The sequence below is a fragment of the Kitasatospora sp. NPDC091335 genome (assembly GCF_044757205.1).
GTDB lineage: Bacteria > Actinomycetota > Actinomycetes > Streptomycetales > Streptomycetaceae > Kitasatospora.
Map to the genome: position 1 here is coordinate 338934 of NZ_JBIVUM010000006.1, position 57671 is coordinate 396604.

Consider the following 57671-nt stretch of genomic DNA (forward strand, 5'->3'; position numbering starts at 1 on the left):
CCGCCGCCGAGCGGCTGCTGGACCGCGTGCACGCCGGGTTCGGCGTCCGCCTGACGCCGTCCGCCCTGCTGGACGCGCCCTCCCCAGCCGCCCTGGCCGCCCGCCTGGCCGAGGCACGGACACCCCGTCCCGACACCCGTCCGACCCTCACCGAGCTGATCGACGCCCAGGTCGCCCGCACCCCGGACGCCCCCGCGCTGTACGCCGAGGACACCACCCTCGGCTACGCCGGACTGGACGCCCGCGCCAACCGGCTGGCCCGGGTGCTGGCCGCCCGCGGCCTGGGCGCCGAGGACGTCGTCGCGCTGGCCCTGCCCAAGTCCCCCGAGGCGATAGCCGCGATCCTCGCCGTCGCCAAGACCGGCGCCGCCTGGCTGCCCGCCGACCCGGCCTACCCGGCCGAGCGGCTGCGCCACATGCTGACCGACTCCGGGGCCGCCCTGGTGCTCACCACCGCCGAGGCCGCCGGGCAGCTGCCCGGGACCGGCACCCCCCGGCTGCTGCTGGACTCCGCCGAGCACCGCGCCGAGCTCGAAGCCCGCCCCGGCACGCCCTTCACCGCCGCCGAGCGGGTCCGGCCGGTGAGCGCCCTGAACACCGCGTACGTCATCTACACCTCCGGCTCCACCGGCCGGCCCAAGGGGGTGGCCGTCACTCACACCGGGCTGCCCGGCATGGTCGCCACCCAGGTCGCCGCGACCGGGGTCGGCCCCGGCAGCCGGGTGCTCCAGGCCTCCTCGCTCAGCTTCGACGTCTCGGTCTCCGACCTGTCCGTGGCGCTCACCACCGGCGCCGCGCTCGTCCTGCCGCGCGAGCAGAGCGAGCTGGTCGGCGAGCCGCTGGCCGCCCTGATCGACCGGTACGGCGTCACCCACGCCGACATCGCCACCGCGATGATCTCCACCCTGCCCGACCTGCCGATGCCCTCGCTGCGCACCCTGATCGGCGGCGGCGAGGCGGTCTCCCGCGAGCTGGCCGCCCGCTGCGGCCGCGGCCGGCTGATGCTCAACAGCTACGGGCCGACCGAGGCCACCGTCATCGTCAGCATGAGCGAGCCGCTCACCGGTGCCGAGCAGCCTCCGATCGGCCACCCCTGCCGGGACGTACGCATCCACCTGCTGGACGAGCGGCTGCGCCCGGTCGAACCGGGCACCGCCGGCGAGCTGTACGTGTCGGGACCGCACCTGGCGCGCGGCTACCTGGGCCGGCCCGGCCTGACCGCCGAACGCTTCGTGGCCTGCCCGTTCGGCGAGCCCGGGAGCCGGATGTACCGCACCGGCGACCTCGGCCGCCTCCGCCCGGACGGCCAGCTGGACTTCCTCGGCCGGGCCGACGACCAGGTGAAGATCCGCGGCTTCCGGGTGGAGCCCGGCGAGATCGAGCAGACCCTCTCCGCCCACCCCGGGGTGCGCCAGGCCGTGGTGCTGGTGCGCGAGGACCGCCCGGGCGAGCGCCGGCTGGTCGGCTACACGGTGGGCGCCACCGATCCGGCCGAGCTGCGGGCGCACTGCGCCGAGCGGCTGCCCGACCACATGGTGCCGGCCGTCGTGGTGCTCGACCGGCTGCCGCTCACGCCCAACGGCAAGGTGGACAGGCGCGCCCTGCCCGCGCCGGCGTTCGGCGCCGGCGAGGAGGGCGGCCGGGCCCCCGCCGGGGAGCGGGAGCACACCCTGGTCCGGCTGTTCGCCGAGGTGCTGGGCCTGCCCAGGGTCGGCGTCACGGACTCCTTCTTCGAGCTGGGCGGCGACTCCATCGTGGCCATCCAGCTGGTCTCCCGGGCCCGGCGGGCGGGCCTGCGGCTGACCCCGCGCGAGGTGTTCCTCGCCCCGACCGTCGAGGCGCTGGCACGGATCGCCCGGCCGCTGGAGGGGCCGGCGGCCGCCGAGCCCGCCGGCGCCGGCCTGGGCGAGGTGCCGCCGACGCCGATCGTGCACTGGCTGGCCGCCCAGCACGGCGCGGTGGAGAGCTTCTACCAGTCCACCCTGCTCACCCTGCCCGCCGGCACGCCCGGGGAGCACCTGACCACCGCCGTCCAGGCGCTGCTCGACCACCACGACCTGTTCCGCGCCCGCACCTCCCCGCTCGCCGAGCGTCCCTGGACGCTGCACGTGCCCGGGCCCGGCGCCGTCCTGGCCGCCGACGTGCTGAGCCGGGTCGACGGCCCGGCCACCGCCGAGGCGCTGCGCGCCGAGACCGCGGCCGCCCGCGAGCGCCTGTCGCCCGAGGACGGCCGGATGGTCCGGGCCGTACACTTCGACGCCGGCCCCGGGCTGCCCTCGCGGCTGCTGCTGGTGATCCACCACCTGGTGGTGGACGGCGTCACCTGGCGCATCGTCGAGGAGGACCTGCTCGGCGCGCTCGCCGCCCTGCGCGAGGGCCGCGCCGTCGGGCTCGCGCCGGTGCCCACCTCCTTCCGCCGCTGGGCCCAGCGGCTCACCGCCGAGGCGCGGAGCGGCCGCCGGGACGTCGAACTCCCGCTCTGGGAAGCCGCGTTGGCCACCCCGGACCCGCTGCTCGGCGACCGCCCGCTGGACGCGGCGCGGGACACCTACGCCACCGAGGGCGTGCTGCGCCTCGTGCTGCCCGCCGAGACCACCGGGGCGCTGCTCACCAAGGTCACCGCCGCCTACCACGCCCAGGTCAACGACGTGCTGCTGACCGGCCTGGCGCTGGCCCTCGGCCACTGGCGCGGCCTGGAGACCACCGGCCCCGACGGCGCCGTGCTGGTCACCGTGGAGGGCCACGGCCGCGAGGAGGTCGTCGACGGCGTCGACCTGCACCGCACCGCGGGCTGGTTCACCTCCGTCCACCCCGTCCGGCTCGCCCCCGGGGCGCCTGCCTGGTCCGAGGTCACCGCGGCCGGCCCCGAGCTGGGCCGGGCCCTCGGCCGGGTGAAGGAGCAGTTGCGCGCCGTCCCGGACAACGGCATCGGCTTCGGCCTGCTGCGCCACCTCAACCCGGACACCGCCGCCGTCCTCGCCGGATACGCCGACCCGCAGGTCGAGTTCAACTACCTGGGCCGCTTCGCGCCCGAGGGCGTCACCGCCGAGGACGTGCTCGCCGGCAGCGAGGCGATGACCGAGGGCGCCGCGACCGGCCTCGCGCTCGGCCGGGTGCTCGGCCTGGACGCCACCACCGTGGACACCCCGCAGGGCCCGCTGCTGGTCGCCCAGTGGTCGTACGCGGGCGGGCTGCTCTCCGAGGAGCGGGTGCGCGCCCTCGCCGAGGCCTGGTTCGCCGCGCTGGGCGCGCTCGCCGAGCACGCCGAACGGCCGGACGCCGGCGGGCACACCCCCTCCGACTTCCCGCTGGCCGCCCTCACCCAGGGCGAGCTGGACGAGCTGGCCGCCCACCACGCCCCCGCCCGCCTGGCCGACGTCTGGCCGACCTCGCCGCTCCAGCAGGGCATGGCCTTCCACGCGGCGTACGACGCCGACGGCGCGGACGTCTACACCTCGGTCGTCACCTTCGACCTCACCGGCCCGGTGGACGCCGACCGGCTGCGCGCCGCCGCCGAGGCGCTGCTGGTGCGCCAGCCGAACCTCAGGGCCGCGTTCCACCAGCGGCCCGACGGCCCTCCGGTGCAGGCCGTCCCGGACGGCGTCGACCTGCCCTTCACCGTCGTCGACCTGAGCGCCCACGCCGACCCGGAGGCGGAGGCCGCCCGGATCGCCGCCGCCGAGTACGGCCGCCGCTTCGACCTGGCCCGGCCACCGCTGCTGCGCTACACCCTGCTCCGGCTCGCCCCCGGACGCCACCGGCTGATCGCCTCCGCGCACCACATCCTGCTGGACGGCTGGTCCACCCCGCTGTTCGCCGAGGAGCTGTGGGGCCTGTACTTCGAGCGGCCGATGGCCCCGGCGGCCCCGTACCGCGACTACCTGCACTGGCTCACCCGGCGCGACGGCACGGCCGCCCGCACCGCCTGGGCGCGGGCGCTGGCCGGCGCCGACGAACCCACCCTGCTCGCCCCCGCCCGCTCCGCCGCTGCCCCGCAGCTGCCGCTGCGCCTGCACACCGGCCTCTCCCCGGAGGCCACCGAGGCGCTCGCCCGCACCGCCCGCCGGTACGGCGTCACCCTCAACACCCTGGTCCAGGCGGCCTGGGGCGTGCTGCTGGCCCGGCTGACCGGGCGCGAGGACGTGCTGTTCGGCGCCACCGTCTCCGGCCGGCCGCACGACCTGCCCGGTGTGGAGCGGATGATGGGCCTGCTGATCAACACCGTGCCGGTGCGGGTGCGCCTGGACTCGGCGGAGAGCTGGGGGCAGCTGCTGCTGCGCCTCCAGCACGAGCAGTCAGCGCTGTTGGACCACCAGCACCTCAGCCTCACCGAGATCCAGCAACTCGCCGGGATGGGCAGCCTGTTCGACACCGTCACGGTGTACGGCAACTACCCGGACCCGTCCGCCCTGGACGACGCCGACCCGAGCGGCGCCACCCGCGTCACCCTGGTCGAGGACGTCGACAGCGCCCACTACCCGCTGGTGCTGGCCCTCACCCCCGGCGACGGCCTCCAGCTGCGCCTGGACCACCGGCCGGACGCCTTCACCGCCGACGAGGCCCGCGCCCTGCTGGACCGCTTCCTCGCCCTGCTCGACCGGATCGTCGCCGACCCGGCCGAACTCGTCGGCACCGTCGAGGTGTTGACCGCGGCCGAGCGCACCCGGCTGATCGGGTGGAGCGGCACCAGCGCCCCCCTGCCGGCCGGCTCACTGCCCGGGCTGTTCGAGGCTCGGGCCGCCGAGACCCCGGACGCGCCCGCGCTCACCGCCGAGGACGCCGAGCTGACGTACGCCCGGCTCAACGCCCACGCCAACGGGCTGGCGCTGCGGCTGGTCGAGGCCGGGGCCGGCCCCGAGACGCCGGTCGCGCTGATGATCGGCCGCTCGGCCGCCCAGGTGGTGGCGATCCTGGCCGTGCTCAAGGCCGGCGGCTGCTACGTGCCGCTGGACGACGCCCAGCCCGCCGACCGGCTGCGGACCGTCCTCGCGGACACCGGCGCCCGGCTGGTACTGGCCGACGCCGCGCACCGCGACCACCCCGCGCTGGCCGGGCTGTCGGTGCTCGACCCGCACGCGGACGAGCACCCCGAGAACCTCGGACTGCCGCTGGACGCCGAGCAGTTGGCGTACGTGATGCACACCTCGGGATCGACCGGCAGACCCAAGGGCATCGCCGTCACCCACCGCTCCGTGGTGGACCTCGCTCTCGGCGGCACCTTCACCGGGGGCGGCCACGAGCGGCTGCCGGTGCACGCCCCCTCCGCCTTCGACGCCTCCACCTACGAGATCTGGACGCCGCTGCTCTCCGGCGGCCAACTGGTGATCGCCCCGGCCGGCCGGCTCGGGATCGCCGAGCTGGCGGCGGTGATCGGCCAGGAACGGACCACCTCCGCCTGGATCAGCGTCGGCCTCTTCAACGTGCTGGCCGCCGAGGCCCCGGAGACCTTCGCCGGGCTCCGGGAGGTGTGGACCGGCGGCGACATCGCCTCACCGGCCGCCATGCGGCGGGTGCTGGACAGCTGCCCCGGGCTGCGGCTGGTCAACGTCTACGGGCCGACCGAGACCACCACCTTCGCGACCCGCTTCCCGATGGCCTCCGCCGCCGAGGTGCCCGACGTGGTGCCGATCGGCCGCCCGCTGCCCAACACCCGGCTGTACGTGCTGGACGCCGGGCTGCGCCCGGTGCCGGCCGGCGTGGCCGGTGAGCTGTACATCGGCGGGTCCGGCCTGGCCCGCGGCTACGTCGGCCGCCCCGGCCTGACCGCCGAACGCTTCGTGGCCTGCCCGTTCGGCGAGAGCGGCGGCAGGATGTACCGCACCGGCGACGTGGTGCGCTGGACCCCCACGGGCGAACTGGAGTTCGTCGGGCGGGCGGACGACCAGGTCAAGCTGCGCGGCTTCCGGATCGAACTCGGCGAGGTGGAGGCGGCGTTCAGCGCCCACCCGGCGGTCGGCCAGGTCTGCGCGGCGGTCCGCCAGGACCAGCCGGGCGACAGGCGCCTGGTCGCGTACGTCACCGGCGAGGTGGGAGCCGGCGAACTGCGCGCCTTCGTCACCGACCGGCTGCCCGGCTACATGCTGCCGGCCGCGATCGTCGTCCTCGACGCGCTGCCGGTGAACCCCAACGGCAAGGTGGACCGCAAGGCCCTGCCCGCGCCCGACTACCACGGCGCCGACGGCGGACGCGAGCCGCGCGACGCCACCGAGCGGGCCCTGTGCGAGCTGTTCGCCGAGGTCCTCGGGCTGGCCAGGACCGGCATCGACGACAACTTCTTCGACCGCGGCGGGCACTCACTGCTCGCCACCCGGCTGATCAGCCGCATCCGGGCCGGGCTCGGCGCCGAACTGCCGATCCGCGCGCTCTTCGACAACCCGACGGTGGCCCTGCTCGCCGCCGCGCTGCCCGACTCCGCCACGGCCCGCCCGGCCCTGCGCCGCGCCGAGCGACCCGAACGCGTACCGCTCTCCTCCGCCCAGCAACGCCTCTGGTTCATCGAGCAGTTCGAGGGGCCGAGCGCCCTCTACAACACCCCCGTCGCGGTCCGGCTGACCGGCGCCGTCGACGCCCCCGCCCTGGAGCGGGCCGTCCGGGACGTGGTGGAGCGGCACGAGGTGCTGCGCACCGTCTTCCCGACCACCGACGGGCAGCCGCGGCAACTGGTGGCCGAAGCGGGAGAGTTGGCCCTTCGGCAGGTCACGGTGGCCGACGAGGAGGAGCTGCGGACCGCGCTGCTCGCGGCCGGCGAGGAGCTCTTCGACCTCGCCCACGACCTGCCGGTGCGCGCCACCCTGGTCTCGCTGCCGCACGACGAGCACGTCCTGCTGGTGCTGATGCACCACATCGCCGGCGACGGCTGGTCCGTCGCCCCGCTGTTCCGCGACCTCGCCGAGGCCTACCGGGCCCGATCCGCCGGCACCGCACCGCGGTGGGAACCGCTGCCGGTGCAGTACGCCGACTACACCCTCTGGCAGCGCGAACTGCTCGGCACCGACGAGCGGCCCAGTGCCCTGCTGAGCGAGCAACTCGCCTACTGGCGGCAGACCCTGGCCGACGCCCCGGAGGAACTGGCGCTCCCGTACGACCGCGCCCGTCCAGCCGTGCCGGGGCACCGGGGCGGCCTGGTGGAGGTCACCGTCGACGCCGGACTGCACGGCGCGCTCACCACGTTGGCGACCGCACGGAACGCCAGCCTGTTCATGGCCCTCCAGGCCGCCGTCGCCACCCTCTACACCCGCCTCGGCGCCGGCACCGACCTCCCCCTCGGCACCCCCGTCGCCGGCCGCACCGACGAAGCCCTCGACGACCTCGTCGGCTTCTTCGTCAACACCCTCCCCCTACGCACCGACACCAGCGGCGACCCCACCTTCCACCAACTCCTCGACCGGATCCGCCGCACCGACCTGGACGCCTACGACCACCAGGACATCCCCTTCGAACGCCTCGTCGAACACCTCAACCCCACCCGCACCCCCGCCCGCCACCCCCTCTTCCAGACCCTGGTCGCGCTGGAGAGCCGGGCCACGGTGCCCACCGAGTTCGGCGACCTGGGCTGCTCGGAGCACCCCTTCGAACTGGACGTGGCCAAGTTCGACCTGTCGTTCCGCTTCACCGAGCAGGGCCCCGGGGCGGGCCTGACGGTGGCGGTCGAGTACGCCGTCGACCTCTTCGACCACGCCACCGCGACCGCCCTCGGCGAGCGGCTGCTGCGGGTCCTGCGCGCCGCCGTGGCCGCCCCGGACGCGCCGATCGGTGCCATCGACATCCTCGGCCCGGCCGAGCGCGAACAGCTGCTCACCGGCTGGCAGGGACCGGTGGCGCCCGTCACCGAGCAGAGCCTGCCCCGGCTGTTCGAGGCCCAGGCCGCCGCAACCCCCGACGCACCGGCGGTGGTCTCCGAGGACGGCACCCTCAGCTACGCCGAACTGGACTCCAGGGCCGAGCACCTGGCCGCCCGCCTGGCCGCCGCCGGGGTCGGCGCCGAGGCGCCGGTGGTCCTGCTGATGGACCGCTCCGCCGACCTGCTCACCGCGATCCTCGCGGTGGCCAAGGCGGGCGGCTGCTACGTCCCGCTGGACGACCGGCACCCGGCCGAGCGGCTGCGGCGGATCACCGCCGACACCGGCGCGACACTCGTCCTGGTCGACCCGGCGCACCGGAGCCACCCGCTGGCCGCCGACGCCCCCTGCCCCGTCCTGCCGCTCACCGCGGGCTGGTCCGACGGTCCGCGCGAACGGCGCGCCCACCGCGGCGCACCGCACCCGGAGCAGCTCGCGTACGTGATGTTCACCTCCGGCTCCACCGGGGAGCCCAAGGGCATCGCGATCAGCCACCGGGACGTGGTGCAGCTCGCCACCGACCCGTGCTGGCGGCACGACGAGGGCCTGCGGGTGCTGTTCCACGCGCCGCACGCCTTCGACGCCTCCACCTACGAGATCTGGGTGCCGCTGCTCTCCGGCGGCCAGGTGGTCGTGGCACCGCGGGGCGACCTGGACGCGGCCTCGATCCGCGAGCTGGTCCTGGTCCACGCGCTCACCCATGTGCACGTCACCGCCGGCCTGTTCCGGGTCGTCGCGGAGGAGGACCCGGGCATCTTCGCCGGCGTGCGCGAGGTGCTGACCGGTGGTGACGTGGTCTCCGCCCCGGCCGTGCGCCGGGTGCTGGAGGCCGTCCCCGGCATCGCGGTGCGGGCCCTGTACGGGCCGACCGAGACCACCCTGTGCGCGACCCAGTACCCGATGCCGCTCGCCGCGGCGGTGCCGGGCACGGTGCCGATCGGCCGCCCGCTCGCGAACACCAGGCTGTACGTGCTGGACGCCGGGCTGCGCCCGGTGCCGGCCGGCGTGACGGGCGAGCTGTACATCGCCGGAGCCGGCCTGGCCCGCGGCTACGTCGGCCGCCCCGACCTGACCGCCGAACGCTTCGTCGCCTGCCCGTTCGGCGAGAGCGGCGGCAGGATGTACCGCACCGGAGACCTCGCCCGCTGGACCGCCGACGGCGTGCTGGAGTTCCTCGGCCGCGCCGACGACCAGGTCAAGATCCGCGGCTTCCGGATCGAACTCGGCGAGGTGGAGGCCGCGTTCACCGCCCTGCCCACCGTCGGCCAGGCCTTCGCGATGGTCCGCGAGGACCAGCCGGGCGACAAGCGCCTCGTGGTGTACGCCACCGGCAAGGCCACGCCCGGCGAACTGCGCGCCGCCGTCGCCGACAGCCTCGCCGCCTACATGCTCCCGGCCGCCGTGGTCGTCCTCGACGCCCTGCCGGTCACCGCCAACGGCAAGGTCGACCGCCGCACCCTGCCCGCCCCCGACTACACCGGGACGGCCGAGCGCCGGGCCCCGCGCACCGAGCGCGAGCGGGAGCTCTGCGAACTCTTCGCCGACGTCCTCGGGTCGGCCGGGGTCGGGATCGACGACAGCTTCTTCGACCTCGGCGGCCACTCGCTGCTCGCCACCCGGCTGGTCAGCCGCATCCGCGCCACCCTCGGCGCGGAGCTGCCGATCCGCACGCTGTTCGACGCGCCCACGGTCGCGGCCCTCGCGGCCGTGCTGCCCGGCGGCGAGCGGGCGCCCGCGCCGAAGAAGGCCCGCCCGGCCCTGCGGCCGATGCGCCGCCCCGGCGGCGGGGCCTGACCGGCCGCGGCGCGCGGGACCGCCCACCGGTGGCGGCCCGCGCCCGCCGCGCGCCCGCCTCACCGCCCGCCACAGAGCAGTCACCCGCCACAGCAGCCGTACGTCGCCAGTCGGAGGCAGACCTTGATCCCGTTGTCGTTCGCCCAGCAGCGGCTCTGGTTCATCGAGCAGTTCGAGGGCCCGAGCGCCCTCTACAACACCCCGTTCGCCCTCCGGCTGACCGGTGCGCTCGACGCCGCCGCCCTCGAAGGCGCACTGGGGGACGTGGTGGACCGGCACGAGGTGCTGCGCACCGTCTTCCCGACCACCGACGGCCGGCCCCACCAGCACATCCTCGCCGAGGGCCGCCCGCCGCTGCACCGGGTGCCGGTGGCCGACGAGGCCGAGCTGCCCCGGCTGCTGCGCGAGGCGGCCGGGCAGGTCTTCGACCTCGCCGCCGACCTCCCGGTCCGGGCCTGGCTGTACGCCCTGCCCGCACCGGACGAGCACGTCCTGCTGCTGCTCACCCACCACATCGCCAGCGACGGCTGGTCGGTCACCCCGCTGTTCCGCGACCTCGCCGAGGCCTACCGGGCCCGATCCGCCGGCACCGCGCCGCAGTGGGAACCGCTGCCCGTGCAGTACGCCGACTACACCCTCTGGCAGCGCGAACTGCTCGGCGAGGAGGACGACCCGGAGAGCGTTGTCTCCACCCAACTTGCCTACTGGCAGCATGAGTTGTCCGGCCTACCGGAGGAGCTGGCGCTCCCGTACGACCGCCCGCGCCCGGCCCTGCCGAGCCGCCGCGGCGGCGCCGCCGACTTCGGGATCGACGCCGGACTGCACGGCGCGCTCACCACGTTGGCGACAGCACGGAACGCCAGCCTGTTCATGGCCCTCCAGGCCGCCGTCGCCACCCTCTACACCCGCCTCGGCGCCGGCACCGACCTCCCCCTCGGCACCCCCGTCGCCGGCCGCACCGACGAAGCCCTCGACGACCTCGTCGGCTTCTTCGTCAACACCCTCCCCCTACGCACCGACACCAGCGGCGACCCCACCTTCCACCAACTCCTCGACCGGATCCGCCGCACCGACCTGGACGCCTACGACCACCAGGACATCCCCTTCGAACGCCTCGTCGAACACCTCAACCCCACCCGCACCCCCGCCCGCCACCCCCTCTTCCAGACCGTCGTCACCCTGAACGCGGAACAGGCCGGCGACCTCGCCTTCGGCGCCGCGGTCGGCACCCCGCTCGAAGTCGGCGAGGCCCAGGCCCAGTTCGACCTCAACTTCAACTTCGTCGAACGCCTCGCCGCCGACGGCAGCTGCCTCGGGGTGCGCGCCGCCGTCGACTACGCGGCCGACCTGTTCGACCACGCCACCGCGACCGCCCTCGGCGAGCGGCTGCTGCGGGTCCTGCGCGCCGCCGTGGCCGCCCCGGACGCGCCGATCGGCGCCATCGACATCCTCGACCCGGCCGAGCGCGAACAGCTGCTCACCGGCTGGCAGGGACCGGTGGCGCCCGTCACCGAGCAGAGCCTGCCCCGGCTGTTCGAGGCCCAGGCCGCCGCAACCCCCGACGCACCGGCCGTCGTCTCCGACACCGAACGGCTCGACTACGCCGAACTGAACGACCGCGCCAACCGGCTCGCCGCACTGCTGCTGGAGCGCGGCCTGACCACCGAACAGCCGGTCGCGGTGCTGACGGAACGCTCCGCCGCCCTGCTCACCGCCGTCCTGGCGATCGCCAAGGCGGGGGGCACCTACGTCCCGCTGGACGACCGCTACCCGCTGGACCGGCTGCGGCACATCCTCGCCGACACCCGTACCGCCCTCATGCTCACCGACCGGGCCCACCAGGGGCATCCGGTGCTCGCCACCGAGGGCTTCGACACCGTCGAGGTCACCGAGGCGCTGCTCGCCGGGGCCCCGGCGGCGGGCAACCCCGCCACACCGGTGCTGCCCGGCCAGCTGGTCTACGTGATGTACACCTCGGGCTCGACCGGCGTGCCCAAGGGCGTCGCCGTCACCCACCGCAACGTGGTGGACCTGCTGGGCAACCCGCACTTCAGGGCCGGCCACCACGAACGCGTGCTGCTCCACTCGCCCACCGCCTTCGACGCCTCCACCACCGAGATCTGGGCGCCGCTGGTCACCGGCGGGGCGATCGTCCTCGCCGAGCCCGGCGAACTGGACATCCGCCGCCTCGCCGGGACCATCACCGCCCACGAGGTGACCCTGGTCCAGGCCCCGTCCGGGCTGCTGCGGCTGATGGCCGACGAGAACCCGGCCGCCTTCCGGCGGGTCCGGCAGGTGTGGACCGGCGGCGACGTCGTGCCGCCGGAGTCCGTCCGCCGGCTCCTGCGGGCCTGCCCGGACACCTCCGTGCTCGCGGTCTACGCGCCGACCGAGACCACCGCCATCAAGACCACCTTCACCATGGGCGCGAACGATCCCGTCCCCGCCGTGGTGCCGATCGGCCGACCGCTGGCCAACACCAGGCTGTACGTGCTGGACGCCGGGCTGCGCCCGGTGCCGGCCGGCGTCGCGGGCGAGCTGTACATCGCCGGAGCCGGCCTGGCCCGCGGCTACGTCGGCCGCCCCGACCTGACCGCCGAACGCTTCGTCGCCTGCCCGTTCGGCGAGAGCGGCGGCAGGATGTACCGCACCGGAGACCTCGCCCGCTGGACCGCCGACGGCGTGCTGGAGTTCCTCGGCCGCGCCGACGACCAGGTCAAGATCCGCGGCTTCCGGATCGAACTCGGCGAGGTGGAGGCCGCGTTCACCGCCCTGCCCACCGTCGGCCAGGCCTTCGCGATGGTCCGCGAGGACCAGCCGGGCGACAAGCGCCTCGTGGTGTACGCCACCGGCAAGGCCACGCCCGGCGAACTGCGCGCCGCCGTCGCCGACAGCCTGCCCGGCTACATGCTCCCGGCCGCCGTGGTCGTCCTCGACGCCCTGCCGGTCACCGCCAACGGCAAGGTCGACCGCCGCACCCTGCCCGCCCCCGACTACACCGGGACGGCCGAGCGCCGGGCCCCGCGCACCGACACCGAGCGCGTGCTCTGCGAACTCTTCGCCGACGTCCTCGGGTCGGCCGGGGTCGGGATCGACGACAGCTTCTTCGACCTGGGCGGCCACTCGCTGCTCGCCACCAAGCTGGTCAGCCGCATCCGCACCGCGCTCGGCACCGAACTGCCCGTCCGGACCCTGTTCGACGCCCCCAGCGTGGCCGCGCTGGCCGCCGCGCTGCCCACCCCCGGCACCGCCCGCCCGGCCCTGCGGCCCACCGGGCGGCCCGCCCGCGTCCCGCTCTCCCCCGCACAGCAACGCCTCTGGTTCATCGACCAGTTCGAGGGCCCGAGTCCGCTCTACAACACCCCGTGCGCCCTGCGGCTCGCCGGCCGGATCGACACCACCGCCCTCCAGGCGGCGCTGACGGACGTGCTCGACCGCCACGAGGTGCTGCGCACCGTCTACCCGACCACCGACGGGCAGCCGCACCAGCTGCTCCTGGAGCACCCCGAACTCCCGCTGCGCACCGCGCCGGTGGCCGGCGAGGAGGAACTCGGGGCGGCCCTGGCCGAGGCCTGCGCGGAGGTCTTCGACCTCGCCCGCGACCTGCCGGTGCGCGCCACCCTGTTCTCCCTGCCGGGCGACGAGCACGTCCTGCTGGTCCTGACGCACCACATCGCCACCGACGGCTGGTCCGTCGCCCCGCTGCTGCGCGACCTCGCCGCCGCGTACCAGGCCCGCCGCGCCGGCACCGCCCCCGACTGGCCACCGCTGCCGGTGCAGTACGCCGACTACGCCCTCTGGCAGCACCGGCTGCTCGGCACCGACGAACGGCCGAGCGAGCTGCTGACCGGCCAACTCGCCTACTGGCAGCAGGCCCTGGCCGACCTCCCGGAGGAGCTGGCACTCCCCTTCGACCACCGCCGCCCCGCCGCCCCGAGCCGCCGGGGCGCCACCGTGGAACTCCGGATGGACGCCGGACTCCACACCGCGCTCGTCGAGTTGGCGCAGCGGAGCCGCGCCAGCGTGTTCATGGTGATGCAGGCCGCCCTGGCCACCACCCTGGGCCGGCTCGGCGCGGGCACCGACCTGCCGATCGGCACCGTGGTGGCCGGCCGCACCGACGAGGCGCTGGACGACCTGGTCGGCTTCTTCGTCAACACCCTGGTGCTGCGCACCGACACCAGCGGCGACCCGACCTTCCGGGAGCTGGTGGAGCGCGTCCGGGTCGCCACCCTGGACGCCTTCGCGCACCAGGACGTGCCCTTCGAGCGGCTGGTCGAGCTGCTCAACCCGGTGCGCTCGACCGCCCGGCACCCGCTCTGCCAGGTGATGCTGACCTCGGGCGGCGACGCCGGGGAGATCAGCCTCAGCGGTCTGCCCGGCCGGGTCGAGCAACCGGACTCCGGCCTCGCCAAGTTCGACCTGACCTTCGCGTTCGGCGAGAGCTTCGACGCGGCCGGCGCGCCCGCCGGGCTGGGCCTGACGCTGGAGTACGCCGTCGACCTGTTCGACCGGGCCACCGCCGAGGCGACGGCCGCCCGCTTCGAGCGCGCCCTGCGCGCGGTGCTGGCCGATCCGGACCAGCGGGTGGGCCTGGTGGAGGTGCTGGCGCCCGAGGAGCGGGAGCAGCTGGTCGACGGGTGGAACGACACCGCCCGGCCGGTCGCGCCCGCCACCTTCCCGGCGCTGTTCGAGGCGCGGGCCGCCGCCCGCCCGGAGGCCGTCGCGCTCTCCTTCGGCTCCGAGCAGGTCGGTTACGGCGAGCTGAACGAGCGCGCCAACCGCTTCGCCCGGCTGCTGGTCGAGCACGGCGCGGGCCCCGAGCGGTTCGTCGCGATCGCCCTGGAGCGCTCGATCGAGCTGATCGTCGCCCAGCTCGCGGTGCTCAAGGCCGGCGCGGTCTTCCAGCCGTTGGACCCGCGGTACCCGGCCGACCGGCTCGCCCACATGCTGGACGACGCCCGGCCCGCGCTCGTCCTCACCAGCAGGGCGCTGACCGGCTGCCTGCCGGCCGGCAGCACCGTCCCCCGGCTGCTGATCGAGGACCTGGACGCCTCCGGCCACCCGGCGCACGACCTCACCGGAACCGCGATCACCCCGGACTCGGCCGCGTACGTCATCCACACCTCGGGGTCCACCGGCCGTCCCAAGGGCGTGCTGGTCACCCACTCCGGCCTCGCGAGCATGGTGGAGAGCCAGCGCGAGGGCCTGGCCGTCACCCCGGACAGCCGGGTGCTGCTGTTCGCCTCGCCGTCCTTCGACGCGGCCGTCTGGGAGCTGGGCATGGCCCTGCTCACCGGCGCCCGCGCCGTCCTCGCCGACGCCGACCGGCTCCTGCCCGGCCCCGCCCTGGTGGAGCTGATCGCCGACCAGGGCGTCACCCACCTCACCCTGCCGCCCACCGCCCTCGCCGTGCTGCCCCCGGACGCGCTGCCCCTGGGCACCACCCTGGTGGTGGCCGGCGAGGCCTGCCCGCCCGACCTGGTCGGGCAGTGGTCGGCCCGGGTGCGGATGGTCAACGCCTACGGCCCCACCGAGTCCACCGTGTGCGCCAGCATGAGCGGCCCGCTGCACGGCCGGACCACCCCGCCGATGGGCCGTCCCGTGGCCGACACCCGTCTGTACGTGCTCGATCCGGGCCTCCAGCCGGTCCCCGCCGGGGTGGTCGGCGAGCTGTACATCGCCGGCGCCGGCCTCGCCCGCGGCTACCTCGGCCGCCCCGGCCTCACCGCCGAGCGCTTCACCGCCGACCCGTACGGGGCCCCCGGCAGCCGGATGTACCGCACCGGGGACCTCGCCCGCCGGACCGCCGACGGCGTGCTGGACTACCTCGGCCGCACCGACCACCAGGTCAAGGTCCGGGGCTTCCGGATCGAACCCGGCGAGATCGAGGCCGTACTCGCCCGGCACCCCGACCTGGCACAGGCGTTCGCGCTGGTCCGCGAGGACCGCCCCGGCGACCGCCGGCTCGTCGCCTACGCCGTCCCCCGCCCCGGCCGGACGCTCGACCCGGCCGCCCTGCGCCGCCACGTCGGCGGGACCCTGCCCGACTACATGGTCCCCTCCGCCGTCGTCGCCCTCGACGCCCTGCCGCTGACCGCCAACGGCAAGGTCGACCGCACCGCCCTGCCCGCCCCCGACACCGCCTGGCCCGGCTCCGGCCGGATGCCCGCCACGCCCCGGGAGGAACTGCTCTGCGGCCTGTTCGCCGACGTCCTCGGGCTGGACAGGGTCGGCGTGGACGACAACTTCTTCGAGCTGGGCGGGCACTCGCTGCTGGCCGGCCGGCTGGTCGCGGGCCTGCGCGAACTGCTCGGCGAGGGCGAGGGGATCGGCGTCCGCGCGCTGTTCGAGGCACCGACCGTCGCCCTGCTGGCCGAGCGGCTCGCCCTGGGACCGGCCGCCGAGAGCTTCCCCGTCCTGCTGCCGATCCGCACCCGGGGCTCGCGCCCGCCGCTGTTCTGCGTCCACCCGGCCGCCGGCATCAGCTGGGTGTACACCGGGCTGCTGCGCCACCTCGACGCCGAGCAGCCGATCTACGGCCTCCAGGCCCCCGGCCTGGCCGATCCGGCCGCCCGCCCGGCCTCGGTGGAGGAGCTGGCCAGGACCCACCTCGCGCAGATCCGCGCCGTCCGCCCCGAGGGCCCGTACGCCCTGCTCGGCTGGTCCTTCGGCGGGACCGTCGCCCACGCGATCGCGGCACTGCTGCGCGAACAGGGCGAGGAGGTACGGCTGCTGGCCCTGCTGGACGCCTACCCGGGCACCGGCGAGCCGGGGCCCGAGCGGTGGCGGGACGACCCGGCGCAGCTCGCGGTGATCCTCGACTCGCTCGGCCACCCGGCCGGGGAGACCGCCGCCTGGCCCGCGGACGAGGACGGCTACGCGGCGCTCGTCCGGGACGGCGAGGGCCCGCTCGCCGGTCTCAGCGGCGCCGGGGTGGCCCGGGTGGTCGCCGTCTTCCAGGCCAACGCCGAGCTGTCCCACACGCTCCCGCTGCCCGGCTACGACGGCGGCGCGGTGTTCTTCACCGCTGCCAAGGACCGGCCGGCCGACGCCCCCGACCCCGAGAGCTGGCGCCCGCACCTGGGCGGCCGGCTCGACATCCACGAGGTGCCGAGCACCCACGGCGCGATGACCGGCTCCGAGGCGCTCGCCGTCATCGGCCCGGTGCTCGCCGCCCGCCTGACGCCCTGACCCCTCCGCCCCACCCGTCCCACCCGCTCGCCACTCCCCGCTCCCCGCTCCCCGCTCCCCGCTCCCACCGACCGCAGGCGACCGACCCTGCGCACACCACGCGGGCCGCACCCGGCCCGCCCACGGAGAAACGGACCCCACCATGACCACTGCGGCCATCCCCGACACCTGGCGCGGCATCACCCCGGCGCCGATCACCTCGACCGACGCCTACAACGGCTTCATCGCCGCGAACGTGATCTTCGCCCTGGACCGGATCGGCCTGCTGGAGCGGATCGGCCGCGGCGAGCCGCTCTCCGCCGCCGAGGCCACCGCCGGCACCGGTGACACCGCCCGCACCGAGGCCGTACTGCGCGCCGCCACCGACTACGGCTACCTCAAGGCCGACGGCGACACCTACCTGCCCACCGAGGCGGGGACGGAGATCGCCGCCGCGCGCGGGTACTTCACCTGGGCCGTCGGCGGCTACCACGACGTGTTCGGCCGGGCCGGCCACCTGAGCACCGGCACCCACCGCTACGGCGAGGACGTCCTCCGCGACGAGGCGATGGTCGCCCTCGGCTCGGCCCAGTGCGACCAGTCGATGTTCGCCGCGCAGCTGACCGACGTGCTGAGCGGCATCGACTTCCGCACCATCGCCGACCTGGGCTCGGGCACCTCCGCCCGGGTGCGCCGGGTGGTCTCGCAGCGCCCTGGCACCCGGGGCCTGGGCATCGACATCAGCCGCCCGGCCACCGACATCGCCCGCCGCGACATCGCCGAGGCCGGGATGCTGGACCGGGTCACCGCCGTCCGCGCGGACGTGCTGGGCCTGCTCGGCACCCAGATCGACAACGACGCCGAGGCCGCCGAGGTGGCCGAGGTCGACACCGTGATGAGCTTCTTCCTGCTGCACGACCTGCTGGCCGACCCGACCACCCGCTCCTCGATCTTCACCCGGATGCGGGAGGCGTTCCCGAAGGCCCGCACCTTCGTCCTCGGCGACACCATGCTGCGCGACCCGGGCACCTCCGAGGGCGCCCAGCCGGTCTTCTCGGTCGGCTTCGAGCTGGCGCACGCGATGATGGGCGTCCCGCTGCACACCAAGGACACCTACGAGACGCTGTTCACCGACGCCGGTCTGCGGATCGAGCGCGTCGAGGCGCTGGCCACCCCGTCCTCCTGGCTCTACGTCCTCCAGGCCGACTGATGGCCGCCGCCTCCGCCGCCAGACACCTGCTGGCGCAGAACGAGCACCCGTACCCGCCGCCGCCCTCGGTGCCGGCCGCCCTCGCCGAGGCCACCGCCGACCTGCACCGCTACCCGGACTTCCGTCCGGAGCGGATCGCCGGGATCGTCGCCGACTGGCAGGGCGTCCCGGCCGGGCAGGTCGTGGTCGGCCACGGCTCGGCGGGCGTGGCGCTGGACCTCTTCCACACCGTGGTCGAGCCCGGCGACAACGTGGTGCACTCGGCGCCCTGCTTCGACGCGTACCCGCTGTTCTGCGGGATCACCAGGGCCGAGGCCCGGCCGGTCCCGCTCGGCCCCGACGCCAGGCACGACCTGGCGGCGATGGCCGGGCGGACGGACGGGCGCACCCGGATCGTCGTGCTGTGCAACCCGCACAACCCGACCGGCACGGTCTACTCCTGGGCCGAGCTGACGGACTTCTTCCGCCGGGTGCCGGCCACCGCGCTGATCCTGCTTGACGAGGCGTACGTCGACTTCGCCCTGGGCTGGGAGGCCCCGGACGTGCCGGCCAGGATCGCCGAGTGGCCGAACCTGGTGGTGCTGCGCACCCTGTCCAAGTCGCACGGGATCGCCGCGCTGCGGATCGGCTACGCGCTGGCGGCGGAGTCCGTGGCCCGGCGGGTGCGGGAGCACCAGGTGCCGTACGCGGTGAACCGGCTCCAGGAGGCGGGCCTGCTCGCCGCCGTCGCCGCCCGGGACGAGGTGGAGCGGCGGATCGCCGCCATCGCCGCGGAGCGGGAGCGCACCGGGGCCGAACTGCTGCGGCTCGGCTGGACGGTGGCGCCCAGCGTCACCAACTTCCTGTGGGTGGACGCCCCCGGCGACCACGCCCCGCTGCGCGCCGAGCTGGAGCGCCTGGGCGTGGCCGTCCGCTACTACCCCGGCCAGGGCGTCCGGATCGCCGTCGGCGAGAAGGACGCCAACGACGCGGTGATCGAGGGCTTCGCGGCCGTCGCGCCGCTCGCCCCGGCCCACCCCGCCGCGCCCTGACCGTCCGGCGCCCCGAGCACCCCGAGTGCCCCGGCGCTCCGAGCACCCCCGCACACCCCGAAGCGCCGTCGGCGCAGCGAAGGAACCGCCATGCACCCGCTGTTGGCCCGCCCGGAGTTCCGGCGCTACCTCGTCGGGCAGACTCTGTCCGTCCTCGGCGACAGCGCCCTCTCCATCGCCCTCGGCATCTGGGCCAAGGTGCTGACCGGCAGCAACTCCGCCGCCGGCCTGGTGCTGTTCTGCTTCTCCGCGCCCCTGCTGCTGCTTCCGCTGGGCGGTCTGCTCGCCGACCGGGTCCGCCGCAAGCCGCTGCTGGTCGGGGTGAACCTGGCGGTGGCGGTGTCGCTGCTGCCGCTGCTGCTGGTCGACGGCCCGGGCACGGTCTGGATCATCTACGGCACCGCCACGGTCTGCGGTCTGGCCGGGGCCGTCCTGGCCCCGGCGCAGAGTGCGCTGCTGCGCGGCATTCTGACGGAACGTCAGGATTTCGGGGCGGCGGCCGGGCTGACCCAGAGCGCCCGGGCCGGCACCACCCTGGTGGCGCCGCTGCTCGGATCCGGGCTCTACGGCTGGTTCGGCGGGCACGTGGTCGCGGTGGCCGACCTCGGCGTGCTGCTGCTGGCGGCCCTGAGCTTCCTCACCCTGCGGGTGGAGGAGGCCGAACCGGAGCCCTCGGGCCTGCGGTGGCGGACCGAGGTGCTGGCCGGCTTCGTCCACCTGCGCGGCTCGGTGGGCCTGCGCCCGCTGGTGGTGGCCACCGCCGCCGCCGGTTTCGCGCTGAGCCTGCTCCAGCCGGTGCTGTTCGCGCTGACCCAGCACGGACTGCACCGCTCACCGCAGTTCCTCGGCGTGCTGGAGACCACCGAGGCCGTCGGCGCGCTGGGCGGTTCGGTGGCCGGCGGACTGCTGATCGGCCGGCTCGGGCCGCGCCGGACGGTCATGGCGGGGTCGGCGGTGTTCGGCCTCGGGACCGTCCTGCTGCTCGCCCCGTCGCTGTACGCGGTGTCGGCCGGCCTGGTGATCGCGGGCGCGGGCATCCCGGCCGCCCTGGTCGGGCTCGCCACCGCCGCCCAGGCGTCCACCCCGCCGCGGTTGATGGGGCGCGCCCAGGCGGCCGTCAACCTCTCGCTCACCGCGCCGCAGGCGCTGGCCGTCGGCGTCGGCTCCGCCCTGGTGGCCGCCCTGGACTTCCGGGTGGTGCTGGGCGTGATGGTGGCCGGCGCGCTGCTCGCCGCCGTCCACCTGATCGGCAAGCCGGAGGCCCCGACGGAGCCCCCGGAGGCCGCGGCCGGCGCCGGCGCCGGGCCCGGGGACCAGGCCGAGCCGAAGGACGCCAGGGACCTCCAGCCCAGCTGAACCGGCTCCGGCCCGCCCGGCCCGCCCTCACGTCCCCGTCCCGCCCGCACACCCTCCCGTTCACCTGAACACCCTCAGCCCCTCCCGTCTCCTCACGAGAGAGCTCCTCAGATGACCGACCGTTCCTCTCCCCCCGCCAACCCGATCCCCGCCACCCCGATCCCCGTCGAGCTGGACCACGTCGAGTTCCACGTCGCCGACGTCACCGCCGAGACCACCCGGCTGACCGCGGAGTACGGCTTCGAGCTGCTCGTCCCGCCCACCGAGCGCGGCGGGCCCGCCGAGCGCTGCCTCTCCGCGCTGGTCGGCCAGGCCGGCATCCGGCTGCTGGTCACCCAGCCGCTGGCGGCCGGCCACCCGGCCACCGACTACCTGGAGCGGCACGGCGACGGCGTGGCCGCCCTCGGCCTGCGGGTGCCGGACGCCGCCGGGGCGTTCCGGACCCTGACCGACCGCGGCGCCGCCGCGCTGCGCCCGCCGCAGGCCGAGGACGGCTGCGTCACCGCCGTGGTCGACGCGTTCGGCGACGTCGTGCACACCCTGATCGAGCGCGGCCCCGGGGTCTGCGCCGGCCGCATCCCCGGCCTGCCGGACCCGGCCCCGCTGACCGGCGCCGGCGAGGTCGGCCTGCGCTCCGTCGACCACTTCGCGGTCCTGGTCCCGTTCGGCGAACTGCGCTCCACCGAGCGCCGCTACCGCGAGGTCTTCGGCTTCCGGACGATCTTCGAGGAGCGGGTCGAGGTCGGCGCGCTCGGCATGGACTCGGCGGTCGTGCAGAGCGCCGACCACAGCGTCACGCTCACCCTGATCGAGCCGCTCGGCGCGGACGCGGGCGGTCAGATCGCCTCCTTCCTGGCCGGCCACGGCGGCGCCGGGGTGCAGCACGTCGCCTTCGCCGCCGGGGACGCGGTGCACTCGGTCTCCACCATGGCCGAGCGCGGCGTACCGTTCCTGCACACCCCGCAGACCTACTACGACGCGCTGCCCGGCCGGCTGACCCCGCTGCGGCACTCCACCGACCGGCTGCGCGAGCTGAGTCTGCTGGTCGACCAGGACCACGACGGCCAGCTGTTCCAGATCTTCACCCGCTCCCGGCACCCGCGGAACACCTTCTTCTTCGAGGTGATCGAGCGCATCCGGGCCCGCAACTTCGGCAGCAACAACATCCGCGCCCTCTACGAGGCCGTGGAACTCCAGCGCAACGCCAGCGAAGTGGCCGGATGAGCGCGTCCGTCCGCAGCGTTCCACCGGCCGCCCCGGCCACTCCGACCGGCCCGGACAGCCCGGACAGCCCGCCCGACGGACGCCCGGCACTGTGCGTCGCGGAGTACGCCGAGCGCGCCAGGGCCGTCCTCGCACCCGAGGTCTGGGAGTGGCTGGAGGGCGGCGCCGAGCGCGAACTGACCCTCGCCGCCAACCGGACCGCCTTCGACCGGGTGGCCCTGGTGCCCCGGGTGCTTGCCGACGTCACCACCAGGGACACCGCCGCCACCCTGGTGCGCAGCCGGGCCGCCCTGCCGGTGGCGGTGGCGCCCGTCGCCTACCACCGGCTGTTCCACCCCGAGGGCGAGCTGGCCTCGGCCCGCGCCGCGGCCGCCGCGGGCGTGCCGTTCACCGTCGGCACGCTCAGCAGCGTCGGCTTCGGGGAACTGGCGAAGACCGGGGCCACGCTCTGGTTCCAGCTGTACTGGCTGCGCGACCGCGGCCGGCTGCTCGACCTGGTCGGGGCCGCCGAGGAGGCCGGCAGCGAGGCCCTGGTGGTCACCGCCGACGTGCCGTACATGGGCCGCCGGCTGCGCGACGCCAGGAACGCCTTCGCGCTGCCCGAGGACGTCCGCGCCGTGCTGCTGGAGGGAGGCGCCGCCGGGCGGGCGCACCGGTCCACCGCCGCCGTCTCGGCGGTGGCCGCCCACACCGCCGAACTGCTCTCCCCCGGCGTCACCTGGGCCGACCTGGAATGGCTGCGCGACCGGACCGACCTGCCGCTGGTGGTCAAGGGCGTGCTCGACCCGGCGGACGCCGTACGGGCCGCCGGGCTCGGCGCCGCCGCCGTGGTGGTCTCCAACCACGGCGGCCGCCAGCTCGACCGGGCGGTGCCCGCGCTGACGGTCCTGCCCGCGGTCGCCGAGGCACTGGCCGGCCGGGACTGCCAGGTGCTGATGGACAGCGGGATCCGCGGCGGCTCGGACGTGCTCACCGCGCTGGCCCTCGGCGCGTCCGGGGTGCTGCTCGGCCGCCCGCTGATCTGGGGCCTGGCGGCCGGCGGCGAGGCGGGCTGCACCGAGGTCCTCGACCTGCTCGCCGCCGAACTGCGGCACGCGCTCGGCCTCGCCGGCTGCGCCGGCCTGCGGGCCGCCGCCGACCTGCGCACCACCACCCTCGCCTGCCCCACCTGGAGCACCCCGTGACCACCGCCGCCGCACCGCACGACCTGCTGCTGACCGGCCTGCACCCGTCCCTCGCCGATCCTGCGATGACCTCGATGAACCTGCTCAACGAGATCTCCATCCGCTACCCGGAGGCGGTCTCCTTCGCGGCCGGCCGCCCGGCCGAGCAGTACTTCGAGCTGGCCGCCGTCCACCGCCACCTGGACCGCTACGTCGAGCACCTGCGCACCGAGCGCGGGCTCACCGAGGAGGCGGCCCGGCGCCTGGTGCTCCAGTACGGGCGGACCAAGGGGATCATCCACGACCTGATCGCCGCCCACCTCGCGGTGGACGAGGGCATCGCGGTGCCCGCCGAGTCGATCGTGGTGACGGTGGGCTGCCAGGAGGCGATGTTCCTGGTGCTGCGGGCGCTGCGCTGCGGCCCCGAGGACGTGGTGCTGGCCGTCTCCCCCACCTACGTCGGGCTGACCGGCGCGGCACTGCTGGCCGACCTCCCGGTCCTGGCGGTGGCCGACGGCCCGGACGGCGTCGATCTCGCCGACCTGCGCCGCCGGCTGGCCGCCGCGAGGGCCGAGGGGCTGCGCCCGCGGGCGCTCTACCTGGTGCCGGACGTGGCCAACCCGAGCGGGGCCAGCCTGCCGCTGGAACTGCGCCGGGAACTGCTGGAGTTGGCCGCCGAGGAGGACTTCCTGCTGCTGGAGGACAACCCGTACGGCGTCTTCGCGGGCGACGAGCGGCTGCCCTCGCTCAAGGCGCTGGACACCGGACGCCGGGTGGTGCACCTCGGCTCCTTCGCCAAGACCGCCCTGCCGGGCGCCCGGGTCGGGTACGTGGTGGCGGACCAGCTGGTGGCGGACGGCCGGGGCGGCACCGCGCTGTTCGCGGACCTGCTCGGCATGGTCAAGAGCATGACCACGGTGAACACCTCGCCGATCGCCCAGGCCGTGATCGGCGGCGCGCTGCTGGAGCACGGCCACAGCCTGCGGGCCGCCAACACCGGGGCGGCCGCGCTCTACCGGCGCAACCTCGCACTGGTGCTGGAGGGCCTGGCCCGGCGCTTCCCGCCCGGCGGCGGGGTGACCTGGAACGAGCCGCGCGGCGGGTTCTTCCTGGTGCTCACGGTGCCGTGCGTGGTGGACGACGCGCTGCTGGAGCGCTCGGCCTCCGAGTACGGGGTGATCTGGACCCCGATGTCGCACTTCTATCCGGGCGCGGGCGGGGAGCACCGACTCCGGCTCTCCGTCAGCCAGGTCGACCCGGCCACCCTCGACCGGGGCCTGGACGGGCTGGCCGCCCTGCTCGCGGCGGAGGGCCTGCGCGGCTCCGACAATGCTGTCCTTGGTCGGGGCGGTCCCGGCTTGACGCGCGGTCAGCTCCCGGGGTAGCAAGCACTGTCGGGCCCCTCCGGCCGGCCCAGGACTCCCGAGGATGCCCATGAACGAGCGTTTCGCCCCGCTGGACGGGCTGGTCGCGCAGCGCGGCCTGAGCGGCCTTGAACTCGTCGGCAAGGGGCTGGAGTTCACCGTCTTCCGGGCCGTGGGGCCGGACGGCGGGCCGGTCGCCGTCCGGCTCGCGCACCGCCGGTTCGACACGAACGCCAACGACCCGCACGTGGACACCCGGGCCCTGCTCGTCCAGGAGTACGCCGTCCTGCGGCACCTGGCCGAGCACGGCCTGCCGGTCGCCCGGGCCCGGGAGCTGGTCCTCGCCGACGACCCCGGCGCCCCGGACGTGCTGCTCAGCGACTTCGTCCCGGACGACGGGTCCCCGCTCGACCCGCACGGCCTGGGGCGGCTGCTCGCCCGGCTGCACCGGGTGCCGCCGCCCCGGCTGCGGCCGGTCGCCGCGGAGGGCGGCGGCACGGCCGGGGTGATCGCCGCCCGGATGGCCCGCCGCTGGGCCGGGATCGCCCGCCGCGCGGAGGGCTGGCCCGAGGCCCCGGACGCCGCGCTGTTCGCCCGGCACCTGGCCGGCCTCACCGAGGACAGCCTGCTCCACCTCGACGTCCGCGACGCCAACATCCGCCGCGACCGGGGACGGACCACCGCACTGCTGGACTGGTCGAACGCCCTGCTCGGCTCCCCGGCCGTGGAGTTCGGCCGGCTCGCCGAGTACGCCCGCCATCCGGAGAACGGGATCGACCTGGCGGCGGTCCGCGCCGGTTACGCGAGCCTCGCCCCCGTCCCGGACGAGGACGACCCGTGCCTGCTGGTCTGCCGGCTGGACGCCGCGCTGATGCTGGCGCTGGTGTTCCTCTCCGAGGCCGCCGATCCGGCCCGCGGACCGGCCGCCGCCGACCACGCCCGCGCGCTGGCCCGCCGACTCAGCGCCGAGCTGTCGTAACGCTCCGCACAGGTCACCGGGCCGGGCCGGCGCGCCGCCGAGGCCGGCCCGCCGGCCCGGCCCGGGCCTGCCGCGGACCCCGCCGACCCGCGTCTGTCCTGCACATTCTTGTCGGGTCCGCGGCGGTCAGAGCGGATCCCACGTGCCGGAATCCACCGCCGGCACAAGAAGGCCACCCGGCGAATTCCGTTACCAAGCGTGACGAAATCACGGTACAGTGCCCAGGGCGGTTTACCCGGAGGGCGGTGACCGGCTCGCGATTGCGCCCCCGGTGACGGGAGTGGTCCCGGCCGGGTGGAATCCCGGCGGGTTCCGTGGCCCCCACCCCTTCTCCGCAAACCGGTGGCGCGGTTTTCGTGAAGAACGGCAATTCCCGAATGCGGTGATCGTTTCCGGCCAACTTGATGGCCGGGAATTGCGCCCGCGCGGCACTCCCCGCGACGGCGCCCGACAGGCCCGGCCGCGGAGCCGGGGCACCGGACGGTTCCCGGTTCACCGGGAGCGCACCCGCGACAGGGCCGCCGCCCCCCTCCCACCGGACCACACCGCACGGCGGCACCGAGAACACCGCCCAGCGCCGACCGCCGACCCGGGCGCACCACCCGGCGGCCGTCCGGCACGCCCCGCCTCCGCCGGCTGCGGCGCCCGCACGGCTCCCCGCGCCCGCCTCCGCCGGCGCCGCCGGACGCCCCCCGCCGACCCGCCCGCACCGCGCGCCACGCCGGCGGCCGGCCACCTCCACCGAACCTCGACAGAACCCCCGACGCCAGGCCACACGACCTCTGCACGACAGCGCCGACGTCCGCTCACCGCCCGGCGGCGAAGGGGAAAGCCGCCGGTCCGGCCGGGTGCGGGCGGCCGCAGGGACGCGCCGGGAGCCGCGCACAGGGGGAGGTGACTTTCCCCACAGCCGGACGCCGATGCCGGTCACCCGCGGTCACCAGCGGGCCCCACCGGCCCCATCCGGCCCATCCACCTCGCGGGACCACCGGAGTCACTCCCGCACCACCGCCACCCGCGACCCGCCCCGATTGGCATGATCGGGACCGCCATCGGGCGGGGACCTCAGGCGACGAGGGCGGGAGGGGGTCGGGTGCCGCGGTGCGGACACCAAGCGGAATGGAACTTTCCGTTAAACCTGCAACAAAAAGCGGCTGGACGGAGCCTGTCGGGACAGGGGCTCATCAGGGTCATTCGGCACCGATTGAACCGGTGCAGACCGGGCAGTTCCGACACGGAGCGAGATCGGCGCGTGTCACGCACAGCACAAAAAGTAAGGGGTACCCCCTACTTTCCCCCCACTGTCTAACATGCCACAGCAGAGACCCCTAGTAGCGTCTCGACTACTGTCGAGCCCCATGACCGGGGGATCTCCACGAATCAGGCGGATGGCCATGCATGAACCGTGCACGACTTGAAGGCGGCGTGTAAGCATGATTGAACAGACAACAAATAGCCCGTGGCTGATCCGATTCCACCCCACTCAGGGCGCCGAGGCACGGTTGGTGTGTCTCCCGCACGCGGGTGGATCCGCTTCGTACTACTTCCCGATGTCCCGGGCACTAACCCCGCGTGCCGATGTGATCGCCGTCCAGTACCCGGGCCGACAGGACCGCCGGGCCGAACCCTGCATCACCGACGTCGGTGAGCTGGCGGACGCGATCGCGGCCGAGCTGAAGGGCCACCTGGACCTTCCGCTGGTGCTGTTCGGCCACAGCTTCGGCGCGATGCTCGCCTTCGAGGTGGCCAGGCGGCTGGAGCAGGACGGCCACACCGGCCCGCTGCACGTCGTAGCCTCCGGCCGGCGGGCGCCGTCCACGCACCGCGAGGAGTCCGTGCACACCCGCGACGACGACGGGGTCATCGCGGAGATGCGGCTGCTGAGCGGCACCGACGCCCGCCTGCTGGCGGACGAGGAACTGATGCGGATGGCCCTGCCGGCGATCCGCGGCGACTACACGGCGGTGGAGACCTACCGGGCGGAGCCGGGCGCGAGCACCCGCGCACCGATCACCGTGCTCACCGGCGACGCCGACCCGCGCACCTCCGCGACGGAGGCGGCGGCGTGGCAGGACCACACCAGCGGAGGCTTCGCCCTGCACACCTTTCCGGGCGGCCACTTCTTCCTCGGCGACCACGCCGACGACGTGGTGCGGATCGTGGCCGGCTGTCTCGGCTGACCACCGGCGCGGCACCGAATCCATAGCTCGACGACCGCCTTCGCGCGGTGTTCCACAATGCATTCCGGACGGTCTGCCAGGCGGGCGGAGGCCGGACTCTCGGGGGAGAGTGAGACATTTGGCCACTCAAATATCGGAACGTACAGAACAACTCGCGCTGTTGGGGAAGCTCCTGGCCGGCGCGCGGCAGGGCCGGGGACGCGTGGCCCTGCTCAGCGGCCCGGTGGCGAGCGGGAAGACCGCGCTGCTGACGGACTTCGGCGACACGGCGCCGGCGGGTGGGGCGGTCCTGCTGGACTGCACGGGAGACCCGGCCGAGAGCGCCCTGCCGTTCGCCCTGGCGCGGCGGATCTTCGAGAGCGCGCCGCTGACCTCCTCCGCCCGTGCGGAGGCGACCCGGCTGCTGGACGAGGCCGGGGCCGAACCCGAGGCCCACGAGCAGATGCTGGCGATGCCGAAGCTGGTCACGCTGCTGCTCGGCACGGCGAAGGAGCAGCCGCTCGTCATCGCCGTCGACGACGTCCACGCCAGTGATCCGGCGTCACTGCGCTTCCTGCTCTACCTGATCCGGCGGATCAGGCACGCCCGCGTCCTGGTCGTGCTCAGCGAGCCGGCCCGGCCCGGGCCCGAGCAGCGCAACCTGCACGCCGAGCTCGCACACCTGCCGCACTGCACCCGGCTGCGGATCAGGCTGCTGTCGCCGGCCGGCACCGCCGAACTGCTGGAGGAGTTCCTCCCGCCGGCGGCCGCGGCCGCGCACGCGGCCGGGTTCCACGACCTCACCGGCGGCAGCCCGCTGCTGCTGCGGGGGCTGATCGAGGACCACCTGACGGCGGTCGAGGCCGGCGAGTCCACGCCGTCCGTCGTACGCGGCGAGCACTACGCCCAGGCCGTCATCGACTGCCTGCGCCGGCTCGGGCCCGAGGCTCCGGCCGTCGCCCGGGGCATGGCGGTGCTCGGCGAGGCCGGCACCCCGAAGTTCGTGGCGCAGCTGCTCGACATCCCCGGCAAGACCGTCGAGAAGGCGGCGGCTGACCTCTCCCGCAGCGGTCTGCTGCACCAGGGCGCCTTCCGCGACCCGCGGGCCGGCGCCCTGGTCCTGGACGCCATGCCCGCCGCGGCCGTGACCGCGCTGCGCACCCGGGCCGCCGAGATGTTCTACGCGTACGGCTTCGCGGCGCCCGAGGTGGCCCGCCACCTGGTGGCGGCGGGCGGGCCCGGCGCGGCGTGGACGGTGCCGGTGCTCCAGGAGGCGGCCGAGTACGCGCTCGCCGACGGCGACACGGAGTTCGCCCGGCACGCCCTGGCCCTGGCCCAGGAGTCCTCGCAGGACGACCAGCTGCGTGCCTCGCTCAAGGTGAAGCTGGCCGGGGTGACCTGGCGGGCCAATCCGGCGGACGTCGACGTGCAGGTCGCGCAGCTCCTGCCGGGCACGGCCGCGGAGGCGGACGCGACGGCCGGGCAGCTGTCCACCAGCGACCTCGTCGTCACGGTCGCCTACCTGGCCTGGTCCGGCCGGCTGGGCAAGGCGGCCGGGCTGCTGGACACCCTGGAGCAGCACCCCGACTGGTCCGGCGACGAGGAGCGCACCGCGCTCACCACCGCCCGGCACTGGCTGGCCATGCTCAGCCCGTCGCTGCGCATGCCGGACGGCCTGCGGACCCCGGCGGGCGCCGGCGACGCCATCGCCGGCGCCGCGGACACCGCGCACCGGCACACCGCCTGGGCGGTCACCGCGGCACTGTCCGCGCAGGGCCGGCGCGCCGACGCGGTGTCCGAGGCGACCCGGGTGCTCCAGCGCTACCAGCTCAACGACGGCTTCATCCAGCCGCTGGTCTTCGCGCTGTGGGCGCTGGTCTACACGGACCGCCTCGACCTCGCCCAGCCCTGGTGCGAGCGGCTGCTGACCGAGTCGGCGGACCGTCACGCACCGGTCTGGCAGGCCCTGCTGATGTCGGTGCGGGCCGAGATCGCGCTGCGCCAGGGCGACCTGCCCGCGGCGCGGCGGCACGCCGAGTGGGCGCTGTCCCGGATGAGCCCGAAGAGCTGGGGCCTCGGCTCCTGCCTGCCGCTGGCCACCCTGGTCCAGGCGCACACCGGCATGGGCGGGTACGAGGAGGCGCGCACCCTGCTCGGCTGGGCCATGCCCAAGTCCTTCGACCGGACGCTGCCCGGCCTGCACTACCGCCGTGCCCGGGGCCGCTGGAACCTCGCGATGGGCCGCTACCACGTGGCGCTGGAGGACTTCCTCGGCTGCGGGCAGCTGATGGAGGAGTGGGGCTGCGACGTCCCCGAGCTGGTGCCGTGGCGGCTGGACGCGGCGGAGACCTGGCTGGCGCTCGGCCGGGCCGACAAGGCCCGCGAACTGGCCGAGGAGCAGCTCGCCCGCAGCCCCGAGCAGCTGCGCGGGGTCACCCTGCGGGTGCTCGGCTCGGCGACCGGCGGGCGGCACGGGCTCCAGCACCTGCACGACGCGGCGGAGCTGCTGGAGGACGGCGGCGACCGGGTGCAGCTGGCGCTCACGCTGGCGGAGCTGGGCCGGGCGTACCGCTCGCTCGACAACGTCAACCGGGCCCGGATGCTGGTGCGCAAGGCCTGGCACGTGGCCAAGGCCTCCGGCGCGGAGCCGCTGTACCGTCAGCTGATCCCGGGCTACGCGGACGGGGACGGCGAGTTCGACGTGCCGGTCCACGAGCCCGTGCCGCAGCAGGACACCGCCTCGCTGACCGAGGCGGAGAGCCGGGTGGCGATGCTCGCCGCGCACGGCCACACCAACCGGGAGATCGCCGCCAAGCTGTACGTCACGGTGAGCACGGTCGAGCAGCACCTCACCCGCATCTACCGGAAGTTGAACGTGAAGCGGCGCCGTGACCTGCCCACCAAGCTGTCCGCGAGCGACCTCCAGCCGGAGGCGATCCCGGGGCCGTCGGTGGGTGGGCCGGTGGCGGTGCTGGCCTCCCACCCCGTCGGTGCCGGTCTATACAATTAGCTCCTGTCACATCAGCATCACGCGTCACACGGACCGCACTCGGCGGAGGTGCCGGTCCGATCGCAGGACACGGCGCTCCGGGGAACCGCCTCCCGGACGTCACACCACTCGGCGGGAACTTCACGGGGCGCGCGGCCACAGCCGCACTCGGGGCCAGGCCCCGCGGTGGGCGGTCTTCGGGCTGGGACGGCGCACCACAGCGGAGCACGGACGGGCAGGGACGCGGACGACGGTCCGCCCCACCCGTCCGTCCTCGCTGTGAGCAGCGGACGAAAAGGGTACGGGCGATGGTGAGGAACGGAAGCAGCCGCTCGACTGGGCTCCACGCATTTCTGGAAGGGGGCCTCCTGGGGGTCGGTGACGACCCCTGGCCGAGGATCGCGAGCATCGACGGCGCGGCCGGCACCGGCAAGACCACACTGCTCTGCGAGCTCACGGAGCACGCCGCCGAACGCGGGTGCACCGTCGTCGGCGCGGTGGCCTCGCCGGCCGAGCAGAGCCTGCCGTACGAGGTGCTCGAACAGCTCCGGCAGGGCCTGCCGGGCGACGGCGGACCACGGCCCCGGTGGCCGGATTCCGACGGGCCCGTCCCGCCGCAGGTACTGGAGGAGGTCCGCCGGGAGTTCACCGGGCCGGCCGCCGGGCGTCGGTTGCTGATCACCGTGGACGACGCCCAGTTCGCCGACCGGCACTCCCTGCGGTGTCTGCTGCACCTGGTGCGGCACTCCCCCGCCAACACACTGGCCGTCATCCTCACCCGGGGCGACCGGGCCGGCGGTCCCGACTCGCCGCTGGACGAACTGCTCGCCGACGAGGACGTCCTGGAGGTCCGGCTCGACCCGCTGACCGTCGAGGAGGTCGCCCGGGTGCTCACCGGGCAGCTGCCCGCCGCCGACGCGAGGCGCCTGGCCCCCGTCCTCCACGAGGCCGGCGGCGGAAATCCGCTGCTGGTCAAGGCCCTGCTGGCCGACCACCTCACCCACCAGGCGCCGGGCGAGACGTTCCGGCAGGCCGCGCTGCGCTGCATCCACCGCAGCGGCGACGAGGCCCTGGCCGCCGCCCGCGGCCTGGCCCTGCTCGGCGGCGCCGACGGCACCCCGCACCTGGGCGCGCTGGTCGGCCTCGACGACCGGCGGGCCCGGGGCGCGGTGGCCGCGCTGCGCGTCGCCGGCATCCTCAAGGGCTCGCGCTTCCGGCACGAGGCCGTCCTCTCCGCCGTCCTGGACGACCTGCCCGCCGAGGAGGGCACCCGGCTGCGCCGCCGGGCCGCCGAACTGCTGCACCACGGCGGCGCCGACCCGATGCGCGTCGCCGACCAGCTGCTCGGCCTCGACCACACCGAACGGCCCGCCGACCAGGACTGGGTCTACCGGGTGCTCCAGGAGGCGGCGCACCGGGCGCTGGTGCGCGACGACATCCACTACGCCATGCGCTGCCTGCAACTCGCCGAGCGGCACTGCCCGAACGAGGCCGCCCGGCTCGCCGTCAAGTCCGTGCTGGCCCACCTCACCTGGAGCATGCGGCCCGCCGCCGCGCCCCAGCAGCTCCGCTCCCTCACCGAGCCGGCCTGCGACGGCCTGCTCCCGCCGGACTACACCCTGCGCCTGGTCACCCAGCTCATGTGGTACGGGCACCTGGACGACGCCGCCGCCGTCTTCCGGGGCATCAGTTCCTGCCTGGACGAGGACGACGACGCCCCGCGCCTGGACGCCGAACTCCAGGCCACCCGGCTGCTGATGGCCGCCACCTACCCCGGCGCGCTGGACGGCGCCGGGCAGCCGCCGTCCGCCTGCCCGGACCCCGAGCCGGTCGCCGGCCGGATTCCCGACCGGGCCCCGGACACCTCCGGGCTCACCGCGTTCCGTGAGCTGACCAGCGTGCTGGTGCCGACCTGCGGTCCCGGCCCGGGCTCCGTCTCCGACGCCGAACAGGTGCTCCAGTCCACCCGGCTCACCGACCACAGCCTGGAGCCGCTCAGGGCCGCCCTGCTCACCCTGGTCCTGCACGACCGGCTCGACGCCGCCGCCCGCGCCTGCGACCGGCTGCTCGGCCAGGTCTCCGGCGAGCACGCCCCGACCACGCTCGCGGTGCTGACCGCGATGCGCGGGCTGATCTCGCTGCGCCGCGGCCGGCTCACCGAGGCCGCCGGGCTCGCCGAGTCCGCGCTGCGTCAACTGCCGCCGCGGGCCTGGGGTGTGGGCATCGGCCTGCCGCTCGCGGTGCTGGTCGAGGCCCGCAGCCACATGGGCGAGTACGAGGCCGCCGCCGACGCCCTCGACCAGCCGGTGCCGGACGCGATGTACCGGACCCGATTCGCGCTGGGCTTCATCTACGCGCGTGGTCGCTTCCACCTCGCCACCGGCCGCCACCACGCCGCCCTCGCCGACTTCCTGGAGTGCGGACGGCTGATGGCCGAGTGGGGCCTGGACTGCCCCGCGCTCGCCCCCTGGCGGCTCGGCGCGGCCGAGGCGTGGCTGCGGCTGGACCAGCGCGAGCGGGCCGTCGCCCTGCTCGACGAACACCTCGAACGCGTCTACCCCGCCCAGGACCGCACCCGCGGCCAGGCGCTGCGGGTGCTCGCGTCCACCAGGCCGGCCGTCGAACAGGTCGAACTCCTGGAAACCGCCGTGGAGTTACTGCGTGGCACGGACGACTGGTACACGCTGGCCCTGGCCACGGCCGACCTCGGCCGGGCCCACAAGCGCCTCGGCGACCGGGCCAAGGGCCGGGTGCTGATGCGCCGCGCCCTGTGCCTGGCCGGCAGCTGCGGCGCGCACGAGCTCTTCCAGGCGCTCCAGCCTTCGGCGGCGGGCAGTGCCGCCGACGGCTCGGTGCGTCCGCTGCGCCCGGCCCCGGCGGCCGAGGGCGCGCTGACGGCGGCCGAACGCCGGGTCGCGGCACTCGCCGCGCACGGCCACACCAACCGGGAGATCGCCGACAAGCTGTTCATCACCGTCAGCACCGTCGAGCAGCACCTCACCCGGGTGTACCGGAAGATCAACATCAGCCAGCGCCAGGACCTGCCGACCAGTTTGGACTCCCATGTCGCCCACTCCGCCTGACCGCGCCGCCCCCGGCCCCCGCCTGCTCGCCGTCAGCGACCTGCACGTGGGGATGGCCGACAACTGGCCCCTGGTCGAGCAGCTGCGCCCCGGCCACGACGAGGACTGGCTCATCGTGGCCGGGGACGTCGGCGAACTGACCGCCGACATCGAGAAGGCGCTGCGGCTGCTGGCCGACCGCTTCGCCAAGGTCATCTGGTCCCCGGGCAACCACGAACTGTGGACGCCCCGCGAGGACTCCGTCCAGCTGAAGGGCGTCGAGCGCTACCGGCACCTGGTCGCCCGCTGCGCGAAGCTCGGCGTGGTGACGCCGGAGGACCCGTGGCCGGTGTGGACGGGGCCCGGCGGCCCGCTCGCGGTGGCGCCGCTGTTCACCCTGTACGACTACACGTTCCGGGTGCCGGGCGCGGCGACCGCCGAGGAGTCGCTCCGGCTCGCCCACGAGTCCGGCGTGGTCTGCACCGACGAGTTCCTGCTCCACCCCGACCCCTACCCGGGGCGGGCCGAGTGGTGCCGGGCGCTGGTCGCCGCGGCCGAGGAGCGGCTGCGCGCGCACGACCCGGCCGTCCCGCTCGTCCTGGTCAACCACTGGCCGCTGGTGCGCCGGCCCACCGACGTGCTCATGTACCCGGAGTTCGCGCAGTGGTGCGGCACCGTGCTGACCGCCGACTGGCACACCCGCTTCAACGTCGCCGCCGCCGTCTACGGGCACCTGCACATCCCCCGCACCACCTGGTACGAGGGCGTGCGCTTCGAGGAGGTGTCCATCGGCTACCCGCGCGAGTGGCGCCGGCGCGGACACCCGCGCGGACTGCTGCGCACCATCGCGCCGTTCGACGGCGCGGAGCCGGCCGCGACGGCCGGCTGAGGCGCGGCGCGGCCTGCTGAGGCACAGCGCGGTGGCCCCGCCGCGGACAGTGGTCCGCGGCGGGGCCTTCGCGTTCGCCGGGCCGCCCTCCGCCGCCCTCCGCCGTCCTCCGCCGCGCTCCGGCCCCGGAACGCGGAGAAAGACGGGCGCCGGTCCGAGGTGTCTCGGACCGGCGCCCGCCCTGACGCTGCCGGACGGGGGACCGGCAACGGGCTCTGGGGGTTCGGGTCAGACGGCGGCGTTCTCGGCGACCACGCGCTCCAGGTAGGCCACCACGTCGTCGATGTCCGGCAGGCCGAGCATCTGACGGTGCGCGGTGCGGACGCCGGCCGCGATCCGCTCGTCGGACAGCACCTGGCGGCAGGCCTCGGCGACACCCTCGGGGGTGACCTCCGTGACGTGCACGCCGAGGTTCAGCTCGGCGAGGCGCTGCGCGTTGTGCAGGTGGTCGCCGAACTGCGGCAGGGCGACCATCGGCACGCCCTGACGGATCGCCTCCCGGACGCCGCCGTAGCCGCCGTGGGTGACGAACAGCTGGGCGCACTCCAGCAGGAGCTGCTGCGGCAGCCACTCCATGACGACCACGTTGTCGCCGATCTCGATGCCGTCCAGCGGGAAGCCCGCCGTGCCGACCACCGCGTGCACGTCGAGGGCGGACAGGCCCTCGATGATGGCGCGCAGCGTCTCGGTCGGGTCGAGCATGCCCTCCGGCGGCTCGATGCCCTGGGACTTCATCCCCATCACGGTCGGCAGCGCGCTGCCGACCGAGGCGACCACCAGCGGGCGGTCCCCGGAGAGCCCGGCCAGCTCGACCGGCAGGCTGGAGCCGCCGCCCAGCGCGGCCGGCTGCTGGTAGGCGAAGGCCGGCGGCACGTCGTAGCGGACGAAGGAGAAGTCACCGGGCACGCAGTCGATCCGGCCGTGCGGGTAGATCGACCACGGCGCGTCCTTCGCGACCAGCCCGACCTCGCTGCGCCGCTCGTTGAGGAACGGCAGCAGACCCTCCGGGTCGGTGACGTTCGTCGGGCCGGACGGGCAGGACACGTGCGGAATTCCGAGCGCCTCGGCGATCAGGACTCCGGTGAGTTCACCGCCGTCCCGCAGGACCAGGTCGGGGGCGAATTCCTTGGCGATCGGAAGAATGCGCTCGAAGGTCGTCGTGATGTGCGGACCACCGCCCCAGAGAATCATCTGGAGCCGGTTGTCGACGACGATCTCCTCGGAATCCCCGCGCGCCTCCCGACGGTCCCGCATCGAGAAGATGGCCTGCATGATCTCGGGAATGGTCGGCATCACCGGCTCGATCGCCACCGGGGATCCGGCGAAGACCGGTGCGAGGTGCTCGGGCACCGTGGCCAGGACGTCGTGACCCGCCGCGGCGAGCGCCCGGGCGAGCGGCAGCACCTCGTTGGCGTGCCCCTGCGTCCCGGTCACCGTACAGAAAACTCGCATGGCCCGACTCTCCCTACCCCGATGCATTTCGCATTCCTCCGCACTGCTGTCTCCGATGGTTCCGCCGGGGGCAGAGGCGAACAACCCCTACCCACCCCACGCCCCACCGGGACCCGGAGCCGGGCCTACCTGACGGCGGCGGGGGCGGCCACGGAGGACCGGCGCAGCCAGCGGATCGCGACGCCGAGGGTCCGCGAGAGGACCATCGCCATGGCCATCAGGACGAAGAACGCGGCGACCCCGTCGGGGTCGATCTGCTGCTCGACCGTCCACTTGCCGAAATCGGCGCGGAAGGACTCGTTGTTCTCCAGCGTCCAGATGAATCCGAGCCGGCCGGCCAGTACCACGAGCCAGATCGCCAGATAGGCGATTCCCGCCCTGGTGTAGGTCTTTCCGGACGCCGGGTCGTGCTCGATCCGCATCGTGTAGAGCAGGCCGATACCGATGGCGACGCCGATCGCGATCCCGACCCCGGCCGACGTCATGTTGGGCGTCGTCGCCTTCATGTTGTGCAGCATGTCGTAGGCGAACCAGGCCACCAGGCCCAGTGGCATCAGCAGCTTGATGAGGCCGAATCGGTGTCGCCCCACCTGCGTGAAGAGAACGATGGTGATGAGAATGCCGCTCAGGAAGAGCGCGTCTCGCATCCCGTCAGTCACTGGGAACCCTCCGATGTCGTTCAGAACTGATGACGACACTAGGCGTTTCGAGGCTTCCGGTCCTGAGGCCAGGGGTGGACAAAAGGGGGTGGAGAACGCGGTCGCGTTCTCCACCCCCGGCCGGTGAACCGTCAGGTGCGGCGGCTCAGCCGAGCCGCTCCGTCAGCCAGCCGTGCACCGCGCGGGCGGTGCTCTCGGCGTGCTCCTCCATCATCGAGAAGTGGTCGCCCGCGGTGTCCACCGCGCTGTGCTCCGGCGCCCAGGTGGAGCGCCAGTCCTCCCGGTGGCGCCAGTTCGGCAGCGGCTCGGTGGCGCGCACCAGCAGGGTGGGCGTGCCGACCGGCTGCGGCCGCCACTCGGCGAACAGCCGGAAGTAGCCGGCCATCGCGGTGAGCCGGACGTCGCCGAGCGCCCCGAAGCCGCCCGCGGCGGCGCCGGCACCGTCGGCGCCGTCCTGCGCCCCGGACTCCGGTGCGCCGCCCCCGAGACGGGCCTGCACGCCGTTGAAGGCGTTGGTGTCCAGCGGGTAGATGTCGATCAGGACCAGCGCCTCGGGCCGCACGCCGCGCCGCTCCAGGTGGCTGACCAGGGAGTGCGCCAGCATGCCGCCGGAGGAGTGCGCGGCGAGCACGAACGGCCGGTCGCCGGTGTGCGCGAGCAGCGCCCGGGCGTGCGCCTCGGCCAGCACCTCGACGGCGGCCGGCAGCGGCTCCCCCGGCACGAAGCCCGGTGCGGGCAGCACCGAGACGTCGCGCACGTCGCGCAGCGCGGCGGCGAAGCGCGCGTACTCGTGCGGGCCCGACATCGGCAGGATCGACGGGATGCAGACCAGCTCGGGGCCGCCGTCGCCCTTCGCCAGCCGGACCACGTCCAGCTCACCTTCGAGCTGCTCGGGCGACTCGAAGGACGGCCGGAACTCCGAGGCGCTGGTGAGGAGTTGGATGAACTCCTGGAGCCGGCCGAGTTCGCCCGCCCGGCGCGCCATGGCGCCGAACACGCTCTCCGGCTCCCGGACCCGCGCCGTCTCCTCGGCGCGCGCGGAGGCCGCCCCGAGGGAGCGGGTGAGGTAGGCCGCCAGCGCCTCCGGCGTGGGGTTCTCGAAGGCCACCGTGGCGGGCAGTCGCACCCCCGCCGCCGCACCGAGCCGGTTGCGCAGCTCGACGGCGCTGAGCGAGTCGAAGCCCATCTCCAGGAACCGGCGGGTGGGCGGCACCGCCTCGGCGTCGGTGTAGCCGAGCACCAGCGCCGCCTGGGTGCGGACGTACTCCAGCACGATCGCCCCGCGGTCCTGCTCGGCGGCCCCGGCCAGCCGCTCGGTCAGCGAGGGCCCGTCCCCGCCCTGGCCGCCCTCCGTACGGCGGGCGACCGGCTTGACCAGGCCGCGCAGCAGCGGCGGCAGTGCCTCGGGCCCGGCCTGGCGCAGCGCCGGGAGGTCGAGCCGCATCGGCACCAGCACCGCCTGGCCGGCGCCGAGCGCCACGTCGAACAGCCCGAGACCCTCCTCCGAGGTGAGGCCGGGGATGCGGTTGCCGGTACGGGCCGCGGCCAGCTCGCCGTTGGCCTCGCCGATGGCGCCGAGGCTGTCCAGCCACAGGCCCCAGGCGAGCGAGGAGGCCGGCAGGCCGGCCGCCCTGCGCCGCTGGGCGAGCGCGTCGACGAAGGCGTTGGCGGCCGCGTAGTTGGCCTGGCCCGGGTTGCCCATGATGCCCGCGGCCGAGGAGAACAGCACGAAGGCCCTGAGGTCCAGGCCCTCGGTCAGCTCGTGCAGGTGCAGCGCAGCGTCGACCTTGGGGCGCAGCACCTTCGCCAGCCGCTCCGGGGTGAGCCCGTCGACGGTGCCGTCGTCCAGCACGCCGGCGCTGTGCACCACCGCGGTGAGCGGGCGGTCGGCGGGCACGGACGCCAGCAGTGCCGCCAGCGCCTCCCGGTCGGAGGTGTCGCAGGCGGAGATCTCGACGCGGTCCGCGCCGAGGCCGGTCAGCGCGTCGGCGAGTTCCCGGGCGCCCTCGGCGGCGAGGCCGCGCCGGCTGGTGAGGACCAGGCTGCGCACCCCGTGGACGGTGACCAGGTGACGGGCCACCAGGGCGCCGAGGGTGCCGGTGCCGCCGGTGATCAGGACGGTGCCGTCCCGGTCGAGCGGCGGCCCGGCGGTCTCCTGCCCGGCCTGCCCGGCTTCCTCGGCCTGCTCAGAATGCTTTGCCTGCTCGGCCTGCTCCGCGGCCACCGGCATCCGGACCAGCCGCGGGGTCAGCGCGGTGCCCGCGCGCAGCGCCAGCTCCGGCTCGCCGGAGGCGACCGCGGCGAGCAGCGCCCCCTCGGAGGCCTCGTCGGAGTCGACCAGCACGAACCGCTCCGGGTTCTCGGTGCGCGCGGAGCGCAGCAGGCCCCACACCGGAGCGGCGGCCAGGCCGGGGACGTCCTCGTCCGCGCCGGTCGGGACGGCGTTGCGGGTCACCGCGACCAGCCGGGTGTCGGCCAGCCGCTCGTCGGTGAGCCAGGCCTGCACGGCGGCCAGCGCGTCCAGCGCGGCCCGGTGCGCGGCCTCACTCAGGGCGTCCGCACCGGCCGGGGCGACCGCGGGGCCGAAGGAGGCGAACACCAGCTCGGGAGCACGCTCCCCGGCGTCCAGGGCGGCGGTCAGCGCCGCCAGGTCGGCGAACCGGGCCGGCGCGACGCCGTCCAGGCCCGCGCCGAGCACCGCCGCCGACGGCCGGGCGCCGCCCGCCGCCAGGGCCTGCGGCACCCACTCCAGCCGGAACAGGGACTCGTGGTGCCGGGCACCGGCCGCGTTCAGCCGCTCCGCCGACACCTGCCGCACCACCAGGCCCTCGGCCGCCACCACCGGGCGCCCGGAGGCGTCGGCCACCTGCAACGACAGCGCCTCCTCGCCCGGAACCGGCGCGAAGCGCACCCGCAGCGCGGTCGCCCCGGTCCCGTACCGGCTGACGCCGCGCCAGGAGAACGGCATCCACAGCCCGCCGCCCGACTCTCCACCGGGCTCCACCGAGCCCGCCGCGACGGCGTGCATGGCCGCGTCGAGCAGCGCCGGGTGGACGCCGAAGCGGCCCGCCTCGGTGTGCAGCTCCTCCGGCAGGGCGATCTCGGCGAAGATCTCCTCGCCGCGCCGCCACACCGCGCGCAGGCCCTGGAACGCCGGGCCGTAGCCGATGCCCGCGGCGTGGAAGTCGTCGTACAGGCCGTCGACGGGCAGCCGCTCGCCGCCCCGCGGCGGCCAGGCCGTGAAGTCGAACCCGGCGGCCGCGGGCGCCCCGGCCAGCCAGCCGGTCGCGTGCCTGGTCCACACCTGCTCGTCCTCGTCGCCCTCGACGCGCCCGTACACGTCGATGCCGCGCCGGCCCGCCCCGTCGGGCACTCCGACGGCGATCTGCACCGCGACGCCGCCCTGCTCCGGCAGGATCAGCGGGGCCTCGAAGGTCAGCTCCTCCAGCGCCCCGCAGCCGACCAGGGCGCCCGCGTACAGCGCGTACTCGACGAAGGCGGTGCCGGGCAGCAGCACCGTGTCGAGCGCCGCGTGGTCGGCCAGCCAGCCGTGCGCCTGCAACGAGAGCCGGCCCGTCAGCAGCAGCCCGTCCCCGTCCGCGCGCTCGATCGCGGCGGACAGCAGCGGGTGGTCGGCGGGCACCAGGCCGGCCGACGCGACGTCACCGGTGTACGGGCCTGGCTCCAGCCAGTAGCGGCGGCGCTGGAACGCGTACGTCGGCAGCTCCACCGGACGGCCCGGCGCGATCACCGCGGACCAGTCCGGCTCGGCCCCGTGCGCGTGGGCGGTGGCCAGGGCCGCCGCGAAGCGCGGCGCCGAACCCTCGCCGCGGCGCAGCGTGCCGAGGACGGCGGCGTCACCGCCGACGTCCTCCAGGATGCCGCCCAGCGGGACGGTCAGCACCGGGTGCGGGCTGACCTCGACGAACAGCCGGTGCCCGGTGGCCAGCAGCTTCCGGACCGTCTTGTCGAACTCCACCGTCCGACGCATGTTCAGGTACCAGTACTCGGCGTCCATCGCGGCCGTGTCGAACAGCTCGCCGGTGACCGTCGAGTACAGCGGCACCGTCGCCGCCCGCGGCGCGACCGGGGCGAGGTCCGCGAGGATCCGCTCCCGCAGCGGCTCCACCTGCGCGGAGTGGCCGGCGCCGAGCGCCCCGGGCACCCGGCGGACCCGGATCTCCGCCGCCTCCATCGCGGCCACGAACTCGTCCACGGCGTCCGGTGCCCCGGCCACCACGCAGGCGCCGGGACCGTTCACCACCGCGACCGACAGCCGGTCGCCGTACGGGGCGATGTGCGCGCGGACCTGCTCCACCGGCGCCAGCACGGAGGCCATCGCGCCCTTGCCGATCAGCGCGAGGAGCGCCTTGCTGCGCAGCGCGACGATCCTGGCCGCGTCCCGCAGCGAGAGCGCGCCCGCCACGTACGCGGCCGCGACCTCGCCCTGCGAGTGGCCCACCACCGCGGCCGGCTCGATGCCGCAGGCCCGCCACAGCGCGGCCAGCGACACCATGGTGGTGAACAGCATCGGCTGGAGCACGTCCAGGAGTTCGGCGTCCGGCGCGCCCTCGGCGCCGCGCAGCGCGTCGGCCACCGACCAGTCGAGGAACTCGGCGAAGGCCGCGTCGCACTCGGCGACCGCGTCCGCGAAGACCGGCGAGGACCCGAGCAGCCCGGCCGCCATGCCGAGCCACTGGGAGCCCTGGCCGGGGAAGACGAAGACGGCCTTGCGGTCCGGGCGGGCCATGCCCCGCACGACCGCCGAGCCCTCGCCCGCGTCCCGCCCCTCGGCGACGGCCGCGAGACCGGCCAGCAGTCCGTCCCGGCCGGCCGAGACCACCGCGGCCCGGTAGTCGAAGACGGTGCGGTCGGCGATCAGCGCGTGCGCCACGTCCGCCGGGTCCAGCTCCGGCCGGGCCGCGACGTACGCCCGCAGCCGCTCGGCCTGGTCGCGCAGGGCCTGCTCGGACGCCCCGGACAGCAGCCACGGCGCGGCCTGCGCCGGGAGCACCCGGGCCGGCACCGCGCCCGGCTCGGCGGGCTCCTCGGTGCCCGGCTCGGCCGGCTGCTCCGCGTCCGGCGCCTGCTCCAGGACGACGTGCGCGTTGGTGCCGCTCACGCCGAAGGAGGACACGCCCGCGCGGCGCGGCTCGCCGGTCTCCGGCCACGGACGGGACTCGGTGAGCACCGCGACCGTGCCGTCCGACCAGTCGACCTTCGTGGTCACCTCGTCGGCGTGCAGCGTCTTCGGCAGCACACCGTGGCGCATCGCCAGCACCGTCTTGATGACGCCGCCGACGCCGGCCGCCGCCTGGGTGTGGCCCACGTTCGACTTGAACGAGCCCAGCCACAGCGGGTTCGCCCGGTCGCGGCCCTGCCCGTAGGTGGCGATCACGGCCTGCGCCTCGATCGGGTCGCCCAGCGAGGTGCCGGTGCCGTGCGCCTCCACCGCGTCCACCTGCTCGGGCGCGAGCCTGGCGTCGGCCAGCGCCTCCAGGATGACCCGCTGCTGGGACGGACCGTGCGGGGAGGTCAGCCCGTTGGAGGCGCCGTCCTGGTTCACCGCCGTACCGCGCACCAGGCCGAGGATCCGCCGGCCGGCCCGCCGCGCGTCGGACAGCCGCTCCAGCAGCAGCATCCCGGCGCCCTCGGAGAAGCCCGCGCCGTCCGCGTCCTCGGCGAACGCCTTGCAGCGCCCGTCCGCCGCCAGCCCCTGCTGCTTGCTCACCTCGATGAACGTGCCCGGCGCGCACATCACCGTCGCACCGCCGGCCAGCGCCATCGAGCACTCGCCCTTGCGCAGCGCCTGCACCGCCAGGTGGAGCGTCACCAGCGAGGACGAGCAGGCGGTGTCGACGGTCATCGACGGACCGACCAGCCCGAAGGTGTACGAGATCCGGCCGGAGGCGACACTGCCGGACGTCCCCGTGGAGAGGAAACCGCCGACGCCCTCCGGCAGGGCCGGGGCCTGGGCGAGGTAGTCGGTGTTGTTCATCAGCCCGGCGAACACGCCCGTCCGGCTGCCGCGCAGCTCGGCGGGCCGGATCCCGGCGTTCTCGAAGGCCTCCCAGGACGCCTCCAGCAGCAGCCGCTGCTGCGGCTCCATGGCGAGCGCCTCACGCGGCGAGATGCCGAAGAACGCCGGGTCGAACTCCCCCGCGTCGTGCAGGAACCCGCCGAAGACCGTGTCGGAGCCGTAGCCGTCGTCGTCCGAGCCCTGGAGCCCGGCGATGTCCCAGCCGCGGTCGGTCGGGAACGCCGTCACCCCGTCGACGCCGTCGCGCACCATCTCCCACAGCCCGTCGGGGTCCTGCACCCCGCCCGGGAAGCGGCAGGCCATGCCGACGATCGCGATCGGCTCGTGGGCGTTCGACTCCAGCTCGCCGAGCCGTTGGCGGGTCTGGTGCAGATCGGCCGTGACCTGCTTGAGGAAGTGACGGAGCTTCTCCTCGTTGGACATGGTGATGTCTCTTCTCCTAGCGGATCTGGCGGTCCGGCGTTCTGGTGATGTGGCGCTCTTGCGCTCGGATGGTCTTGAACCCTCGGCGCCCTGGCTCTTCCGGGTGACGGGTCACCGGCGCCGAGGGAGGGGAGGCCGGCCTCGGTGGGGGTCGAGGCCGGCCTCGGGTGGGGGAAGCGGGGAATCAGGAGATGCCGAACTCCCGGCCGATGAAGTCGAACAGGTCGTCGTCGGCGGCGTCGTCGATCACGTCCGTGACCGCGCCGGCGCCGTCGGCCGGCTCAGCGCCCCGGCCGTCGCCCAGCCGGGCCAGCAGCGCCTGGAGCCGGGTGACCACCCGGAGCCGGTCACCGCCCTCCGGCTCGGACTCGGCGATCAGCGACTCCAGGACGTCCAGTTCCTCGGCCACGCTGCGCCCGGCGTCGTCGCCGCCGGGCAGGGTGGTCAGCAGGTGGTCGGCCAGGTCCGCGGAGTTCGGGTGGTCGAACACCACGGTCGCGGGCAGCCGCTGCCCCACCGCCGCACCGAGCTGGTTGCGGAACTCCACGGCGGTCAGCGAGTCGAAGCCCAGCTCCCGGAACGCCCGGTCGGCCGGCACCTCGGCGATGCCCGCGAACCCGAGCACCGCGGCCACCTGCCCACGGACCAGCTCCAGCATCGCCGGCCTGCGCTCCTCGCGCGGCAGCGCCAGCAGACCGTCGAGGACGGTGCTCTGCGCGCCGCCGCTCGCGGCCTGGGCGGCGCGGCGGGCGGGGGTGCGGACCAGGGCCCGCAGCAGCGGCGGGACACCGGCCGTCGCGGCCTGCCGGCGGACGCCGGCCAGGTCCAGCCGGACGGGCACGAGCAGTGCCTGTCCTGAGGTCCAGGCGGCATCGAGCAGAGCGAGACCCTCGGTGTCCGTCAGGCCGTCGTGGCGACGGCGGTCGGCCTCGGTGAGACCACCCGCCATGCCACCGCTCTGCTCCCACGCGCCCCAGGCCAGCGACGTCGCCGGCAGACCCAGGGTGTGACGGTGGGCAGCCAGAGCATCCAGGAAGGTGTTCGCCGCCGCGTAGTTCGCCTGACCCGGGTTACCGAGCACACCGGCCGCGGAGGAGAACAGAACGAAGGCGCTGAGGTCCAGCTCGCGGGTCAGCTCGTGCAAGTTGTGGGCGGCGTCCACCTTCGGACGCAGCACCGCCTCCAACCGCTCCGGAGTGAGGGCGTCGATGACGCCGTCGTCCAGGACACCGGCCGTGTGGATGACCCCGGTGAGCGGGTGCTCGGCCGGGACGGCCGAGATCAGCTTCTCCAGGGCGTCACGGTCCGCGGCATCACACGCGGCGATCTCCACCGCGACGGCACCCAAGCCCATCAGCTCATCCGCCAACTCCTGCGCACCCTCGGCGGCCAGGCCACGACGACTGGTCAGAACCAGGTGACGGACACCGTGCTCGACGACCAGATGACGGGCGACGAGCGAACCCAGCGCACCCGTACCACCGGTGACCAGCACCGTGCCGCCCTCGTCCAGCTCGAACCCGCCCTCGGCAACCGGCGTCCTGGTCAGACGCGGCACCACGATCTCGCCACCGCGCACCGCCGCCTCCGGCTCGTCCGAGCCGAGGACCGACCAGAGCAGCTCCGAGGTCACCGACTCGTCGGCGTCCAGGAGCACGAAGCGCTCCGGGTTCTCCGCCTGGGCGGAGCGGACCAGGCCCCAGAGCGGGGCGCCGGCCAGGTCATCGGTCAGCGCGCCGCGAGTGACCCAGACCAGGCGGGAGTCCGCGAAACGCTCCTCCGCCAACCAGGCCTGCACCAGCGCCAGCGCCTCCTGAGCCGCGCGGTGAGCGGCGCCCACCACGTCATCGCCCTCGAACGGCGCCACCGGCACGAACAGCACCTTCGGCACGGACACGGCCGCAGCCGCCTCCGTCAGACCGGCGTAGGCGGTGCCACCGGCGAAGACGTCCTCCGCCGCACCCAGTACCGCCCACGTGGCGGCCTCGGCCGTCGGCAGCACCGGCGCTGTCCACTCCAGCTGGAACATCGCCTCGTGGAACGCCCGCCGCGCAGAAGCCAGTTGGCCCGCATCCACCGGGCGCAGCATCAGCGAGCCGATGGTGGCGACGGGGGCGCCGGTCTCGTCGGCGGCGACGATGGACACCGCGTCGGTGCCGGCCGGGGCCAGCTTGACGCGCAGCACCGAGGCGCCGGTGGCGTGGAGGGAGACACCGTTCCAGGAGAACGGGAGGTGCGCGCTGTCCTGCTCGGTGACGAAGCCGCTCAGGGCGATGCCGTGCAGCGCGGCGTCCAGCAGCGCCGGGTGGACACCGAAACCGTCGACCGACGTGTCCTCGGGCAGCACGATCTCCGCGTACACCGCGCCCTCGGCACGCCAGGCGGCCCGCAGGCCCTGGAACACCGGACCGTACGCCAGGCCGGTGGCGGCCAGGCCCTCGTACAGGTCCTCGATGCCGACGGGCTGGGCGTCCTTCGGAGGCCACACCGACAGGCCCTCCGGCGCCACGGGCGCGGCATCGGACAACAGACCCGACGCGTGCCGAACCCACGGCTCATCGGCCTCGGCGCCGTCCGGGCGGGAGTAGACCGCCACCGGACGCAGACCGTCGGTGCCCGCCGCCTCCACCGACACGCGCAGGGCGATACCGCCCTGCTCCGGCAGGACGAGCGGGGCCTGGAGCATCAGCTCCTCGACCTGACCGAAGCCCACCTGGTCACCGGCGTGGATCGCCAGCTCCAACAGACCCGTACCCGGCACCAGGACCGAACCCGACACCGCGTGATCAGCAAGCCACGCGTGCGACTGAAGGGACAGGCGACCCGTCAGCAGGACACCATCCGACTCCGGCAGAGCGATCGCCGCACCGAGCAGTGCGTGCCCCGTCGCGGCCTGGCCCAGACCTGCGGCGTCGCCGGCGCTGGACGAAGTCGCCTTGAGCCAGAAGTGCTCGTGCTGGAAGGCGTAGGTCGGCAGGTCGGTGCGGCGCGCGCCGCGACCGGCGAAGACGGCCTCCCAGTCGAGTGCCACACCCTGGGTGTGGAGACCGGTGACGGCCTGGGTGAAGGACAGCGCCTCCGGGCGGTCCTTGCGCAGGACCGGGGCGAAGTGGCCCTCGGTGATCTCCTGGGCAAGGGCCGACAGGGTGCCGTCCGGGCCCAGCTCCAGGAACGTGGTCACGCCCTGAGCGGCGAGGTAGGCGATGCCGTCGGCGAAGCGCACAGCCTGACGGACGTGTCGCACCCAGTACTCGGGCGAGGTCAGCTCGGTGGCGAGTTCGCCCGTGACATTGGAGACGACGGCGAACTTCGGCTCCGAGTACGTGAGTTCGGACGCCACGACGCGGAACTCGGACAGCATGGGCTCCATCCGCGGCGAGTGGAACGCGTGGCTCACCCGCAGCTGACGACCCCGGCGACCCTGCTCCTTCCAGTGCTCCAACACCTCAAGGACAGTGGCCTCGTCACCCGAAACCACCACCGACGTCGGCCCGTTGACCGCCGCGACGGCGATCTCGGCTTCCCGGCCGGCCAGCAGCGGCAGCACCTCCGCCTCGGTCGCCTCGATGGCGGCCATCGCACCGCCGACGGGCAGGGCCCGCATCAGCCGGCCACGAGCCTCGACCAGCTTCGCGGCGTCGCCCAGGGAAAGGACCCCGGCGACATGGGCAGCGGCGATCTCACCGACCGAGTGACCGACCAGGAAGTCGGGCTTCAGACCCCACGACTCGACCAGACGGAACAACGCCACCTCGACGGCAAACAGCGCCGCCTGCGTGTACGCCGTCTGGTCCAGCAGCTCCGAAGCCTCGAACACCACGTCCTTCAACGGGAATTCAAAGCGGGCACACACCTCATCGAAGGCGGCGGCAAAGGTCGGGAACGCCTCGTACAGCTCCCGCCCCATGCCGGTCCGCTGGCTGCCCTGCCCGGTGAACAGGAACGCGAGCTTGCCACGGCCCACCGAAGCGCCGGACGCCTCACCGCCCGCCAGACCTGCCAGCCCGGCCAGCAGCTCCTCCCGGCTCGCACCCGACACCACCGCACGGTGGTCGAAGCGCGCCCGCGACACCGCCAACGAGAAGCCGACATCCACCGGCGACAGCTCCGGCCGCTCCCCCACGAACGCCGCCAGCCGTCCGGCCTGGTCCCGCAGCGCCGCCTCCGACTTGCCCGACACCACCCAGGAAACAGGGGCATCGACGGTGGCCTCCGCCACCTCGACCGGCGCGCTGTCCGGAGCCTGCTCCAGGATCACGTGCGCGTTGGTCCCGCTGATGCCGAAGGACGACACCGCCGCACGGCGCGGACGACCAAGCTCCGGCCAGTCCCGCGCCTCCGTGAGCAGCTCGACCGCGCCCGCCGACCAGTCGACGTGCGGGGTCGGCTCGTCCACGTAGAGCGTCTGCGGGAGGACGCCCTCCTGGAGTGCCAGCACCATCTTGATGATGCCCGCGACGCCGGCCGCCGCCTGGGTGTGGCCGAGGTTGGACTTGATCGACCCGAGCCAGAGCGGCTCGCCCTCCTCGCGGCCCTGCCCGTACGTGGCCAGCAGCGCCTGCGCCTCGATCGGGTCACCCAGTCGGGTCCCCGTCCCGTGCGCCTCGACCACGTCCACGTCCCCCGTGGACAGGCCGGCGCCCAGCAGCGCCTGCCGGATCACCCGCTGCTGCGAGGGACCGTTCGGCGCGGTCAGACCGTTCGACGCACCGTCCTGGTTGACGGCCGAACCACGCACCACCGCAAGCACCTTGTGCCCGTTGCGCCGCGCGTCGGACAGCCGCTCCACGAGCAGCATGCCGACACCCTCCGACCAGCCGGTGCCGTCGGCCGCGCCCGCGAAGGGCTTGCAGCGGCCGTTCAGCGCCAGACCGCGCTGGAGGGCGAAGCTGGAGAAGGTGTCGGGGTTCGGCATCACCGTCACACCACCGGCGAGCGCCAGCGTGCACTCGCCGTTGCGCAGCGCCTGCGCGGCCAGGTGCAGGGTGACGAGCGAGGAGGAGCAGGCCGTGTCGACCGTCACCGCCGGGCCCTCGAAACCGAAGGTGTACGAGACTCGCCCGGACACCACGCTGCTGGAGCCGCCCGTACCGAGGAAGCCCTCGATCCCCTCCGGAACCTCCGTGACCCGCGCCGCGTAGTTGTGGTACATCACACCGGCGAACACGCCGGTCCGGCTGCCGCGCACGGAAGCCGGGTCGATGCCCGCCCGCTCGAAGGCCTCCCACGACGCCTCCAGCAGCAGCCGCTGCTGCGGGTCCATGGCGAGCGCCTCGCGCGGCGAGATCCCGAAGAAGGTCGGGTCGAACTCGGCCGCCTTCTGGAGGAAACCGCCCTCCAGGACGTAGTCGTCCTCGGGGTGCTCCGGATCCGGGATGAGGATCCGCTCCAGGTCCCAGCCGCGGTCGGTCGGGAACGGCACGATGCCGTCGCCGCCCGCCAGCAGGAACTGCCACAGCCCCTCGGGCGTGGTCACACCGCCCGGGTAGCGGCAGGCCATGCCGACGATCACGATCGGATCGTCGTCCGCGGCCGTCGCGGTCCGCGCACCGACCTCGACCACCGCATGGGCGCCGGTGACCTCGGCCACGACGAAGTCCGCGACGGCCACCGCGTTCGGGTGGTCGAACACCAGCGTCGCCGGCAGCCGCAGACCCGTCGCCGCACCGAGCTGGTTGCGGAACTCCACGGCGGTGAGCGAGTCGAAGCCCATCTCCTTGAACGCCCGCTCCGGCTCCACCACATCGGCGTTCGGGAAGCCCAGCACCGCCGCGACCCGCGCCCTGACCAGCGCGAGGGCGAAGGCACGCCGCTCGTCGGGGGCACCCAGAGCAAGCAACTGCTGCGCCCACTCGCCGCGGGCCGCCGAGGCCGCCCCGGCCGCGGCGCGGCGGGCGGGGGTGCGGACCAGGGCCCGCAGCAGCGGCGGGACACCGGCCGTCGCTGCCTGCCGGCGGACGCCGGCCAGGTCCAGGCGGACGGGCACGAGCAGTGCCTGTCCTGAGGTCCAGGCGGCATCGAGCAGAGCGAGGCCCTCGGTGTCCGAGAGGCCGTCGTGGCGACGGCGGTCGGCCTCGGTGAGACCACCCGCCATGCCACCGCTCTGCTCCCACGCGCCCCAGGCCAGCGACGTCGCCGGCAGACCCAGCGCGTGGCGGTGAGCAGCCAGAGCATCCAGGAAGGTGTTCGCCGCCGCGTAGTTCGCCTGACCCGGGTTACCGAGCACACCGGCCGCGGAGGAGAACAGAACGAAGGCGCTGAGGTCCAGCTCGCGGGTCAGCTCGTGCAAGTTGTGGGCGGCGTCCACCTTCGGACGCAGCACCGCCTCCAACCGCTCCGGGGTCAGCGAACCGACCACGCCGTCGTCCAGCACACCGGCGGTGTGAACAACCGCGGTGAGCGGGTGCTCGGCCGGGACGGTGGCCAGGAGGGCGGCGAGCGCCTCACGGTCGGCGGCGTCGCAGGCCGCGATCCCGACCGAGGCGGCTCCCAACTCGACCAGCTTGTCGGCCAACTCCTGCGCACCCTCGGCGGCCAGGCCACGACGACTGGTCAGAACCAGGTGACGGACACCGTGCTCGGCGACCAGATGACGGGCGACGAGCGAACCCAGCGCACCCGTACCACCGGTGACCAGCACCGTGCCGCCCTCGGCGAGAACGACCTCACCCTCGGCGACCGGCGTCCTGGTCAGACGCGGCACCACGATCTCGCCACCGCGCAGCACCGCCTCCGGCTCACCGGACAGTGCCACCGCCGCCAGCCGCTCCCAGGCCGGCACCCCGTCCTCGACGTCCAGGAGCACGAACCGCTCCGGGTTCTCCGCCTGAGCGGAACGCACCAGACCCCAGACGGGCGCGTTGACGAGATCATCGGCCAGCGCACCGCGCGTCACGAACACCAGGCGGGAGTCGGCGAAACGCTCCTCCCCCAGCCAGCCCTGCACCAACGCCAGCGCCTCCAGCGCCGACCGGTGAGCAGCACCCACCACGTCATCGCCCTCGAACGGCGCCACCGGCACGAACACCAGCTCCGGCACCGAACCGGCCGCAGCCAGCTCCGCCAGACCCGCACCCGACTCCAGCACACTCCACGAAGCCTCAACCGACTCCGGAACCGCAAGCTCCGACCACTCCAGCTGGAACAACGCCTCATGGAACGCCCGCCGCGCAGAAGCCAGTTGGCCCGCATCCACCGGGCGCAGCATCAGCGAACCGATGGTGGCGACGGGGGCGCCGGTCTCGTCGGCGGCGACGATGGACACCGCGTCGGTGCCGGCCGATGCCAGCTTGACGCGCAGCACCGAGGCGCCGGTGGCGTGGAGGGAGACACCGTTCCAGGAGAACGGGAGGTGCGCGCTGTCCTGTTCGGTGACGAAGCCGCCCAGGGCGATGCCGTGCAGCGCGGCGTCCAGCAGCGCCGGGTGGACACCGAAGCCGTCGACCGACGTGTCCTCGGGCAGCACGATCTCCGCGTACACCGCGCCCTCGGCACGCCAGGCGGCCCGCAGGCCCTGGAACACCGGACCGTACGCCAGGCCGGTGGCGGCCAGGCCCTCGTACAGGTCCTCGATGCCGACGGGCTGGGCGTCCTTCGGAGGCCACACCGACAGGCCCTCCGGCGCCACGGGCGCGGCATCGGACAACAGACCCGACGCGTGCCGAACCCACGGCTCATCGCTCTCGGCGCCGTCCGGGCGGGAGTAGACCGCCACCGGACGCAGACCGTCGGTGCCCGCCGCCTCCACCGACACGCGCAGGGCGATACCGCCCTGCTCGGGCAGAACAAGCGGGGCCTGGAGCATCAGCTCCTCGACCTGACCGAAGCCCACCTGGTCACCGGCGTGAATCGCCAGCTCCAACAGACCCGTACCCGGCACCAGGACCGAACCCGACACCGCGTGATCAGCAAGCCACGCGTGCGACTGAAGGGACAGGCGACCTGCCAGGAGGACGCCATCCGACTCCGGCAGAGCGATCGCCGCACCGAGCAACGGGTGAACGGTCTTCCCGAGGCCGAGGCTGACGGCGTCACCCGCAACGTTGGGCAGGTCCAGCCAGTAGTTCTCGTACTGGAAGGCGTAGGTCGGCAGGTCGACACGGCTCGCGCCGCGACCGGCGAACACCGCGTCCCAGTCCAGTTCGGAGCCGTACGCGTGGAGACCGGTGACGGCCTGAGTGAAGGACAGCGCCTCCGGGCGGTCCTTGCGCAGAACGGGCGCGAAGTGGCCGTCCGTGATCTCCTGCGCCAGAGCCGACAGGGTGCCGTCCGGACCCAGCTCCAGGAACCTCGTGACACCCTGAGCGGCGAGGTAGGCGATACCGTCGGCGAAGCGAACAGCCTGACGGACGTGGCGCACCCAGTACTCGGGCGAGGTCAGCTCGGTCGCCGACTCGCCGGTGACGTTGGAGACCACGGCGAACTTCGGCTCCGAGTAGGTGAGTTCGGACGCAACGGCGCGGAACTCGGCCAGCATGGGCTCCATCCGCGGCGAGTGGAACGCGTGGCTCACCCGCAGCTGACGACCCCGGCGACCCTGCTCCTTCCAGTGCTCCAACACCTCCAGGACAGCGGCCTCGTCGCCCGAAACCACCACCGAGGAAGGCCCGTTGACCGCCGCCACGGCGATCTCCGACTCCCGGCCCGCCAATAGCGGCAACACCTCCGCCTCGGTCGCCTCAATGGCAGCCATCGCACCACCGACGGGCAGCGCCTGCATCAGCCGGCCCCGCGCCTCGACCAACTTCGCCGCGTCGCCCAGGGAAAGGACCCCGGCGACATGGGCAGCGGCGATCTCACCGACCGAGTGGCCCACCAGGAAGTCGGGCTTCAGACCCCAGGACTCGACCAGACGGAACAACGCAACCTCGACGGCGAACAGCGCCGCCTGCGTGTACGCCGTCTGGTCCAGCAGCTCCGAAGCCTCGAACACCACGTCCTTCAACGGGAATTCGAACCTGGCACACACCTCATCGAAGGCAGCGGCAAAGATCGGGAACGCCGCGTACAGCTCCCGCCCCATCCCCGCCCGCTGGCTCCCCTGCCCGGTGAACAGAAACGCGAGCTTGCCACGGCCCACCGAAGCGCCGGACGCCTCACCACTCGCCAGACCTGCCAGCCCGGCCAGCAGCTCCTCCCGACTCGCACCCGACACCACCGCACGGTGGTCGAACCGCGCCCGCGACACCGCCAACGAGAAGCCGACATCCACCGGCGACAGCTCCGGCCGCTCCCCCACGAACGCCGCCAGCCGCCCGGCCTGCGCCCGCAGCGCCGCCTCCGACTTGCCCGACACCACCCACGCGACCGGAGCGTCGACAGTGACCGCGACGGCCTCCGCCGGCTCCTCCTCGGGGGCCTGCTCCAGGATCACGTGCGCGTTGGTCCCGCTGATGCCGAACGACGACACCGCCGCACGGCGCGGACGACCAAGCTCCGGCCAGTCACGGCCCTCGGTCAGCAGCTCGACCGAGCCCGCCGACCAGTCGACCTTGGTCGACGGCCGGTCCACGTGCAGCGTCTGCGGCATGACGCCCTCGCGCAGCGCCATCACCATCTTGATGATGCCGCCCGCGCCGGCCGCCGCCTGGGTGTGGCCGACGTTGGACTTGAACGAGCCGATCCACAGCGGCTCGCCACCCTCGCGGCCCTGCCCGTACGTGGCCAGCAGCGCCTGCGCCTCGATCGGGTCACCGAGCGTGGTGCCGGTACCGTGTGCCTCCAGCAGGTCCACGTCGCCCGAGGTCAGGCCCGCGTTGGTCAGGGCCTGCCGGATCACCCGCTGCTGCGACGGACCGTTGGGCGCGGTCAGGCCGCTGCTCGCACCGTCCTGGTTCACCGCCGAACCCCGCACCACCGCAAGCACCTTGTGACCGTTGCGCCGCGCGTCGGACAGCCGCTCCAGCAGGAGCATTCCGACGCCCTCGGAGAAGCCGGTGCCGTCGGCCGCGTCCGCGAACGCCTTGCAGCGGCCGTCGAGGGCCAGGCCCCGCTGTCGCGTGAACTCCAGGTAGGTGCCGGGCGTGGCCATGACGGTCGCGCCGCCCGCGAGGGCGAGCGTGCAGTCGCCGTTGCGCAGGGCCTGCGCGGCCAGGTGCAGGGTGACCAGGGAGGAGGAGCAGGCCGTGTCGACCGTCACCGCCGGGCCTTCGAGGCCCAGGGTGTAGGAGACGCGGCCGGACGCCACGCTGCCGGAGCCGCCGGTGCCGAGGAAGCCCTCGATCCCCTCGGGGAGGCCTTCCTGCGCGGGGGACGGCGTGTAGTCGGTGTTGTTCATCAGGCCCGCGAACACGCCGGTCTTGCTGCCGCGCACCGACTCCGGGTCGATGCCGGCCCGCTCGAAGGCCTCCCACGACGCCTCCAGCAGCAGCCGCTGCTGCGGGTCCATGGCGAGCGCCTCGCGCGGCGAGATCCGGAAGAAGTACGGGTCGAACTCCCCCGCGCTGTGCAGGAATCCGCCCTGCGGAACGCGTGTCCCGCCGGGGCCGTCCTCGTCCTCGCCCTCCTCGAAGGTCAGGGCCGCCAGGTCCCAGCCGCGCTCGGCGGGGACCTCGCTGATGCCGTCGGCGCCGTCGGCCACCAGCCGCCACAGCCCCTCGGGCGTGGTCACGCCGCCCGGGTAGCGGCAGGCCATGCCGATGATCGCGATGGGCTCGCGGTCCTTGTCCTCCGCCTCGCGCAGACGGCGGCGGGTCTCGCGCAGGTCGGCCGTCGCCCGCTTGAGGTAGTCGACCAACTTCTCTTCGTTCGACACTGGGGTCACTCCACTGTGAGGGCTACGGCAGGGGCTGCGGCGGGCGTGGGTACGGGCGGCTGCGGGCTCACTGGCCGAGCTCGTTGTCGAGGAGGTCGAACAGCTCGTCCGCGGTCACCGACTCCAGGGAGTCGGCCTCGTCCGTGCCGTCCGCCTCGGCCTGGGCTCCGGTCCACCGCGACATCACGGCCCGCAGTCGGGCGGTGATTCCGGAGCGCTCGTCGGTACCGGTGTCGGAACCGCCCGCGATCGCCGCGAGCAGCGACTCCAGCTTGTCGAGTTCCGAGTGGACGGACTGGGCCGCCGTCTCGTCCGTCGCCGTGCCGAGCTCCGCCGCCAGGTAGTCGGCCACACCGGCCGGGGCCGGGTAGTCGAAGATCAGCGTCGCCGGGAGGCGCAGTCCGGTCGCCTTGCCGAGCCCGTTGCGCAGCTCGATGGCGGTGAGCGAGTCGACACCCAGCTCCAGGAAGCCGCGCTTCGGGTCGATGTCGTCCGCTCCCGCGAAGCCGAGGACGGCCGCGGTGTGGGACCGGACGAGGTCGAGCAGCAGGGCCCGCCGCTCCTCCGGCTCCAGGCCGGCCAGGCGCTCCGCGAGGGCCTCCGTGCCCGCCGTCCCCGTCTGCTCCCCGGCCGCGGCGCGGCGGGCGGGGGTGCGGACCAGGGCCCGCAGCAGCGGCGGGACGCCGGCCGTCGCGGCCTGCCGGCGGACGCCGGCCAGGTCCAGCCGGACGGGCACGAGCAGTGCCTGTCCTGAGGTCCAGGCGGCATCGAGCAGAGCGAGGCCCTCGGTGTCCGTCAGGCCGTCGTGGCGACGGCGGTCGGCCTCGGTGAGACCACCCGCCATGCCACCGCTCTGCTCCCACGCGCCCCAGGCCAGCGACGTCGCCGGCAGACCCAGCGCGTGGCGGTGAGCGGCCAGAGCATCCAGGAAGGTGTTCGCCGCCGCGTAGTTCGCCTGACCCGGGTTACCCAGCACACCGGCCGCGGAGGAGAACAGAACGAATGCCCTGAGGTCCAGCTCGCGGGTCAGCTCGTGCAAGTTGTGGGCGGCGTCCACCTTCGGACGCAGCACCGCCTCCAACCGCTCCGGGGTCAGCGAACCGACCACGCCGTCGTCCAGCACACCGGCGGTGTGAACAACCGCGGTGAGCGGGTGCTCGGCCGGGACGGCCGAGATCAGCTTCTCCAGGGCGTCACGGTCGGCGGCATCGCACGCGGCGATCTCCACCGCGACGGCACCCAAGCCCATCAGCTCATCCGCCAACTCCTGCGCACCCTCGGCGGCCAGGCCACGACGACTGGTCAGAACCAGGTGACGGACACCGTGCTCGGCGACCAGATGACGGGCGACGAGCGAACCCAGCGCACCCGTACCACCGGTGACCAGCACCGTGCCGCCCTCGGCGAGAACGACCTCGCCCTCGGCGACCGGCGTCCTGGTCAGACGCGGCACCACGATCTCGCCACCGCGCAGCACCGCCTCCGGCTCACCGGACAGTGCCACCGCCGCCAGCCGCTCCCAGGCCGGCACCCCGTCCTCGACGTCCAGGAGCACGAACCGCTCCGGGTTCTCCGCCTGAGCGGAACGCACCAGACCCCAGACGGGCGCGTTGACGAGATCCTCGGCCAGCGCACCGCGCGTCACGAACACCAGGCGGGAGTCGGCGAAACGCTCCTCCCCCAGCCAGCCCTGCACCAACGCCAGCGCCTCCAGCGCCGACCGGTGAGCAGCACCCACCACGTCATCGCCCTCGAACGGCGCCACCGGCACGAACACCAGCTCCGGCACCGAACCGGCCGCAGCCAGCTCCGCCAGACCCGCACCCGACTCCAGCACACTCCACGAAGCCTCAACCGACTCCGGAACCGCAAGCTCCGACCACTCCAGCTGGAACAACGCCTCATGGAACGCCCGCCGCGCAGAAGCCAGTTGGCCCGCATCCACCGGGCGCAGCATCAGCGAACCGACAGCCGCGACCGGAGCACCCGAGGAGTCGGCCACCGACAGCGTCACCGCGTCCGTGCCCGCCGACGACACCTTCACTCGCAGGACGGACGCGCCCGTGGCGTACAGCGAGACCCCGTTCCACGAGAACGGCAGCCGCGCGCCCTCCGACTCCGCCAGGAAGTCGCCCAGCGCGATGCCGTGCAGCGCGGCATCCAGCAGCGCCGGGTGAAGGCCGAAGCCGTCGACCGACGTGTCCTCGGGCAGCGCGATCTCCGCGAAGACGGCATCCTCGGCACGCCAGGCGGCCCGCAGGCCCTGGAACACCGGACCGTACGCCAGGCCGGTGGCGGCCAGGCCCTCGTACAGGTCCTCGACGTCCACGGACTCGGCGTCCTTCGGCGGCCACACCGACAGGTCGAACGCCGGCTCAGTGGCACCGGCCGCCAGGAAGCCGACCGCGTGCCGCGTCCACGGCTCCGTTGCCGCCGCGTCGTCCGGGCGGGAGTAGACCGCCACCGGACGGGAACCGTCGGCGTCGACCGCCTCCACGGACACCCGCAGGGCGACTCCGCCCTGCTCGGGCAGAACGAGCGGGGCCTGGATGGTCAGTTCCTCGACCCGGCCGCAGCCGACCTGGTCACCGGCGTGGATCGCCAGCTCCAGCAGACCCGTACCCGGCACCAGGACCGAACCCGACACCGCGTGATCAGCAAGCCACGGGTGCGTCTGGACGGACACCCGGCCCGTCAGCAGCACGCCGTCCGAGTCCGGCAGAGCGATCGCCGCGCCCAGCAGCGGGTGCCCCGTCACGGCCTGGCCCAGCCGGCTCGCGTCGCCCGGGGCGGAGGACGTGGCCTTGAGCCAGAAGTGCTCGTGCTGGAAGGCGTACGTCGGCAGGTCGGTGCGGCGCGCGCCGCGACCGGCGAAGACGGCCTCCCAGTCGAGTGCCACACCCTGGGTGTGGAGACCGGTGACGGCCTGGGTGAAGGACAGCGCCTCCGGCCGGTCCCTGCGCAGGACCGGGGCGAACACCGAGTCCTCCGCGTCGGCCAGGACGCCCTGGGCCAGGGCCGACAGGGTGCCGTCCGGGCCCAGCTCCAGGAACGTGGTGACGCCCTGAGCGGCGAGGTACGCGATGCCGTCGGCGAAGCGGACCGCCTCGCGGACGTGCCGCACCCAGTACTCGGGCGAGGTCAGTTCGGTGGCGAGTTCACCCGTGACGTTGGAGACGACGGCGAACTTCGGCTCGGAGTAGGTGAGTTCGGACGCCACGGCGCGGAATTCGGCCAGCATCGGCTCCATCCGCGGCGAGTGGAACGCGTGACTCACCCGCAGCTGACGGCCCTTACGACCCTCGCTCTTCCAGTGCTCCAACACCTCCAGCACTGCGGCCTCGTCACCCGAAACCACCACCGACGTCGGCCCGTTGACCGCCGCGACGGCGATCTCCGACTCCCGGCCCGCCAGCAGGGGCAGGATCTCGGCCTCGGTCGCCTCGATGGCGGCCATCGCACCACCCGTGGGCAGGGCCTGCATCAGCCGGCCTCGCGCCTCGACCAGCTTCGCCGCGTCATCCAGGGAAAGGACCCCGGCGACGTGCGCGGCCGCGATCTCACCGACCGAGTGGCCGACCAGGAAGTCGGGCTTCAGGCCCCACGACTCCACCAGACGGAACAACGCCACCTCGACGGCGAACAGCGCCGCCTGCGTGTAAGCCGTCTGGTCCAGCAGCTCCGAAGCCTCGAACACCACGTCCTTCAACGGGAATTCGAACCTGGCACACACCTCATCGAAGGCGGCGGCAAAGATCGGGAACGCCTCGTACAGATCCCGGCCCATCCCCGCCCGCTGGCTCCCCTGCCCCGTGAACAGGAACGCCAGCTTCCCGTAAGCGACAGTCTCCGTACCCGACTCACCAGCCGCCAGCCCCGCAAGACCCGCCAGCAGTTCCTCCCGGTTCCCGCCCGACACCACCGCACGGTGGTCGAAGCGCGCCCGCGACACCGCCAGCGAGAAGCCGACGTCCACCGGCGACAGCTCCGGCCGCTCCCCGACAAAGGAAGCCAGGTTCGCGGCCTGCGTACGCAGCGCCGCCTCCGACTTGCCCGACACCACCCACGCGACAGGGGCAGCGACCGTCGCCTCGTCGGCCTCGACGGCCTTCT

Annotated in this window: 16 protein-coding genes and 2 pseudogenes (2 of these 18 cut by a window edge); 13 read left to right on the top strand and 5 right to left on the bottom strand. The window is 74.5% G+C overall.

Annotated features, from left to right (window positions below; all coding sequences use genetic code 11):
• The 13 genes from ACIQOW_RS17090 to ACIQOW_RS17150 form a co-directional block, all read left to right on the top strand.
• Positions 1 to 9632 carry the 3' portion of an amino acid adenylation domain-containing protein gene (locus ACIQOW_RS17090; RefSeq protein ID WP_401085224.1) on the top strand. The gene continues 139 nt to the left of window position 1, outside the view, so the window shows 9632 of its 9771 coding nt (coding positions 140–9771); its start codon lies off the left edge, out of view; its stop codon occupies positions 9630 to 9632.
• Between the two features lie 123 nt (positions 9633 to 9755).
• On the top strand, positions 9756 to 16826 hold the full coding sequence (locus ACIQOW_RS17095) for an amino acid adenylation domain-containing protein (RefSeq protein ID WP_401085226.1): 7071 nt from the start codon (positions 9756 to 9758) through the stop codon (positions 16824 to 16826).
• Positions 16827 to 16968: 142 nt separating this feature from the next.
• Positions 16969 to 18015, top strand: a complete 1047-nt coding sequence (locus ACIQOW_RS17100; protein WP_401085229.1) for an SAM-dependent methyltransferase — start codon at positions 16969 to 16971, stop codon at positions 18013 to 18015.
• Positions 18015 to 19046, top strand: coding sequence for a pyridoxal phosphate-dependent aminotransferase (locus ACIQOW_RS17105; protein WP_401085231.1), 1032 nt, complete (start codon positions 18015 to 18017; stop codon positions 19044 to 19046). The genes ACIQOW_RS17100 and ACIQOW_RS17105 overlap by 1 nt, the downstream gene beginning before the upstream one ends.
• Positions 19047 to 19136: 90 nt before the next feature.
• Positions 19137 to 20402 (top strand): MFS transporter, encoded by a 1266-nt coding sequence (locus ACIQOW_RS17110; RefSeq protein WP_401085234.1) that lies wholly within the window; start codon positions 19137 to 19139, stop codon positions 20400 to 20402.
• 111 nt (positions 20403 to 20513) lie between these two features.
• Positions 20514 to 21626 carry a 4-hydroxyphenylpyruvate dioxygenase gene (gene hppD, locus ACIQOW_RS17115; RefSeq protein ID WP_401085237.1) on the top strand — a complete coding sequence of 371 codons (1113 nt, stop codon included), beginning with the start codon at positions 20514 to 20516 and terminating at the stop codon, positions 21624 to 21626.
• Complete coding sequence (locus tag ACIQOW_RS17120) at positions 21623 to 22810, top strand: alpha-hydroxy acid oxidase (protein WP_401085240.1); 1188 nt, start codon at positions 21623 to 21625, stop codon at positions 22808 to 22810. The genes hppD and ACIQOW_RS17120 overlap by 4 nt, the downstream gene beginning before the upstream one ends.
• A gap of 65 nt (positions 22811 to 22875) precedes the next feature.
• Positions 22876 to 24174, top strand: coding sequence for an aminotransferase class I/II-fold pyridoxal phosphate-dependent enzyme (locus ACIQOW_RS17125; RefSeq protein WP_401085311.1), 1299 nt, complete (start codon positions 22876 to 22878; stop codon positions 24172 to 24174).
• 49 nt (positions 24175 to 24223) lie between these two features.
• Entirely contained in the window at positions 24224 to 25132 is a 909-nt protein-coding gene (locus ACIQOW_RS17130; protein ID WP_401085243.1) for a phosphotransferase family protein, read from the top strand.
• A 1433-nt stretch (positions 25133 to 26565) separates the two neighbouring features.
• A complete protein-coding gene (locus tag ACIQOW_RS17135; protein WP_401085245.1) occupies positions 26566 to 27312 on the top strand; it encodes a thioesterase II family protein in 747 nt (248 codons plus the stop codon).
• Positions 27313 to 27421: 109 nt separating this feature from the next.
• On the top strand, positions 27422 to 30301 hold the full coding sequence (locus ACIQOW_RS17140; RefSeq protein WP_401085248.1) for an AAA family ATPase: 2880 nt from the start codon (positions 27422 to 27424) through the stop codon (positions 30299 to 30301).
• Positions 30302 to 30588: 287 nt separating this feature from the next.
• Complete coding sequence (locus ACIQOW_RS17145) at positions 30589 to 33363, top strand: LuxR C-terminal-related transcriptional regulator (RefSeq protein WP_401085251.1); 2775 nt, start codon at positions 30589 to 30591, stop codon at positions 33361 to 33363.
• Positions 33344 to 34231 (top strand): metallophosphoesterase family protein, encoded by an 888-nt coding sequence (locus ACIQOW_RS17150; protein ID WP_401085254.1) that lies wholly within the window; start codon positions 33344 to 33346, stop codon positions 34229 to 34231. The genes ACIQOW_RS17145 and ACIQOW_RS17150 overlap by 20 nt, the downstream gene beginning before the upstream one ends.
• Positions 34232 to 34459: 228 nt before the next feature.
• On the opposite strand, the gene ACIQOW_RS17155 is transcribed toward ACIQOW_RS17150, so the two are convergent.
• The 5 genes and pseudogenes from ACIQOW_RS17155 to ACIQOW_RS17175 form a co-directional block, all read right to left on the bottom strand.
• Entirely contained in the window at positions 34460 to 35683 is a 1224-nt protein-coding gene (locus ACIQOW_RS17155; protein WP_401085257.1) for a glycosyltransferase, read from the bottom strand.
• A gap of 125 nt (positions 35684 to 35808) precedes the next feature.
• Positions 35809 to 36330 (bottom strand): hypothetical protein, encoded by a 522-nt coding sequence (locus tag ACIQOW_RS17160; RefSeq protein ID WP_401085259.1) that lies wholly within the window; start codon positions 36328 to 36330, stop codon positions 35809 to 35811.
• Between the two features lie 157 nt (positions 36331 to 36487).
• Positions 36488 to 42775, bottom strand: a pseudogene (locus ACIQOW_RS17165) (type I polyketide synthase); the annotation flags it as partial.
• A gap of 214 nt (positions 42776 to 42989) precedes the next feature.
• Positions 42990 to 53546 (bottom strand): annotated as a pseudogene (locus ACIQOW_RS17170) (SDR family NAD(P)-dependent oxidoreductase); the annotation flags it as partial.
• 79 nt (positions 53547 to 53625) lie between these two features.
• On the bottom strand, positions 53626 to 57671 hold the final stretch of the coding sequence (locus ACIQOW_RS17175; protein ID WP_401085262.1) for a type I polyketide synthase. Its footprint extends 16309 nt past the window's final position; only the last 4046 of its 20355 coding nucleotides appear in the window; its start codon lies beyond the right edge, outside the window; its stop codon occupies positions 53626 to 53628.

Coding starts and splice junctions, on each gene's coding strand:
- ACIQOW_RS17100 (WP_401085229.1), top strand. CDS start 16,969: ATGACCACTGCGGCCATCCCCGACACCTGGCGCGGCATCACCCCGGCG.
- ACIQOW_RS17105 (WP_401085231.1), top strand. CDS start 18,015: ATGGCCGCCGCCTCCGCCGCCAGACACCTGCTGGCGCAGAACGAGCAC.
- ACIQOW_RS17110 (WP_401085234.1), top strand. CDS start 19,137: ATGCACCCGCTGTTGGCCCGCCCGGAGTTCCGGCGCTACCTCGTCGGG.
- hppD (WP_401085237.1), top strand. CDS start 20,514: ATGACCGACCGTTCCTCTCCCCCCGCCAACCCGATCCCCGCCACCCCG.
- ACIQOW_RS17120 (WP_401085240.1), top strand. CDS start 21,623: ATGAGCGCGTCCGTCCGCAGCGTTCCACCGGCCGCCCCGGCCACTCCG.
- ACIQOW_RS17125 (WP_401085311.1), top strand. CDS start 22,876: ATGACCTCGATGAACCTGCTCAACGAGATCTCCATCCGCTACCCGGAG.
- ACIQOW_RS17130 (WP_401085243.1), top strand. CDS start 24,224: ATGAACGAGCGTTTCGCCCCGCTGGACGGGCTGGTCGCGCAGCGCGGC.
- ACIQOW_RS17135 (WP_401085245.1), top strand. CDS start 26,566: ATGATTGAACAGACAACAAATAGCCCGTGGCTGATCCGATTCCACCCC.
- ACIQOW_RS17145 (WP_401085251.1), top strand. CDS start 30,589: ATGGTGAGGAACGGAAGCAGCCGCTCGACTGGGCTCCACGCATTTCTG.
- ACIQOW_RS17150 (WP_401085254.1), top strand. CDS start 33,344: ATGTCGCCCACTCCGCCTGACCGCGCCGCCCCCGGCCCCCGCCTGCTC.
- ACIQOW_RS17155 (WP_401085257.1), bottom strand. CDS start 35,683: ATGCGAGTTTTCTGTACGGTGACCGGGACGCAGGGGCACGCCAACGAG.
- ACIQOW_RS17160 (WP_401085259.1), bottom strand. CDS start 36,330: ATGCGAGACGCGCTCTTCCTGAGCGGCATTCTCATCACCATCGTTCTC.